Annotated in this window: 47 protein-coding genes and 1 pseudogene (2 of these 48 cut by a window edge); 23 read left to right on the forward strand and 25 right to left on the reverse strand. The window is 39.6% G+C overall.

Annotation, left to right across the window (positions count from 1 at the left end):
- The 14 genes from neuB to E3K36_04180 all read left to right on the forward strand — a co-directional run.
- On the forward strand, positions 1-298 hold the final stretch of the coding sequence (neuB, locus tag E3K36_04115; GenBank protein ID MCF6154435.1) for an N-acetylneuraminate synthase. 707 nt of this gene lie to the left of the window's left edge; the window shows 298 of its 1,005 coding nt (coding positions 708-1,005); its start codon lies off the left edge, out of view; the stop codon is at positions 296-298.
- A complete protein-coding gene (locus tag E3K36_04120; protein MCF6154436.1) occupies positions 295-1,092 on the forward strand; it encodes a class I SAM-dependent methyltransferase in 798 nt (265 codons plus the stop codon). The genes neuB and E3K36_04120 overlap by 4 nt, the downstream gene beginning before the upstream one ends.
- The gene (gene neuC / locus E3K36_04125) at positions 1,085-2,245 is read left to right on the forward strand and encodes a UDP-N-acetylglucosamine 2-epimerase (hydrolyzing) (GenBank protein MCF6154437.1); all 1,161 of its coding nucleotides are present in this window, start codon (positions 1,085-1,087) and stop codon (positions 2,243-2,245) included. Before E3K36_04120 ends, neuC begins: the two co-directional genes overlap by 8 nt.
- Before the next feature lie 10 nt (positions 2,246-2,255).
- Entirely contained in the window at positions 2,256-2,924 is a 669-nt protein-coding gene (locus E3K36_04130; GenBank protein MCF6154438.1) for a PIG-L family deacetylase, read from the forward strand.
- Positions 2,918-3,982 carry a radical SAM protein gene (locus E3K36_04135; protein ID MCF6154439.1) on the forward strand — a complete coding sequence of 355 codons (1,065 nt, stop codon included), beginning with the start codon at positions 2,918-2,920 and terminating at the stop codon, positions 3,980-3,982. The genes E3K36_04130 and E3K36_04135 overlap by 7 nt, the downstream gene beginning before the upstream one ends.
- Complete coding sequence (locus E3K36_04140) at positions 3,954-4,646, forward strand: acylneuraminate cytidylyltransferase family protein (GenBank protein MCF6154440.1); 693 nt, start codon at positions 3,954-3,956, stop codon at positions 4,644-4,646. Before E3K36_04135 ends, E3K36_04140 begins: the two co-directional genes overlap by 29 nt.
- Positions 4,639-5,766 (forward strand): CBS domain-containing protein, encoded by a 1,128-nt coding sequence (locus E3K36_04145; GenBank protein MCF6154441.1) that lies wholly within the window; start codon positions 4,639-4,641, stop codon positions 5,764-5,766. The genes E3K36_04140 and E3K36_04145 overlap by 8 nt, the downstream gene beginning before the upstream one ends.
- On the forward strand, positions 5,699-7,420 hold the full coding sequence (locus tag E3K36_04150) for a hypothetical protein (GenBank protein ID MCF6154442.1): 1,722 nt from the start codon (positions 5,699-5,701) through the stop codon (positions 7,418-7,420). The genes E3K36_04145 and E3K36_04150 overlap by 68 nt, the downstream gene beginning before the upstream one ends.
- A complete protein-coding gene (locus E3K36_04155) occupies positions 7,420-9,630 on the forward strand; it encodes a hypothetical protein (GenBank protein MCF6154443.1) in 2,211 nt (736 codons plus the stop codon). Before E3K36_04150 ends, E3K36_04155 begins: the two co-directional genes overlap by 1 nt.
- On the forward strand, positions 9,631-11,817 hold the full coding sequence (locus tag E3K36_04160) for a hypothetical protein (protein MCF6154444.1): 2,187 nt from the start codon (positions 9,631-9,633) through the stop codon (positions 11,815-11,817).
- Positions 11,807-13,837 carry a glycosyltransferase gene (locus tag E3K36_04165; protein ID MCF6154445.1) on the forward strand — a complete coding sequence of 677 codons (2,031 nt, stop codon included), beginning with the start codon at positions 11,807-11,809 and terminating at the stop codon, positions 13,835-13,837. The genes E3K36_04160 and E3K36_04165 overlap by 11 nt, the downstream gene beginning before the upstream one ends.
- A gap of 456 nt (positions 13,838-14,293) precedes the next feature.
- Positions 14,294-17,116: a glycosyltransferase gene (locus tag E3K36_04170; GenBank protein ID MCF6154446.1), complete on the forward strand. Its 2,823-nt coding sequence runs from the start codon at positions 14,294-14,296 to the stop codon at positions 17,114-17,116.
- A gap of 88 nt (positions 17,117-17,204) precedes the next feature.
- Entirely contained in the window at positions 17,205-19,838 is a 2,634-nt protein-coding gene (locus E3K36_04175) for a glycosyltransferase (GenBank protein MCF6154447.1), read from the forward strand.
- 21 nt (positions 19,839-19,859) lie between these two features.
- Positions 19,860-21,956 carry a hypothetical protein gene (locus E3K36_04180; GenBank protein ID MCF6154448.1) on the forward strand — a complete coding sequence of 699 codons (2,097 nt, stop codon included), beginning with the start codon at positions 19,860-19,862 and terminating at the stop codon, positions 21,954-21,956.
- 44 nt (positions 21,957-22,000) lie between these two features.
- On the opposite strand, the gene E3K36_04185 is transcribed toward E3K36_04180, so the two are convergent.
- Both E3K36_04185 and E3K36_04190 read right to left on the reverse strand, forming a co-directional pair.
- Positions 22,001-23,089, reverse strand: coding sequence for an NAD-dependent epimerase/dehydratase family protein (locus E3K36_04185; protein ID MCF6154449.1), 1,089 nt, complete (start codon positions 23,087-23,089; stop codon positions 22,001-22,003).
- Positions 23,090-23,188: 99 nt separating this feature from the next.
- Positions 23,189-24,250 (reverse strand): NAD-dependent epimerase/dehydratase family protein, encoded by a 1,062-nt coding sequence (locus tag E3K36_04190; protein MCF6154450.1) that lies wholly within the window; start codon positions 24,248-24,250, stop codon positions 23,189-23,191.
- A gap of 693 nt (positions 24,251-24,943) precedes the next feature.
- Between E3K36_04190 and E3K36_04195 the strand changes: the two genes are divergently transcribed.
- The 8 genes from E3K36_04195 to E3K36_04230 all read left to right on the forward strand — a co-directional run bounded on the left by E3K36_04195 (position 24,944) and on the right by E3K36_04230 (position 34,639).
- A complete protein-coding gene (locus E3K36_04195) occupies positions 24,944-26,377 on the forward strand; it encodes a glycosyltransferase (protein ID MCF6154451.1) in 1,434 nt (477 codons plus the stop codon).
- Between the two features lie 62 nt (positions 26,378-26,439).
- Positions 26,440-28,221 (forward strand): tetratricopeptide repeat protein, encoded by a 1,782-nt coding sequence (locus E3K36_04200; protein MCF6154452.1) that lies wholly within the window; start codon positions 26,440-26,442, stop codon positions 28,219-28,221.
- Between the two features lie 152 nt (positions 28,222-28,373).
- On the forward strand, positions 28,374-30,152 hold the full coding sequence (locus E3K36_04205) for a tetratricopeptide repeat protein (protein MCF6154453.1): 1,779 nt from the start codon (positions 28,374-28,376) through the stop codon (positions 30,150-30,152).
- 166 nt (positions 30,153-30,318) lie between these two features.
- Complete coding sequence (locus E3K36_04210; protein MCF6154454.1) at positions 30,319-31,245, forward strand: flagellin; 927 nt, start codon at positions 30,319-30,321, stop codon at positions 31,243-31,245.
- Between the two features lie 103 nt (positions 31,246-31,348).
- Positions 31,349-33,130 (forward strand): hypothetical protein, encoded by a 1,782-nt coding sequence (locus tag E3K36_04215; GenBank protein MCF6154455.1) that lies wholly within the window; start codon positions 31,349-31,351, stop codon positions 33,128-33,130.
- Between the two features lie 144 nt (positions 33,131-33,274).
- On the forward strand, positions 33,275-33,619 hold the full coding sequence (locus E3K36_04220) for a hypothetical protein (protein MCF6154456.1): 345 nt from the start codon (positions 33,275-33,277) through the stop codon (positions 33,617-33,619).
- A 58-nt stretch (positions 33,620-33,677) separates the two neighbouring features.
- Positions 33,678-34,019 carry a flagellar protein FliS gene (locus E3K36_04225; protein MCF6154457.1) on the forward strand — a complete coding sequence of 114 codons (342 nt, stop codon included), beginning with the start codon at positions 33,678-33,680 and terminating at the stop codon, positions 34,017-34,019.
- A gap of 272 nt (positions 34,020-34,291) precedes the next feature.
- The gene (locus E3K36_04230) at positions 34,292-34,639 is read left to right on the forward strand and encodes a hypothetical protein (protein MCF6154458.1); all 348 of its coding nucleotides are present in this window, start codon (positions 34,292-34,294) and stop codon (positions 34,637-34,639) included.
- A gap of 154 nt (positions 34,640-34,793) precedes the next feature.
- On the opposite strand, the gene E3K36_04235 is transcribed toward E3K36_04230, so the two are convergent.
- The 3 genes from E3K36_04235 to E3K36_04245 form a co-directional block, all read right to left on the reverse strand.
- Positions 34,794-36,245 (reverse strand): glycosyltransferase family 41 protein, encoded by a 1,452-nt coding sequence (locus E3K36_04235; GenBank protein MCF6154459.1) that lies wholly within the window; start codon positions 36,243-36,245, stop codon positions 34,794-34,796.
- A 152-nt stretch (positions 36,246-36,397) separates the two neighbouring features.
- Positions 36,398-37,600: a glycosyltransferase gene (locus E3K36_04240; protein ID MCF6154460.1), complete on the reverse strand. Its 1,203-nt coding sequence runs from the start codon at positions 37,598-37,600 to the stop codon at positions 36,398-36,400.
- A gap of 476 nt (positions 37,601-38,076) precedes the next feature.
- Positions 38,077-39,003: a flagellin gene (locus E3K36_04245; protein ID MCF6154461.1), complete on the reverse strand. Its 927-nt coding sequence runs from the start codon at positions 39,001-39,003 to the stop codon at positions 38,077-38,079.
- A gap of 359 nt (positions 39,004-39,362) precedes the next feature.
- Here E3K36_04245 and E3K36_04250 point away from each other — a divergent pair, with 359 nt between their 5' ends.
- Positions 39,363-41,045: a hypothetical protein gene (locus E3K36_04250; protein MCF6154462.1), complete on the forward strand. Its 1,683-nt coding sequence runs from the start codon at positions 39,363-39,365 to the stop codon at positions 41,043-41,045.
- A gap of 77 nt (positions 41,046-41,122) precedes the next feature.
- On the opposite strand, the gene E3K36_04255 is transcribed toward E3K36_04250, so the two are convergent.
- From E3K36_04255 to E3K36_04350, 20 genes and pseudogenes are all read right to left on the reverse strand, one after another.
- Positions 41,123-41,707 carry a hypothetical protein gene (locus E3K36_04255; GenBank protein ID MCF6154463.1) on the reverse strand — a complete coding sequence of 195 codons (585 nt, stop codon included), beginning with the start codon at positions 41,705-41,707 and terminating at the stop codon, positions 41,123-41,125.
- The gene (locus E3K36_04260; protein MCF6154464.1) at positions 41,658-42,944 is read right to left on the reverse strand and encodes a hypothetical protein; all 1,287 of its coding nucleotides are present in this window, start codon (positions 42,942-42,944) and stop codon (positions 41,658-41,660) included. The genes E3K36_04255 and E3K36_04260 overlap by 50 nt, the downstream gene beginning before the upstream one ends.
- Positions 42,941-43,216: a hypothetical protein gene (locus E3K36_04265; protein MCF6154465.1), complete on the reverse strand. Its 276-nt coding sequence runs from the start codon at positions 43,214-43,216 to the stop codon at positions 42,941-42,943. The genes E3K36_04260 and E3K36_04265 overlap by 4 nt, the downstream gene beginning before the upstream one ends.
- Entirely contained in the window at positions 43,168-43,866 is a 699-nt protein-coding gene (locus tag E3K36_04270; protein MCF6154466.1) for a hypothetical protein, read from the reverse strand. The genes E3K36_04265 and E3K36_04270 overlap by 49 nt, the downstream gene beginning before the upstream one ends.
- Complete coding sequence (locus tag E3K36_04275; GenBank protein ID MCF6154467.1) at positions 43,847-45,190, reverse strand: hypothetical protein; 1,344 nt, start codon at positions 45,188-45,190, stop codon at positions 43,847-43,849. The genes E3K36_04270 and E3K36_04275 overlap by 20 nt, the downstream gene beginning before the upstream one ends.
- 280 nt (positions 45,191-45,470) lie before the next feature.
- Positions 45,471-46,694 carry a DUF11 domain-containing protein gene (locus E3K36_04280; GenBank protein ID MCF6154468.1) on the reverse strand — a complete coding sequence of 408 codons (1,224 nt, stop codon included), beginning with the start codon at positions 46,692-46,694 and terminating at the stop codon, positions 45,471-45,473.
- Positions 46,695-46,827: 133 nt separating this feature from the next.
- A complete protein-coding gene (locus E3K36_04285) occupies positions 46,828-47,697 on the reverse strand; it encodes an ATP-binding protein (GenBank protein ID MCF6154469.1) in 870 nt (289 codons plus the stop codon).
- 28 nt (positions 47,698-47,725) lie between these two features.
- The gene (tatC, locus tag E3K36_04290; GenBank protein ID MCF6154470.1) at positions 47,726-49,072 is read right to left on the reverse strand and encodes a twin-arginine translocase subunit TatC; all 1,347 of its coding nucleotides are present in this window, start codon (positions 49,070-49,072) and stop codon (positions 47,726-47,728) included.
- A 218-nt stretch (positions 49,073-49,290) separates the two neighbouring features.
- The gene (locus tag E3K36_04295) at positions 49,291-50,205 is read right to left on the reverse strand and encodes a site-specific integrase (GenBank protein ID MCF6154471.1); all 915 of its coding nucleotides are present in this window, start codon (positions 50,203-50,205) and stop codon (positions 49,291-49,293) included.
- Between the two features lie 375 nt (positions 50,206-50,580).
- A complete protein-coding gene (locus E3K36_04300; protein ID MCF6154472.1) occupies positions 50,581-50,802 on the reverse strand; it encodes a hypothetical protein in 222 nt (73 codons plus the stop codon).
- Positions 50,796-51,206 (reverse strand): hypothetical protein, encoded by a 411-nt coding sequence (locus E3K36_04305; protein MCF6154473.1) that lies wholly within the window; start codon positions 51,204-51,206, stop codon positions 50,796-50,798. Before E3K36_04305 ends, E3K36_04300 begins: the two co-directional genes overlap by 7 nt.
- Before the next feature lie 428 nt (positions 51,207-51,634).
- Positions 51,635-52,468 carry a DNA adenine methylase gene (locus E3K36_04310; protein ID MCF6154474.1) on the reverse strand — a complete coding sequence of 278 codons (834 nt, stop codon included), beginning with the start codon at positions 52,466-52,468 and terminating at the stop codon, positions 51,635-51,637.
- A 10-nt stretch (positions 52,469-52,478) separates the two neighbouring features.
- Positions 52,479-52,712 carry a DNA-binding protein gene (locus E3K36_04315; protein ID MCF6154475.1) on the reverse strand — a complete coding sequence of 78 codons (234 nt, stop codon included), beginning with the start codon at positions 52,710-52,712 and terminating at the stop codon, positions 52,479-52,481.
- Positions 52,713-52,770: 58 nt separating this feature from the next.
- On the reverse strand, positions 52,771-53,241 hold the full coding sequence (locus tag E3K36_04320) for a hypothetical protein (GenBank protein ID MCF6154476.1): 471 nt from the start codon (positions 53,239-53,241) through the stop codon (positions 52,771-52,773).
- On the reverse strand, positions 53,232-53,486 hold the full coding sequence (locus tag E3K36_04325) for a hypothetical protein (protein ID MCF6154477.1): 255 nt from the start codon (positions 53,484-53,486) through the stop codon (positions 53,232-53,234). Before E3K36_04325 ends, E3K36_04320 begins: the two co-directional genes overlap by 10 nt.
- A gap of 13 nt (positions 53,487-53,499) precedes the next feature.
- Complete coding sequence (locus E3K36_04330; protein ID MCF6154478.1) at positions 53,500-53,772, reverse strand: hypothetical protein; 273 nt, start codon at positions 53,770-53,772, stop codon at positions 53,500-53,502.
- A 100-nt stretch (positions 53,773-53,872) separates the two neighbouring features.
- Positions 53,873-54,172: pseudogene (locus E3K36_04335) on the reverse strand (hypothetical protein).
- Positions 54,173-54,236: 64 nt separating this feature from the next.
- On the reverse strand, positions 54,237-56,981 hold the full coding sequence (locus tag E3K36_04340; GenBank protein ID MCF6154479.1) for a hypothetical protein: 2,745 nt from the start codon (positions 56,979-56,981) through the stop codon (positions 54,237-54,239).
- Between the two features lie 46 nt (positions 56,982-57,027).
- Entirely contained in the window at positions 57,028-57,390 is a 363-nt protein-coding gene (locus E3K36_04345; protein ID MCF6154480.1) for a hypothetical protein, read from the reverse strand.
- 90 nt (positions 57,391-57,480) lie between these two features.
- Positions 57,481-57,671, reverse strand: the 3' end of a protein-coding gene (locus E3K36_04350) for a hypothetical protein (protein MCF6154481.1). 487 nt of this gene lie beyond the right edge of the window; the window shows 191 of its 678 coding nt (coding positions 488-678); the start codon falls outside the window, past its right edge; it ends in the stop codon at positions 57,481-57,483.

Raw genomic sequence — 57,671 nt, forward strand, 5'->3', positions numbered from 1 at the left:
TGATCACAAGGCATCTCTGGAACCTCGTGAATTAGCAAATATGGTAAAGGCAATCAGAAATGTTGAAAAGGCGCTTGGTAGCGGCATTAAAAAGGTTTCTCCTTCAGAAGCAAATAATAAGACTATCGGAAGAAAAAGTATTGTAGCATCGAAGGATATTAAAAAAGGAGAAATTTTCACAAGGCACAATATAACTGCTAAAAGGCCCGGTAATGGTTTAAGCCCAATGGAGTGGTATCGCGTTATAGGAAGGATGGCTACCAGAAATTTTTCTCAAGACGAGATTATCACAATATGAATTCCGGCAATAACAGCAGTGCCAATGTACTTGAATATACTGAAACACAGCGAAATCTGGCTGTAAGGATCAATGCTCACAAACACTTTTCCAATTTTAGCCTGGAGGATTGGCTCAATTCACATCTGAACTTAATGCCCCGAGCAGCCCTTCTTGATTTAGGTTGCGGCAATGGTAATCTTTTCCCTGTATTTGGGAAAATGCTTGGAGAGAGTGGTTTGGTGGTCGGAATCGATAAGTCCGACGAACTCCTTTGGGAAGCAAGTAAGCAAAACTGTATTACTCGTACATTATTGTTGAAATGGGACATGAACGCCAGGATGCCCTTTCTTGAAGGGAGTTTTGACTACGTTATATCATCGTTTGCAATATACTACATTGATGATGTAACAGCAATACTTAGGGAAATTAAGAGGGTCTTACGTCGGTCAGGAGAAGTTTTCCTCATTGGACCAGCGGATAATAATGCAAAGGAACTGTACGAATTTAACAAGAGAATATTTGGTTTTGGAAGATGCGAAAAGATAGACAAAAGAACAAAACGGCTTGAGAAGGAATTTTACCCTGTATTGAAGACCCTATTTACAGATGTTGCGTTCAATATAATACCCAGCAAACTGGTTTTCCCGGGTAAAAAAGAATTCCTGGAGTATTATACAGCAACACTACTTTTTGAAGAATCTGTGAAAAAATGTGTTTCCAAACCAAACATAGAAACAATAGATGCCCATGATATATCCCCTATTGTGGTTTCCAAGGAGATGGTAATTCTGAGGGGTATTAAAAATGAATAAAAGGAAAATAGCCGTTTTTACTGGTAACAGGGCTGAATACGGACTATTAAATCCTGTAATCGAAGAACTATCTTCGAGGACATCGCTTGAGATACATCTCATAATTTCTGGCAGCCATTTGTTAGAAGATTTCGGAAGAACAGTTGCAGAAATTGATATATCTTCTATAAGGAACGTTAGAAAAATTCCCCTGTCCATTAACCATACGGATAAAGGAGTCGAACTGCTCTTGTTATTTTCTTCCATCACGCAACATGGCGCACATATGCTCAGCAAATTAAAACCAGATTTGATTATTTTAGCTGGCGACCGTTATGAGACCTTTGCTATAGCTGTTACTGCCTATTATTTGAATATACCCATTATCCACCTTTTTGGTGGTGACCTTTCCCAGGGAGGGCATCTTGACGATTCGGTGCGACACTGCGTAACGAAGCTCGCGCACTTGCATTTTACTACAAATGAGAGTTCCTACAATAGAATACTCAATCTTGGCGAAGAAAAATGGAGGGTTTTCAATGTTGGTTCAACTGTTATAGACAATATTTTGAGCAGCAGATACGCAACTGCTGATGAACTTTCGAAAGAATACAATATTGACATAACAAAACCAATAATTCTTTTTACCCAGCATCCGGTAACTACTGAAATCGAAATGGCATACAATCAGGTAAAAGCAAGTCTTGAAGCATTGAGGGAATGTGGGTATCAGGCTGTCATTACCTATCCAAGCAATGATCCTGGCTCTGATCAGATCATAAAAGCAATTTCAGAATATGCTTCCATTCCTCATTTCAGAATCGTAATAAGTCTTGGGTGGAAACGTTATCTTGGATTTATGAAAATAGCCTCAGTTGTTGTGGGTAATTCAAGTAGTGGTCTCATGGAAACCCCTTTTTTTAAAATACCTTGTGTAAATGTTGGAACGAGGCAGGACGGTAGACTAAGGGCTGAAAATGTTATTGATGTCCCCTACCAGAAAAATGCCATCATAAATGCAATCAACACGGCTCTTAATAATAATGATTTTCGTAGAAAAGCACTCAATTGTTCAAACCCTTACGGAAACGGCGGTGCCTCAAAAATAATTGCAGATGTTTTAGAGTCTATCCCCTTAAATAAGGCATTATTGCAAAAAAAAATGACATTTTAAAGTAAAACCAATGAAAAAGATCTTAATAGTAGCCCCCCATCCTGATGACGAAACATTGGGTTGCGGAGGAACCATTTTAAAATATAAAGCCATTGGGAATCAGGTATATTGGCTCATATTAACAAATATTTTACAACAGGATAAATACGGAAAGAAGGCAATCAATTCCAGACAACAAGAGATTGATGCTGCCGCAAGAGCATATAACTTTGATGAATTCTTTAAATTAGATTTCCCCGCAACAAAACTTGATACGCTACCGAAACGACAAATAATCGAACGGGTAACTGATGTTATAGGTAAAATAAAACCAGAAGTTGTGTATATACCCAATAGAAGCGATGTACATTCAGATCATAGGGTTACTTTTGACGTTATGGTAAGTGCAACAAAAACATTTCGTTACCCATTTATTAAAAAAATTCTCATGTATGAAGTTATTTCAGAAACTGAATTTGCTCCGGCCGTGTTAGATAACGCATTCATTCCGAATAGTTTTTCTGACATAACAAATTACATGGATAAAAAACTTGCCATTATGAAGATATATAAAAATGAACTAAGAAGGTTTCCTTTCCCCAGGAGTAAAGAAAATATAAAGGCACTGGCAACTTTCAGGGGCGCAACTGCCGCGTTAAAATATGCAGAAGCCTTTACGATTCTTAAAGAAATATGGTAACGGACACCATGAAATTAAATGTTTACAAAATAAGACCAAACCAGACGTACCATGAAATTACTGTACGAGAGGACTGGAAAAAGCTAAAAAATCGCAGGTATTATGAATATCGTGGACTTTGGTCGGAATTACCAGAGAAACAGATAGTGTCCAATTTCCCCTTACACCTGGATATTGAAATTACAACTTTGTGTAATCTCCTTTGCCCGATGTGTCCCAGGACGCTGATGGTTGCCCAAAATAATTTTTTAAATCCGGGAATAATGATGCCTGAGGATTTCCAGTACATCATTGATCAAGGCGCAACTCATGGTCTGTACAGTATTAAATTGAATTACCTTGGTGAACCTCTGGTTCATCCCAACATTGTTGAATTTGTGAAGTATGCAAAGGATAAAGGTATTGAAGATGTTATGTTCAATACAAATGGATCACTTCTGACCGAAGAGATAAGCGAAAAGCTGTTAGAGGCTGGTCTGGATAAGCTTTTTTTGTCGTTTGATTCTCCATACAAAAAGCAATATGAACAGATACGATTTGGTGCAAAGTATGAGGACGTCCTGAGAAATATTAAAAATTTCTATAAGCTTAAAATGAAAAGATTCCCACATGTTCAGGTAAGGATATCTATGGTTATGATGTCTGATGATCCTGAATTAAGAAAGGATTTTGTCAAGCTATTTCAGGATACAGCCGATGCGATTGGCTTTGATGAGTATCGTAATCCTGATAACAGGAGTATAAAATCCATAGTTCATGGCTTTGTCTGTGCTCAGCTTTATCAGAGGATGTTTTTAAGATTGAATGGGAACGTAGGCGTCTGCTGTGCAGATAATTGGGGAAAATATATTGTCGGGTGCTGGAAAACAAAATCCTTGCACGACATCTGGCATAATGAGCGATATACTACAATTCGAAAGGCTCACGTGGAGGGGCTCTATCACACGATACCAATGTGCGGTGTCTGTACAATACCATCAGCCCAGGACAATGCCATGAGGCGGAATTTATCGCAAAGGAGGCTGACGAGTGATAGCCATTATTCCTGCAAGGGGTAGTTCTGTTGAGTTACCCGGGAAAAATATTCGTCCACTGTGTGGAAAGCCACTCATTGCATATACGATAGAAGCAGCCCTGCAGAGTAAAATATTTCATAGGGTAATTGTCAGCACCGATTACAGGAAAATTGCTGACATTTCGGCTTCTTACGGTGCAGAAGTCCCTTTTATGCGGCCTGAAGAGTTAGCCACCCATGAGGCAAAAAGTATGGATGTAGTAATTCATGCAATCCAGTGGCTGGAGCAAAACGAAAATTATATTCCTGATATAGTAACGCTTCTCCAGCCGACTTCACCGTTCAGGGATTCACAGACAATTGTTGAAGCTTATGCATTGTTTAAAGAACACAATGCCAGCCGTCTCGTCAGTCTCAAAGAATCGGATGATCATTATTACTGGATGTATTCTCTGTGTGATAGGTATTTGAGGCCTGTTTCAAGTGTGTTTCATACCGGGCACAGGAGACAGGACTTATCAAATATTTATTCTCTTAACGGGGCGATCTACATGGGGAAAAGGGACATCCTGATGAGAGAAAAAAGCTACCTGGGACCTGATACCGTAGGATTTGTAATGTCCCGCCAGAAAAGCATCGATATCAACGATATCCTGGATTTCTCCCTTGCTGAAGTTATTTTAGAAAAGGGGCTATTACATGTCTAATGATGGATATTTAAAAGACTTACTATCACCAGCTGATCAGATTATTGTAGGTGAAAACAGTACTTTTAAAGATGCGATAGCTTTAATTAACAATACACACAGCGGAATTGCCCTGGTAGTTGATAAGGAGAAAAGACTGGTAGGGATCGTAACGGATGGAGATATCAGACGGGCCATTCTGAACGGGATCATGTTGGAAGAACCCGTTAGAAAGATAATGGTCAGAAAACCGGTCACCGTTTCAATGGATTGTACAAAGGGCGAAATAAGCAGGAGTTTTGCAGATAAAAAGATTAGTCATTTACCAGTTGTGGATAAAGAAAACCGTATTTTAGGTATTTTCTATGAAACAAGTTTCAGAAAAGAAGGATTATTAAATATACCTGTTGTTATCATGGCAGGAGGCTTTGGCAAAAGATTGAGGCCTCTTACGGATAAAATTCCGAAACCCATGTTAAAAATCGGCGAGAAACCAATCCTTCAAATACTAATCGAAAAATTCAGGGATATTGGCGTAAACAATTTTTTTATAACGGTAAATTACCTTGCTGACATTATTGAGAATTACTTTGCTGATGGCAGGGCACTGAAGGTAAATATTACTTGCATCAGAGAAGATAAACCATTAGGAACGGCTGGATCACTCCGATTATTGCCACGGGATATTAACTCGGAATTTTTTCTTACAAACGCAGATATTGTGACAAATTTAGATTTTAAGGACATGCATAATTTCCACATAAAAAGAAAAGCAGACATCACCGTGTCGGTTAAGCGGCACGATCTCCAGGTACCTTATGGTGCAGTAACGATTGCAAACGAAAGGCTGATAGGTCTATTTGAAAAACCCGTGCTTAACATATATGTCAATGCGGGTATTTATATTTTAAATCCTGAACTTATCGATGCTATTCCCAAAGATACGTATTTTGATATGACAGATTTAATTGAGAAATCACTCAAGACAAAGAAAAAGGTCTTTAGCTATACAATAGATGGGACATGGGTTGATATTGGCTATCCGCAAGATTACGAACAAGCGATAAAAACGTATGATTATCTTGTTAAAGAGGAACAGAGAGGTCAATCACTGGCAGGCCATGAAATTGGAATATTCTAAAACAAAAATACTTTTTTACATAGAACCGCGGATAGACTTAGGGAACCCTTATCTGAGAGAATGGTGGCTGAACCATTTTACCCTGGACATCATCAATACCCTTAAAAAATCTGATAGTGCTGAACGATTTGAATATTGTATAACTATAAATGAACCTTTAGCACAAAAATACGGAATAATTGATGATGCAATAATAAAGATACTTCCACAAAAAGAATTGTTTCCTTTATTGATTGGAGATGCTGTTGAATTATCCATAGCGTGGTATAAGGAGACCTATACCGATGGACAGATGTCATACTACGTAGCTCTCATGAGGAAATATTTTTCCGATTTTGTTCCGGACATAATCATAACCTTTACCCCCGCACCATTCCTTAGAAAGGCGTTTCCCGACTCACTAATACTACACCATGAGGTAAGTTTTCTCAGTGAACCACCGTATCCTTGGGTGCCGTACCTCGACCCCCTGGGAATGTATTTTGGGCATTCATCATTCATGAATAAATTTCGAAATGAAATTAAAGAAATACCATTTACAACAGCACAACTGGATTACCTCAGTAAATTTAAAGGTACGTGCCAATCTATTATACGAAATAAATCTCCATATGATGGACTCTTAAATCCTCAGAAAGAGAAATTTGATCATCTGGTATTATTACCTTTAGTGGGTGTGAACCATTATGGTTTTCATGGACCATGTAAGTTAAATATAAAAAATGAGTATCAGTTCTTAGTACATATTCTGGAACAAATTCCTCAAAATATTGGTGTGGTAGTAACCTATCCCCCTCAACTCTTAAACCCTTGCAGTAACGAAACAATTGCTTTTCTAGAAAGGCAATATCCTCATTTTATCTATCACGAAGATTTTGGAAAATACTTGGGTGTATCACAATATCTACTAGCCTATGTTGATATGGTAGTTGGGTTAGGTTCCAGCATTTGTTTTCAGACCCTTCTGTGGGATAAGAAATTTTTAGACCTTGGAGACATGGATTTTATCGCAGACGCCTCTGATCTTGATGCAGTAGAAGAAGTACTAAAAAGAGACCGTCAGAACAAGGACAACATCCTTTACTGGATGCTTACTCGATATACAATTCAAAAAAGCTATCTATATAACCCGGAGTGGCTTTCAAAGTTTTTCATAAACTCACTTGATAAGTTTAGAAACGGAGGCATAACCTTTGATTTCTTTGAGCCTATTGATAGCGACGAAAAAATATTTGAAAGCTTCATGAATGGTCTTGACGGAAACATACCCCGGCTCAATCCCCTTGTATCATATAGCAGACTAAAAAAGTTCTATGATGATTTTAAGCCAAAATGTGATGGGTTTCATGTTTTTCAATTTCTGGAAGATATGATAAGCAAGGGTGTGGATGCTGTTGTTGCAGGTAAAAGAAACGAGGGATTTTCCATTTTTTCTGAAATGCTTGAGAGGGTTAATAATATTAAAGGAACCCTTATGAATAATATGGCAATAATTCACATAAACGAGGGAAGATTGGATGAGGCAGAACAAATTTTCAATGCCCTCATAAATGAAGGATTCAACATTGACGCCATAAGGGAGAATCTTCAAAAATTACAGCATCTCAAGAATAAAATAACCCAAACCACTCCATGTGTAGCGGAGAATAAATAATGAAAGTCCTTCTTTTAGGGTTTGGAAATGCAAAAGGCAGGTTTAATCCACCCTCAACCCACTGTGAAAACTATATTACCCGCAACATGGGAGAGTATGAAATCATAACATTTGGTTATAACGACGGGGTTGATATCCTAATTAATCCGGAAGACGATCTAGAAAAGGTGGTAGAAAGGCTTCCAAATGGATGGATGCCTGATATTTGTTTGTTGTGGATGGTCGAATGGAATTTATTGCCACGGGGGATTGAACGTGCCCCGTTTCCAACCGTTGCATGCATATTCGACTGGGACTATGACATACCATATTCCAAGACGTGCATTGAGTCTGTTGATCTGACAATAGTAACGGGTGATTATGATAAAGAAGCGGTTAAGGCGCTTGGAGCAAATAATGCAGAGGCATTCTATTTTGCAGGAATTATGAGAGAATTCATTGATCCCCATCCAAAAAAAATTAGAGATAGAAAATTAGATATCCTTTATACAACCTGGATTGACGACTCTGTCCAGCCAGGCCGTTCTGCATGGATATACAGGCTATGTTCCCTTTCTGATAAGTACAACATCCATGTTGATAAATCTCTTAGTTACACTGAATACATCAGTCTCCTACGAGAATCTAAACTTGTTTTATCGTATAACAGGCACGGGTCAATGACGGTTCGAACAACGGATGCAGGCGGACAGGGAACTATTGTCCTTGAAACTGGCGATGGTGCAGAAAGATATTTTGTTCCTGACGAAGATTATATTTATATAACCGAAAAGGATTTTGCTGAACAAATTGAGCGGTTTCTTAATAATGAGAGTGCATTACAGGAAATGTCAGACAAATTTTATGAAAAGATTACTAAAGACTTTGAGGCGAGAAAACGTTTTATCGAAATGCTGACATTTGCAGAACGGTATTTGAAAAATAAAAAATCAGAAAGAAAGTTTAATTCATATACTGAGCACGAAAAATGTATCCGAAGAGGTGAAAATTACTACTATGCGTATTTAAGTGGTTCTTACGGAACTTTTTTTATGAACCCTGGTAGTAAATTCCTGGTGCTCAGTGCCGGAGAATTCAAAAATGCACTTGCAATCAAGACAACCCCGAGAGTACTGACAAATCTTGCGATTGTTAAAACAACATTCGATTATCTATTTCATAAAAATGAGCTGTTGAAAAATAAGGCGAAAGAGATCATACCTCTTTTAGAACAAGCCATATCCGCATATCCTTCCTATACCATGTCGTACTTTCACCTGGGAATTGTACATTTAAGAGTCGGTAATTACAGAGAAGCTTTAAATGCGTTGAGTGATGCACTCAGTTCGTTCAAGGATAAAGAGAGTTATATCGACCCCTGGTGTTTGCAAAATCGTGATTATGATGCATTCAATTTGCTTATAAGAAGTTCACTGAATGAAAATCTATCTGTAGTAAGCAGCGGGCATGAGAAGTATGCAATGGACAATATAAGAAACCTATATCAATCTTTGATACTCTATTTAATTTCCACGATTGAAGATCATAAAAGGAATATTTACAAAGGGCTTGAAGCATGCCTGGCATCTTACCAATTATATCCTGCATCGGGTTTAATTGCCTGGAAGGTGGCTAATAGATTGGCCATGCTCGGTTTCAAAGAAGAGAGTCTTATGATGTATAAAAAGGCGAGCAATTCTTTACCATTAAACATTGACCTCAGAATTGAATACATCAAATTATTATACCTGTATCGAAAGGATAAAGAATTAGTTGAAGATGTGAAAGATGTCTTTACGATAACGAAGACAGTCATTGCAACAAGAGAAAAGTCAAATGAATTTAAGACTATATTTGCCAGTTTTAAGAGGTTTAGTTCTGATACATGTTACTCTCAATATGATGCCCAGGAATTAATACTTAATTTCTGGGTGGATGCCCTTTTTATCTGTCTGAAAGCAAACCCAAAGGATATAAATCTTATAAAAAGAATTATTGAAATATGGGATGAACTTGGAAGAACAGATAAAATTCTAGAAATATTGGAGGATTATACCACCAATCATTACAGAGAACATAAAACAAATGGTTCGATCCAGCAATATATTACCGATATTTGCAATAACCTAAAAAAAAGGATAGATAGAGACAATAAAGTGTTCTATGAAAAACTCAATGTATTGAATCCATTTGCACATCAAATATTATCACAAAGTAAAGGAGTTTTATAAATGAGGGTGCTTTTGTTAGGACTCGGAAATGCTCCTCCAAGATTTCATTTCGCCTCTATCCATTGTGAAAACTATATAGAGAGAAATACAGAAGGGCATGAAATAATAACCTTTGGGTACAATGAAGGAGTTGATATCCGGATAAACACGGATGACGATTTTGAAAAGGTCGTTGAAAATCTTCCCCATGGCTGGATACCTGATTGTTGTATCTTGTGGGAGGTTGACTGGAGTCTTTTACCAAAGGGGATAGAAAATGCCCCATTCCCCACGATTGCCATACCCTGGGATTGGGATTATGACATCCCCCTTTCCAAAAATTGTGCAGAATCAACCGATCTTTTGATATCCTTTGGAGATTTTGAACAAGAAGCCCTCCAGACAATGAATACCAGTAAAGTCGAAAAGTTTTATTCCGTTGGAATAATGGAAAAGTATTTTACTCCTTATCCCAAGAAAATTCAGGATAGAAAGTATGATATCCTTTACACAACGGGAATAAGTGACACAGAAAAATTAGATCGTTCTAAATGGGTCCTTAAGCTGTGCGAACTTTCTGATAAGTATAATGTAACTATAGATGAACACAGTCCAGATTTTGATGGATATATTGATTCACTGCGCGACTCAAAGCTGGTCTTATCACACCACCGGTATGGGTCAATGTCAGGTCGAATTTTAGATGCAGGGGCACAGGGAACTGTAACACTTGAAACAGGCTCTGAGGTCGAGAAACATTTTGTTCCGAATAAAGAATATATCCCAGTGAGCGAGGAAAATATTTTTGATCAAATAGACAAATATCTGGGGAATCAGGCACTTTTGCAGGAGATGTCAGACAGGGTCTACTCTAAAGTAATCAGGGAATATGAGGCAAGAAAACGTTTTGTATGGTTTTTGGAGTTTTTAGACAAAACACTGAAAAGCAGAAAATCTCTCAAGAAAGTGAATACTTTTACAGAGTATGAGAGGCATATCCGAAGAGGTGAGATATATTTCTATTCGTTTTTCAGGTCTACAAGTTATTTCATTGTAAATAGCGGTAATAAGCTCATAGAGTCATGCATTGAAGAATTTGAAAAAGCTGTAGCCATTGAACCTACCCCCCAGGCTATGACGAACCTGTCAATTGCCCGGATAGCATATGATTTATTGGATAACAGAAGGCAATTTTTAAAAGACAGGATACCAATTGATATTGATTTATTGGAAAAAGTTATAGCTTCTCATCCGCTATATGTAATGGCGCATTATAACTTAGGGCTATTACAGATGAGAACCAACGATTACAAAGGAGCACGAAATACCTTTTCCGTAGCAGTTAAACTGTTTGAAGACAGTAAAAGCCAGTTAGATCCATGGTGTTTGCATAACCGCGATTTCGATTTATTTAACAACCTTCTGAGGAAGCCTCTCAACCACAACCTGTTGTTATTTTGTAAAGGCGAAAAAGATTTAGCAATGAATAGTGTGAGAAACTTATATCACGCAGCAACACTATTTTTTATCTCTCTGATTGAGGAAAACGAGGGAAATATTTACAAGGTGTTAGAATCACTTCTTAAAGCTCATTCCCTCTATCCCGAATCTGGATTAATTGCAATGAATGCTGCAAAGAGGTTATACCTCCTCGGATATAGAGAAGAGAGTCTCAAAATGTATGAAAAGGCACTAAGCCTACTACCACTACATATTGACCTGAGAATTGAATACATTAAAATTTTATATTCGTACCACATGAACACAGAAGGAATGAATGAACTTGAAAATGCATTAAATATTTCTTGCAGAATTACAATGTTGAAAGAAAAAACTGCCGCATTAGAGGCATTAAAAGAGGGATATTCAAGTTCAGGATATACATATAATCTCAGTAATGAAAGATTTCTTAATGATGTGGCAAAAATGCTTTATGCTTTTCTGAACAAAGACCCTCAAAACTTAACCTTAATATCCAGGATTATTGATATCTGGTATGAACTTGGACGTACAGATAAGATGTTTGCAATTGTAGAAAATTACTTTTCAAACTATTGTAAGAAGACGACGATGGGCAACATGGATTGCTCCCTAATCAAAGAAATTTTAAGAAAGCTTCAACAGTCGAACGATACACGAGGTACGATTTTTCATGACAAATTCAACCACCTGAAAGGACTCATTGAAACGTTAGAAAATGTCACTTAATAATACACACGAGACAAATTTAAACCCTTGCACAAACAAGTTAGTTTCAGTTATCGTTCCAACTTTCAACCGGCCAGATACCTTGAAAAGTGCCCTCGAAAGTATTGCTGCGCAGACCTACAGGCATATTGAAGCAATTGTGGTTAATGATGCCGGAGGGGATGTTTCAAATATCATTAAGATCTTTCAGAACCAACTCGCTATAAAATATATTGTCCATGATGTTAACAGGGACCGTGCTGCTGCGAGAAACACGGCTATTAAGCACGCATCCGGCCAATATATTGCTTATCTCGACGATGACGATATCTTTTATCCCTGTCATATTGAAACGGCACTTAAAGTACTAACCAATACGAATTACAAAGTAGTTTATACAGATGCCTACAGGACACATCAGATAAAATGTGGTGATGCATATCAGGTGATCGGCAAAGACATCCCCTACTCCATTGATTACGTTAAAGGTATCTTTTATACGACAAACATTACGCCCATCCTTTGCGTAGTCCATAATAGATCCTGTTTCTATGAAGTCGGGATGTTTGATGAATCCCTGCCAGTTCTTGAGGATTGGGATTTGTGGATACAGATGTCAGAAAAATATGATTTCTACCATATAAAGCAGGCAACGTGCGAATTTAGCTGGAGGGTGGATGGGACATCAACGACAAGCAGCAGACAGGATGAATTTGCACGGGTCCGAAAACTAATATATAAAAAGTACCATAAACGGTTCTCAGAAACAGGTATTCAGATATCTCCTTGTTCCCGAAAACTGGTATCTATTATCATCCTTACCTGGAATGCCTTAGAATATACCAAAAAATGTATCAATTCAATCCGGAATCACACAAATTACCCGCACGAGATCATTTTTGTGGATAATGCATCAACGGATGGAACCATTGAGTATCTCCAGAAATTAATTAAAGAAAATCAGAATTACAAACTTATTAGAAACTCTATAAATAAGGGTTTTGCAGCAGGTAATAATGAGGGTGTTGCCATAACCAGCGGAGAGTACGTCATGCTGCTTAATAATGATGTCCTCGTGTCTGATGGATGGCTGGAAGGCCTGGTAGTGAGTCTGGAAAGGGACGAAAGGATTGGCATGGTAGGGCCCATCACAAACTCTATCAGTGGCAGACAGATGGTAAGAGAAATTCCCTATACTGATGAAAATGGATTTCATGTCTTTGCACAAGAGGTGAGAAATACATATTACGGAAGACTAACTCCACGATACCGTATTGCCGGTTTTGCGGTATTGATGAGAAAAGCGCTTTATGAAGAAGTAGGCGGTTTAGATAAATCCTTTGGCACAGGAAACTACGAGGATGATGACCTATGTTTAAAAGTCTGCGAAAAGGGTTATGCAATTATGGTAGATGAAAGTGTGTTCATCCATCATTACAGAAGCCAGACCTTCATTGAAAATAAAATTGATTACCGGAGCAGCCTGTCTGCCAATGAATCCAGGTTCAGAGAAAAATGGCCCAACGTTGACTATGAGCAGCTGCTTGAATTACACAGTAGTTTGGTTGATGAGAATATTGCCCTCGTCACTCAAGGTCAACAGGCACTGGAATCAGGAAATATAGGTGAAGCCATCGAACTCTATTCGAGGGTACTGAAAACCAATCCTATTGATGACAATGCTCTGTACGGAATGGGGCTTATCTTTCAAATGAATGGGATAACTGAAGAAGCCATTAATGCTTTTAAAAAAACCATAAAAACGAATCCGCACTTCATTGATGCTTATCATAGCCTTGCCCTTCTCTATGCAAAGACCGATCAAATAGACAATGCCATTTCTACACTCAAAAAGGCAACCAAATTGCAGAAAGGTGAGGCCTCCGCTTATAACAATTTAGGTGTATTATATTTCAAAACAAATATGTATAATGATGCCAGAATTTGCTTCGAAAAGGCATTATCAATTGATGCCAATTACCAGGAGGCACAACAAAATCTCAAAAAGATATCCGAAATACTGGGAAAAGATCATCTGTAAATTTAATGTGAATTTATATTCAAAATGATGTTTAAATTTCGAATACCATAAAACCTGGGAACGTTTAATATTTTAACGACTTCATCCATTTTTCCTACAATTGTTCTTCATCTTTTAAAATCCACCATTATATTTAACCCTTTTAGTATCTCATGAAGGCACGGCAACGTTTTAGGCCACTAGGACGCCAAGTCACAAAGAAAAACTTCGTGTATTTGTAGCAAATTTGAATTTACTGTTTGGTACAAATATTGCTCATTGCAAATAACAATGATCATATTTCACTGTTCAATTTTGCTAACTTTAATTTCTCAATGAGAGATTTTGACATTTTTAGCAAATTAAATGAAAAATGGTAGGGGAGCGGGGTAACCCTGCCCCTACTTTGCAATTTATATTTTTCACTTACCATCTTATACTTCCGATTCTTTTAGGTTAGATACTCATTATTGCACTATGCCAGCATCCCCAGCTCAAAAATATTTTAACCAGGCACAGACGTTCAAAGAAAGCGGACTTTTGGAAAAGTCCATTGCATCTTATAAAAAGGCCATAGAAATCGATCCCTGTTTTATTAGTGCATACTATATACTCGCTCTTCTCTATCATCAAACCCAACAATTAGATAACGCCATTATTCATTTTAAAAAAGTAATAGAATTAGACCCCAATGATGCATCAGCATTCAACAATTTAGGTGTTATATTTTTTGTAAACAACCGGCTTAATGAGGCAAAGATGTATTTTGAAAAGGCATTATCACTTGATGCTAATTACAAAGAAGCACGGGATAACCTGGTAAAAGTTCAGAAAAAATTACAAAATACTGCCCCGTATACTCCATATCAACAATCTGTTGGGTATTATTGCCGCAAAATCGGATTCGTATCATTATGGTATGAACGAGGACAAGCATATGTGACAAAGGCCATCCGGGATGTGTTAGCCAGCGATCATACCACCTTTATCTTTGCAAGAAATGGGGGAACACTTGATAAGCCTATGCTACAAACTACAGGCGAATGGGATATCCCCAATCTTATTACTCATCCGACATATCAGATACCGCATGCCGTATTGAAAAATTGGATCATAAACAACAATCTCGACATAGTTTTTTTTAATGAAGAATACGACCTTGAATTAGTTGCAACAGCAAAAGAATGTGGGGTGAAGACAGTTGGATACTACGTCTGGGAACTATTTGATCCGCAATTCACCACTGCGTGTAAGCGTCTTTATGACAAAATTATATGCCCCACAAAAGCATGCTACGGGAAATTAAAAAAACTGGGAATGGATAACGCTGAGTATATCCAATGGGGAGTTGACTTAAACCTATTTAAACCCATTGAGCGACCTGTAAATAAGCGGGTAATATTCTTCCATCCCGCCGGATGGGGAGGATTACACGCCCGTCGTGGAACTCAATTTGTTATTGATGCATTCCAGAGACTGAACGATCCAAATACGGAGTTGCTGATCCATACGCAGAACGGCTCAGGCATTCAGGAAAGCAATAACATCAAAATTATCTCTGGAACAGTGCCACGAGAAGAAATAATCCAAATGTATCAGAACTCAGACGTAGCAATACTTCCATCCAAATGGGAGGGACTGGGCTTAACCTTTCTTGAAGCTATTGGTTGTGGATTACCCATTATTACCGTTGATGCCCCACCCATGACTGAATTCGTACAAAACAACAAGACTGGGTTCTTGTGCCGTGTTGCAGAACTGCAGAGCTATCCCGGTATCTTCGTTGAAGGGGTACATGTGGACATCGATGACATGGCCGGAAAGATGCGAATGATGCTAAATACAGACCTCCGTTCCACTATGCATGAAAATGTCAAGGCACTTGCCCCAAAATTTTCAATCACGAATTTCAAAGAAAATATTCTGGGCCTTATTCACGATATAACCAAACGAATTGATGACATACGCCTTAATCTCGGATGTGGAACTGATATAAGACAAGGATATGTTAACATCGATCAACGTTCGATACCGGGGGTGTATCAGTTAGCAGACGTATCAAAACTTCCATACAAGAACGAATCAGTGATCGAAGTGCTGGCAAATGACGTCATAGAACATTTCCCCCGTGAACAGACAGAAGCGGTACTTAACGAGTGGATACGGGTATTAAGACCGGATGGGACGCTCAAGGTTCAATGTCCTGATGTCCGTACACTCGCACATGGCTTAATTTCTAATGTAATACCAGTAAATGAATTCTCCAGGCGGATATATGGTGGCCAGAATTACAGAGGGAACTTCCATTACGCAGGCTTCGATATTCCGGAAATGAAGCGAATGTTACGACGATTGGGAATGAGGCCGCAGCGGGTCTCCGCTTATAACGGTAATTTTAGTATTACCGCATGCCGAAGATTTCAGCCGGAGGCGCGAAAACTACGCGTCATTTTAGTGGGTGTGCGTCTCAGTAATTATCCATGGGGTACTGAAAATTTCATTTACAAATCCCTTTCAGAATCCGGTCACGATGTATTTGATTTTGACTTGAGGCGTGACTGCAATCGGATTGATGAATTTCACAAAATACCGGCTGACCTTGTAATCGCATACAAGGGATCCGGCTTAAATCCACGGCTTCTGGAAATGTTAAGCTGTCCAGCAATCCTCTGGTATCCGGATGATGTGCTCACGGTACAGCATGCCCAGGAGGATTTGCAAAGTAACGGATATGCATACGATCATGTTTATTACTTTGATCGAGCTGGACTCGAAAAATTACGTCAGATGGGGATTGAACACAGTACTTTTCTGCCTTTAGCTACAGACCCTACAATCTATAAGTATTTGCCGGGAACAGAAAAGAAGCATGATGTTGCCTTTGTTGGAAACATATATCCAAATCGTCGCGCCCTCCTCGACCGATTGAAGCAAAAATTCAACGTTTTGGAAGCTAAGGCATTTATGGGAGACATGGTTCGTATATTCAATGAGGCAAAGATTGTTCTGAACCTGGGAATTGGAAAAACTGGTTATCAATTACGGGTTTTCGAAGCTCTGGGATGCAGATCCTTTCTGCTTACCAATGAAATTAATATGGATGACCGTTTATTCAAAGACAAAGAGCATCTTGTTTATTTTAATGAAAAGAACATTGAGGATCTTATCAGCTATTATTTGAATCATGACGAGGAAAGGGAAGCAATTGCAGAAAATGGTTATCGAGAAGTTTGTGCAAAGCATACCTTCAAACATCGCGTAGCTCAAATGCTAGTTGACGCGGGGTTTGTCACCATGTGATATCTTGCAATCTCATCGACTCATGGGTATAACAACGCTCACAGCAATTAATCTGTGCGTTTAAAAGATTCTGTGATGGAGGATTTTGATGACATCGTATGAAGCAGTAACTATTTACATCCCGTGCTATAATGCAGAAAAATACATTTCCCGTTGCCTCGAAGGTGTACTTTCGCAGACTTATCCAGTTAAAGAGGTTCTTGTAATCGATGATGGATCTACGGATGGGTCACATGAACTAATTTCCCGATATCCGGTAAAAATTATTCGACACGAGACAAATAAAGGACTTGCTGCCGCCCGAAACACAGCGATTAAAAATGCAACTACGGGATATCTGGCCTGTGTAGATTCAGATGTAGTACCTGAGCCAGATTGGCTGGAAAAACTAATGCTAAATTTCAGTGATAAGGTAGCAGGCGTTGGAGGAAAATTGCTGGAGTTATATTCTGTCTTTTTGCCTGATCAATGGCGTGCCAACCATGCCGTTCAGCACTGGGGTGATGCAAAAAGGGAAAATCCTGATTTTATCCACGGAGCAAATAACGTTTATCGGAAAGAAGCGTTAGTCCGTGCAGGGCTATACAACGAAAAGTACAGGACTAACGGAGAGGATTGTGACATGTCCTTTACTCTGCTCAATATGGGTTACACGCTTGTTTATGAACCTCTGGCAATAGCCCGTCATCTCCGCCAGGATACCTTACAATCCGTGCTAAATACTTATTGGCATTATCATACCCCCTTTCATATAGATACAGATCGTTACGGAAGTTATATGAATCTCAAAAAGCTTTTGCATAAGATTCATCTAAATTTTAAGATAGGCGAACGTGAAATAAATAAAGATTTCAGCAGGAAAAGATACCATCTCCTTTATCCCAGTTTCCTCTTTCCCCTGCGAAATACCCTCCAGGATATTCGATTGTGTACAAAACTACACTCTCCGGATGAGGATAAACATCAAATCGAGCGAACATTTGTTGCCGTTTATTTAGGCATTTTTGCATTGTTAAAAGCAACTCATGCACCGCAAAATCTAGTCAATACAATAATTGAAGATGTGGCTGATTTACGCCTGAGCAAACCGGAGATCGATGTATATTTATCCGATACAAACGTGAGAAATATGGCAGTGAATCAGACCTCAGGTTCTCGCAATGTCTTTTTCCCGGCAGAGGACTTTGACAAAGATTTTGCCAGACAGACGCTAGGAATTATACAGAAGTGGTTAAATGAAATGAATGAAACAGTATATCAGATGATTACCGTTTCTGGGGAACGTGTTCGGGACGAACTTAGGCAGAAGGCAAACATAATAAAGAAAACCAAGGTAATGCTTTTGAATCCACCGTGGAGAGAAGGAAACCGTGCAGGAGTGCGAGCGGGGTCCCGATGGCCCTTTACCATGGAGATCGGAAATGAACCATCTCCTGTATATCTCCCTTTCCCTTTTTTCCTGGCTTATGCCACCGCCATGTTGAAAAAGGATCGCTTTGAAGCAGTGCTTGTAGATGCGGTAGCCGAGGGTCTTACAGACGAAGAGTTTTTGGAAAGAGTACGGGGATTCAGTCCTGATATTATTCTAATTGAAACCGCAACAGCTTCGATTAAAGTAGATTTACAATACACCCAACGCATAATCCACGAACTAAAACAAGGCATCAAAGTTATTTTCGCCGGAACCCATGTAAGTGCGTTGGGTGAGGATTTCCTTAGAGAAAACGGTGAAATTGATGCTATCATATTGGGGGAATATGAAAATATTTTTTTAGAAATTGTCAAAAGACTCGATGGCAACAAATCGTTACGAGGAATAGAAAATGTAATCTATCGTACGAGTGACGGAAAGATAAACGTCAACGCACGATCCAATAAATTAATTGAGCTCGACACACTCCCCTGGCCTGAACGAGATACGCTACCTATGTATGCTTATTATGACCAGTTTGCGAACAGTATGCCGTCACCAAACGTTCAGATCCATGCAAGCCGGGGATGCCCGTATGGTTGTATCTATTGTGTATGGCCTCAGGTTCTTTACGGTAGTCAGAAATATCGTACACGAAATCCAATTGACGTGGTGGACGAGATCGAATGGCTGATAAAGAAATATGGGTTTAAGGCCTTCTATTTTGATGACGACACATTCAATATCGGTAAGGAACGGATTCTGAAGCTTTGTAGTGAATTGAAGAAGCGGGGGTTGCACAAAATCCCTTGGACTGCTATGTGCAGGGCTGATACTTCCGATCGTGAAACTTTTCTTGCGATGAAAGAGGCCGGCATGGTTGGACTGAAGTTTGGAGTAGAGTCAGGAGTTCAAAGACTGGTAGATGCGAGTGGGAAAAATCTGGATCTTTCGAAAGTTAAAGATGCAGTAAGGATATGCAAAGAGATAGGATTGAAGACACATCTGACATTCACGCTGGGATTGCCTGGAGAGACGCTGGAAACCATCAAGGGAAGTATAGAGTTTGCCAAAATGTTAGATCCCGATACAGTCCAATGGTCATTGACAACTCCATTCCCGGGTACCAAATATTTTGATCTTGCGAACAAAAATGGTTGGCTTTCCACAAAAGATTGGGCGAAGTACGATGGCGCAATGTATACCGTACTAAGATCTGACAATCTTTCCATTGAAGAACTTCAACTGGCATTGCAAGCGACAAACACACAATGGCGAGAATACGTTATAAGCAGACAATGTAAGGTCTAAACTATTTTGAAATAAATAACCATGATAGGAAAAGAACTATTACAAGAAATGGCAAAAAGTGATTTGGAAGAACTTAAGGGTTTTTTCGATAGTATTCCCACCCAAAAACTTCCGGCTTTTTTACAACTTTTAAAAGGGATAAATTATGAAAGATTATCCCTGATACCTGAAGCTAATGAAATACTGCTGCACCTCTATGAAAAGTGCAACAATGCCGTGCATTATTGGCCAGTAATAAATGATTTTCGGGTTGCACATGGTAGTAAACTACCGAATGGCCGCTCCAAAATTTTAACAAATATGCAGGGAGGAAGAATTGGACTGGGTCTTATTGCCAATGCTGACACGATTTCCTTTATACCGCACCATAATCTTGGAAGACTAAGTAGTAGTATAATAGGTTATCGAATTCACATGGATTCGTTTTTAGATATTCTCAACCAATTACCCGAAGGATGGGAACCTGACTATGTATTATTTTTTCTTTCAGAGGTGTTGTCTTTACCTGACGGATTAGAGAAATCACCCTATCCAGTTATAGGATTACCCGGTGATCCATGGAAATGCAATAAATTATTCTGGGACATGAAATTTTTTGATGCAATGATGCCCGCTATGAAACACATGTGCAAACCCTATGAATTGCTGGGAGAGATAAAAACGTTATATACTTCTTGTTCTGGAATACAGGGTTACGTTCCGTGGTTATTTACCAATGTACCCGAAATACAAGGAGAAAAAGAATACGATGTGGTTTTTACCGGGAGCTTCATAAATCCTTTTCACAAAAAAAGGCGCCAATATATCTGGAAGTTATTAAAATTAGCCGACCGATACAAAATTTATACGGGCTATACGAATTCAGTAATTGAATGTTATGAAATCATGCGTAATGCGAAAATCGTTATTCATTGTCCCAACATGCAAGGAGGAGTTAATCTCAGACCATTCGAAGCAATTGCATGTGGTGCCTTGCTTTTGCATGAAGAGGGTGATCATTCCATTGAGGAATTTTTTGTTTCAGATAAAGAAGTTGTGTTGTTTAACGAAGATAATTTTGAACAAATAATTGAATATTATTTGAATCATGTTAGAGAGAGGGACCAAATTGTCAAACAAGCCGTTAAGAAGAATCGTGAGTATGCCAATATTGTGTTGCTTATGATGAATGTTATTGAAAAAATCAGGCAATCGAAAGTCACAGTGACATCTAGACCAGCAGACAAATTACCTGATGATATGAAACTCAATGCCCTGGGAATTTCGAGCTTTTATGCCAGGGATCTCGATTTAGCGATTTTACGTTTTTCAAAAGCTATCTTAATAAATGAAAACAATACAAAATATTCTAACAATCTGGCCGTTTGTTTGATGGTACAGACTTTTATAAAAAACCAGACAAACCCTCTCATTGAATCTTTACTTTTGACAGCTAATCAACCGAGTTCAAGAACAATCGTTTCTCTCTTTAATTTGATTTCTTTTTACCAATTTATTAAACCCGATCAAGATAAATTTCTTGAGCTTGCAAATACACTGATAAATTATATAACCAACAATGTCAATAAATTACCGGGATTCTCCAATGATGAATTATTTTTCTACGTAGAAACATCGGGGAATTATCTCTTAGACAGTCAAATATTTCGCCTGGAAATGGATGCATTAATGATGTCTTTTCCTGAAAGAAATGATTACTATCAAGAGTGGATTCGTAAGACGATTTTATGGAGAATTCTTGAGTATAAGGGCGATTATTATGCTGAAGGGGGAGAAAGGGAACGGTCTATTAAAGAATATGAGTCAGCGTTAGAATATTGCCCTCATAACGAGTTTATATTAGAAAAGTTGAGCAAACTATATTTTGAGGATGAACAGTGGAACAATGCCGAGTTTTATCTTCGTAAGCTTTTGCAACATTCCCCGCTCCACGAAAACGCCCACCTCTGGCTTTCGAAAATCGAATTGGCAAAGGGGGAAAAAGAAAAGGTAAAAGAGAGAGTTTCTCCTCTGCTTCATCTCGGCAGCCTTAAATTCAGAAAAGAATTCCAGTATATTGTAGATCAAGTTTCAAACAATGATGTGCCCTTTCATGATTATGCAGAATTTCGGAAATAAAGCCATCGATTGAGATTCGTAATGTAAAAAACCGCACAAATTATTTAGATTAGTAAACTTCGTAAGACATTTTCATTATTTTTAATCCACAAATACGTATCCTCTAATATCTTTCTGGCATCTCTCCTTGGTTTCCAGTTAATCGCATCAGATATCTTTTGATTATCTGTTATATAAATAGACAAATCGGCAGGTCTTGTCTTTGGTTCTGATAGTATCTCTATTGTATTCCCTGTAATATCCTCGCATAATTCCGTTGTTTCCAGCAAAGAAAGGTTTACAGCCCTGCCACCACCCAAATTATAAATTTCGCCATTAATACTATCTATTGAGGTAATGAGTAATTCTAATAATTCAAACAGGTCGTCGACATGCAAAAGGTCTCTCACCTGCTTCCCCCTGCCTCCAAAACCAATATATCTGAGAGGTTTTCTAAAATAATGCGCCAACATCCATAGGGTAAAAACCCCCTGATCAACTCTCCCAAATTGCCAGGGCCCGGCAATTACACCGCACCGGATAATAACGCCCTTCATCCCGTACATTTTAATATACTCCTGCAGTATGATCTCGGAACAAAGCTTTGTTGCCCCATACATGGATTTAGAGCCCCTAAGGGTAAAATCAACATCTATTCCATTTTTTGACCAACCAGGAAAGCTTGTCTCCTGCTCTTCACTCCACTCAAATCTTGTCTCTTTTTCGGCAATCTTAATCCTATTGATAACATCATACGGATATATCCTGCTCGTTGAAAGAAATATCACATCAGATTTGACCTTTCTGGCAAATTCAAGGCAATTTACCGTTCCAACAAGGTTTGTATTGATAAGATAGGCAGGACTTTCACCATAACCAGCCATAACTGATGGCTCAGCAGAGCATTCAAACAACAGGTCGATTTTCGTATTAAATTCCAAATCTTCCGGGTTTCTAATATCTCCGTGAACAAATTCAATTCCATACTGTTTAAGACGTCCTGGATTTAGCTCTGAACCACGTCTTTTCAGGTTATCAAAAGCAATGACTCTTATATTAGGATACTTTCTCTTGAAAGAGATGGCTAAATTACTCCCTACAAAACCGGCACCACCGGTAATAAGTATTGTCCTGTATCGTAATTGTTTATTCATTTATGAGGAAATTATGATCTCAAAATTGTTGCGAAATTTATCGCTCATTAGATAAAAAACGCCTATGCATCTGCTCCTGGTCTTGAATCGATTCATACTTTAGACAACTATCTCTTTCTGTACTTCATAAATTTCATGTAAAATGGTTTTTATATCATATTTAAATTCCCAATTTTGGTAATGATCTTTAAATTTAGCAACGCTGCTGATCCACCAGATATGATCACCGGCCCTGTTTTTATCAATATACGAATAATCTAATTTTTGAGCTGAGATTTCCTGACACATATCAACCGCTTCTAACACGGAACAATTGTTAAAACGACTCCCTCCTATATTATAGATCTCCCCTGCCCGGGGATTGTTATAAAAATGATAAAAAGCATTTATCAGGTCATACGAATGAATGTTATCCCTGACCTGTTTACCTTTATAACCATAAATAAAATACTTTTTACCCGAAATGCAACATCTCATCAAATATGACAAAAAGCCATGCAATCTCGTTCCAGAATGAGCGGGTCCAGTCAGGCACCCACACCTGAAAGCAACAGTTTTGAGATTAAAATATCTTCCATACTCCTGAACAAGCACATCGGCTGCAATCTTGGAAACGCCGAATAAACTATGCATCGACTGGTCGATGGACATTGTTTCATCGATACCATTGTACCACTGATGCTGCGAGTCTAATTCATATCGTGTTTCCAATTCTACAAGAGGGAGGATATTTGGTAAATCTCCGTATACCTTATTTGTAGAAGTAAAGATAAAAACAGCTTCCGGGCAATATTGTCTGAAATTCTCTAATAAGATCAATGTACCGTTGGCATTAATGGTAAAATCCATAAATGGATCAGATGCTGCCCAGTCATGAGATGGCTGTGCGGCTGCATGAATAATCAATGAAATATTCTTTCCGTACTTTTTCAGTATTCTGGCAATACCATCGTTATCTCTAATATCAACATCACTGTGGCTATAATTAGGATACTTCTTTTCTAACTGGCTTTTATTCCAATCTGTACAGGCATCTTTACCAAAAAACATCTTTCGAAAATTGTTATCTATTCCGACAACATCAAAATTCCTTTCACAAAAAAATTTTGCCGCTTCAGAACCAATGAGACCGGCTGAACCTGTAATAATAACTACGGACACTTTAAGTCTCCTGTTAAAAATAGAGAAAAATGCCCAAAAATGTACGTTTAAAGATACTGTTTCTTTCGGTCTTTATGATGTGACCTCCTACTTGATAGTACTCCTCAAATTTCAATAACTATTTTGCTATGGCTATTTCTTTTGTTAGTACTATCCAAAACCACACAAACTATATGCCACAATAGAATTCAAAATTACTCTGAATGAGGAAAGGGTAAAAATAAAATAAAAATTGACTTTTTAAAAGAATATCCCTGTATGCCTTGTATTATGGCAAGAGCGATACATTTTCTCTATAGTGGCAAGGCGCGTCTTGCTACCACAAATCTTAGCCTCATTAGTGATATTTTTTAAAAAACACACCAAAAGACTGGGATGAGTAAAAAACAGTTCAATTCACTGTATAAATGTTAATCATGCTTGTATAAAGTTATTACATCAATTAACTTGTTTTTTCCCGGGCACGATATTTTGCAAAAGGGTAAATAGACTATAATTTGTCCATTTGAAGACAGCTTAGCTTAATGAGGTATAGTATTTGCGTGGTTGTATCATGTCTTTTATTAGAAAATAGAACACATTAAATCTTCGGTAACTTTATCTTTTCGGTCTATTGGCCTTAATCCATCCTGAATATTGTGGATGATTTAAATAAGCTGGATCAAACGCAGCAAATCTACCGATTGAGACTCAATGAAAAATTCACAGAAACAAAGAATATCAGCCTGCATGATCGTAAAAAATGAGGAGGAACTTCTCCCTAACTGTTTACACAGCATTAAAAATGCCGTTGATGAAATAATTATTGTTGATACTGGATCAACCGATAATACTATAACCATTGCCAAAAATTTTGGGGCAAAGGTCTATCATCACCCGTGGAATGACAGTTTTAGCGAAGCAAGAAACCGTTGTTTAAATTACGCTTCAGGAGATTGGATTCTCCAGATTGATGCTGATGAAGAGCTGGAGCAGGAGGACATCCCAAACCTACAACATGCTATAAATAATCCAGAATATAATGCAATTATTGTAGCCATCCACAGCATTATAAAAGATAACGTCCACAAATTTTATAACACACGGGTCTTCAGACTTGGTAAAGGATTCTACAAAGATATTATTCATGAGCAAATCATTACGGAAGGTAAAAGATTACCAACAGAGATAAGGCTTTATCATCACGGATATAATCTCGATGAAAAAAAGATGCAGATGAAGTGGCAAAGGACTACCCGCTTGCTAAAAAAACAAGTTGAACAAAACAGGTTTGATAGCTTTGCATGGTTTAACCTAATACGCAATTATCGTACACAAGACCTGTTTCAGGATGGCATCGATGCAGGAGAGAAGGCACTTGCGATAATTAACCCTGATCCCTCTTCAAAACCCACAGAAACAAACGTTAATTTGCACCATTATGCGATGATTACTTATGAAACGGCAAATTGCTATCTCCACAAAAATAATTTCTCAAATGCGGAAAAATTGTGCCATACCGCCCTATCCAGATTAAAAGAATTGGGAATAATACCAGAAAATATTGACATTATATTTACCCTTGCCTGCATCTATTTAAAAGATGGTTGTTACCGCAAAGCAATTGCCTACTTTAATCAGTTCCTATCTTTACGAGAATGGTATCTTGAAAATATAAATAAGAATCCTCTTATGATTGATACTCTGGGATACGACTACGCAGCTTATCAAGGAATGGGTTATTGCTTTGGAAATTTAGGACAATGGGAAACAGCCATAATACATTTACAAAAATCTATATCATATAACCCTAAATATCTTGAAGCTTATAAAAACCTGGCATCGTGCTATTCCAGACTCAACAACCATGTTGAAGCTATTAATACTTTATTGAAAACCGTTTCAAAATGTATTGCAGATGACGATGTGATATTAAAATTAGGAGAGTTATATATACAACAACATGCTTATGAGGAAGCCACACCATATCTCGAAAAATATTTAAAGAAACATCCAGAAGATAGAAGTACCTTACTGAAACTTGCACAATCATACGAGCAGTTAGGTTATTTAGAGGCAGCTCTCGTTGGTTATAGATCGGCACTGGGAAAAGAATACAGTCTTCAAAGGCATGGAGTTATTAATTAGGTTTTCTGTTTTCATTTTCAATAGTTACAATCAATATAATATCTCTATCGAGGCATGAAACAATGTCAATTACAGGTCATTCGAGGGTATCAAATAATGGCAGGCCTACCCTCTCTGCATGTATGATTGTTAAAAACGAAGAATATTTTTTACCTCAGTGTTTAAAGAGCATTAAAGATGCCGTGGATGAAATAATTATTGTCGACACAGGCTCAACAGATAAGACCGTTGATATTGCTCAATCCTTTGGAGCAAGAGTACACCATCATCCCTGGAAGAACAACTTTAGTGAGGCACGAAATCACTCCCTAGACTACGCAACCGGTGATTGGATTCTTCAAATCGATGCAGACGAGGCACTTGAACAGGCCGACATCCCCCTTTTACACAAATTAATAACTGCTGATTCGTACAATGTCATATTTGTAGCCATATATAGTGAACTCCCTGGTGGTCAGGCAAAACACTACTTCCAAAGAATATTCCGCAGAGGGAAAGCCCACTTTGAGGGAATTGTACACAATCAGCTTATCTTCGAAGGAAAGGCGCTTCAATCAAAGATAAGGCTATATCACTATGGATATAATTTATCTGAATTTGAAATGCAAAAGAAATATAAAAGGACAGGCGATCTATTACGACAACAACTCGCAGAGAATCCAAACAATATTTTTGTTATGGCAAATCTGATTCGAAACTACAGAAATGAATATAACTTCGAGAAGGTTATTGAATTAGGAGAAAAAGGACTAAATATATCCATATCACAAACAGACCTCGTTTCTAAAATTCAAAGGCAAAGAATATCCATCGACCTTACACATGCCCTGTTAAATACAAATCAAGTAGACAGGGCTGAAGAAGTATGTAAAAAAGCGCTGGAAGAAAACCCGGATTCCTTCGATGTCCTCCTGGTACTTGGAGAAATATTGTTGAAAAAAAGAGCTTTTAGCAACGCCCTTAATTATTTTAAAAAGTATCTTGTTTTGAAGGAAAAAGAAAATAAGGATCCCTCTTTCAAAGTGCTCTCTGCTGATTTTTACTATTATGAACACGGCGCATATAATAATATTGGTGAATGTTACAAACATCTGGGACTTATCTGTGAGGCTGAAATAGCTTATAAAAAGGCGATAGAACTCAACAATAAGGAACCACTATATTACTCAAACCTTGCCCAACTCTATATCTCTCAAAATCGTTTTGAAGAGGCTGAAAATATAGCTGATACCGCTGTAAAACGGGGTATCGCTAATCATTTGACATATCTATTACTTGGAAAGGCATATAGTTCACGAAGAAGATACAACGATGCTATCAATGCTTTTAGACAGTCCATTCATATTGACAGTAAAAACGTAAGTGCACATATATATTTCATTAACTTATTAATACAAACAAATCAGTTTACACAGGCGGAAAAAACGCTAAAAGAAATAATTCCATCTTACCCTGATAACCTGAGACTTAAATGTCTTTCGGAAAAAATTAAGTATAAACAAGGTAACCGGGAGAGTGCCACTCAATTTATTCAGAATATACTAAAGTCCAATATCATAGATAGCGATATTTATCTCGATCTTGGGGACCTTTGTATGGATATGGAGCTATATACCACAGCCATCGAACTATGGGAAAGATATTTTAACATCTTCCCGGCCGATGCAACCGTCGTTGCCAACATTGCCACCTGTTATGCCCGATTAGGTAAATTAGAATCGGCAAAATTCGGATTCCAGGCAGCACTAAAAATAGACCCAGGATGTAATTATGCCATACAAAATCTTGCGGCTTTAAGCAAGTTAGAAAATAAGGGTTATGTCAATATAGGAAATGATGCATAACTTGATTGCATAGGGATTTTCATTTTATTTATGCGTTTTTTCTGGCTATCTGGTAGCTGTATGGATCTAAATAATTTGTGGAAAACCTCCCCTTTATCCCCTCCTTGCGAAGGAGGGGAATGGGGTGGTTATAAATTTGAGGTAAACAACCAATGACCATTACAGACCTTCATACTACACAAAATAGCGGCATATCCCCTGTCAAAACATCCAGGGACAGACCTATCCTCTCGGCATGTATGATCGTTAAAAACGAACAGAAATTTTTACCACAATGCTTACAGAGCATTAAAGATGCCGTGGATGAAATTATTATTGTTGACACAGGCTCAACAGATAAGACCGTTGAAATTGCCCACTCCTTTGGAGCAAGAGTATACCATCATCCCTGGAAGAATAGCTTTAGTGAGGCACGAAACTACTCCCTGAACCACGCGACAGGTGATTGGATCCTGCAAATCGATGCTGACGAGGCGCTGGAACAGGCCGACATTCCCCTTTTATACAAATTAATAACTGCTGATTCGTACAATGCCATATTTGTCGCCATATATAGCGATCTTCCCGGTGGTCGGTCAAAACACTATTATACAAGAGTATTTCGTAGGGGAAAAGCCCACTTTGAGGGAATTGTACACAATCAGCTCATCTTCGAGGGTAAGGCATTCCAATCGGAAATAAGATTCTATCATTATGGGTACAATTTATCTGAATCTGAAATGCAAAAAAAATATAAAAGGACAGGCGATCTATTACGACAACAGCTTGTCGAGAATCCCAACAATATTTTTGTCATGGCAAATCTCATCAGAAACTACAGAAATGAATATAACTTTAAGAAAGTTATTGAACTAGGAGAAAAGGGACTAAATATATCCATATCACAAGAAGACTTTAATTCTCAAAGCCAAAGGCAAAGAATATACATTGACCTTGCATATGCCTTATTAAATATAAATCAAGTGGACAGGGCTGAAGGGATCTGCAAAGAAGCTGTTAAAGAAAATCCTGATTCACTCGACATTTTATTTCTTTTGGGAGAAATACTGTTAAAAAAGGAGGCCTTCAATGATGCCTTACGTTATTTTAAAAAATATCTTATTATAAAGGATAAAGAAAACAAAAAACCCACCTTTAATCTATCTATTGTTGATGCCTATTATTATGAAGATAAGGCATATGACAATATCGGGGTATGTTATGAGAGTCTGGGACTTATTAACGATGCTGAAGTGGCTTACAAAAAGGCAATAGAACTCAACAGCAGGGAACCGCTCTATTACTCAAATCTTGCCAGTTTATATGTTTCTCAAAATCGCTTAGAAGAGGCTGAGAATATGGCTAACGCCGCCGTAAAATTGGACACAAATAACTATCTGATATACCTCTTGCTGGGAAAGATACAAGCTATGAGGAAAAAACCTCATGAAGCCATTAATACTGTTAAACAATTGCTCCAAAAAAATGACAAAAATATACATGCACATATATTTTTGATAAATCTATTGATAGAAACAAATCGGCTGAAAGAGGCTGAAAAGGCAGTAGAAATGATAAATCCTACCTATCCAGACCATTTAGGACTTAAATGTATTACAGAAAGAATTAAATACAAAAAAGGCAACAAGAAGAGCGCCATTCAGTTTATCCAGAACATTTTAAACTCCAGTCCATCAAATAATAGCGTATACCACGATCTCGGAAATCTCTGCATAGAAATAGAGGAATACGAAAAGGCCATTGAACTGCTTGAAATACACCTGAAAACCTCTTCTACCGATGCAACTGTCATTACGAACATCGCTACTTGTTACGCCAAATTGGGAAAATTAGAATCTGCAATAATTGGACTCCAAGCGGCACTAAAGATAGACCCAGGATGTAACTATGCCTTACAAAATCTTGTAGTTTTAAAAAAGAAATTTCTTTAAATTTCTTAAACTTTTTAAAACTCCTGCCGATAATTTCACCAGGTACCTTGAAATGTTTAAAGACGTAACCGACCGGTCAAAATGATGTTTGTATATTTAGATAGAATAAACTAGTTTCTTCTCGTTATGGAATACGGGAAAAAACAATAAAACAAGGAGGTTAAGGATGAGTACAAGAATTAATACAAATATTAATGCGTTAAACGCTCTGAGGTCGCTGTCAGATATCTCTGGTCGTTTGTCTGTTTCTCAATTACGTTTGGCTACAGGCAAAAGGATCAATACTTCAGGGGATGATGCAGCTGGTTATACTATTGCGAAAAAGTTTAATGCACGTGCAGAAGGCCTTGGTCAGGCATTAAGTAATATTGGATCGGCCAAAAATCTTTTGTCAGTTGCAGAAGGTCATTTGAACAATATCGTTGACATCTTGACACAGATGAAGACAAAGGCGACCCAGGCAGCCGATGACTCACTTGGTACATCAGAACGTACAGCTATTAAGGCTGAACTTGCCGCCTTGGCAACACAAATTAATCTTGAAGTCACGCAGGCCACTTGGAACTCCAAGTCAATATTTAGCGGTACCGGTTCTAGCAATGCTACTGCTGGTAACGTACTATTTAAATTTCAAATAGGTGGTGGAAACAGTACCACAAACGACATATTACAATTTAACTTGTTAAAGACTGGCAACGTCAGCTTGGAGAGCGGTAATACTGGTTTTAAGGCTACTCAATTAAGGCTTGATGCTAGTGGAGGAACGCGTCTCAGTGGTAATACCCTTGCAGGTTCATTATTAGGTTCATCAGCATCAGCACAAACATTGATGGGTAGAATAGACAGCGCTGTTGCCGATGTATCAGAGGCGTTGAGCTATGTTGGTGCCGTGGTGAACAGGCTTAGCTATCAGGAAACAAGCTTGACTGTGGCAAAGACAAATACCGAGGCAGCAAGAAGCCGAATTGAGGATGCAGACATGGCGTATGAGCAGTTGAATGCAACAAAGTTACAGATATTACAACAGACTGCCAGCTCAATGCTCGCCCAAGCAAATTCAGGACCGCAGTCCATATTAAGCCTTTTCAGATAAAAAGGCTTTCTGCTGGGGATGGGTTTTAAAACCCATCCCCAGTTTTATTTTGAACATAGTATGCATATGTTTTAGGAAACGCCCTCCCAGGAGGTTTAAAAATATGGCCACATCATCATCTATAACATCCGCGTTTGGTGCTAGTTCCAATATCAACTTACTGGTTACTCAGTTTATGGCTTTGGAACGGAGACCGCTGACATCGCTGAATACAAAAAAAACCAGCCTTAATAGCAGTTTAAATATTTATAGCGATTTAAAATCCAAACTTTCTGATCTTCTAACAGCCGCAAGAGATTTGTCTAGTACTAGTACAAGTTCTATATACAATTCAAGAACATCCAGTTCCAGCGACGAAACAAAACTAACAGCATCCGCAGGTACTGGCGCAGCTGTGGGAACATTTCAGATTCGTGTTAAACAATTAGCCACCGGCGCTTCAATCCAGAGCACCAGTGAACTAATCAGCAAATCCGCCGCTAAAAGCACCACAAAGGTAGCTCCAGGTTCTGGTGTTATCGATGTATCGAAAAGTTTTTCTGACGCTGGACTTACAAGCACTCCGGATGGTACGGTAACCATCAACGGTCAGACTTTTACTTTATCCGATTACGATACCGTTCAGGCTTTTATGGATGCTGTAAATACTGATGTCACTGCAAATGCAAACATCTATTATAACAAGACGGAAGATAAGTTTTATATTGAACAAAAGAGCGGAAGCACGGATCTGGTTATATCAGAGACAGGAACAAATCCGTTTTTCACGCAGGCAAAAATAACCGCAGGTACGTATACCGGTAACGGCAATACAGGTATTCAGAGTGATGTCTTATTAAGTAAGGCCAATTTCGATACGACACTGACCAGTACTACGAGCGGTAGTTTTAAAATTAATGGCGTAACGATCACATATAATACTGATACGGACACATTAGATAATGTTATCTCCAGAATAAACAGTTCCACAGCCAATGTAAACGCATTCTATGATAATTCCCTCGACAAGATGATTATTAAATCTAAAGCAACCGGAAGCACGGATACAATTACCCTATCAGATGTAAGTGGTAACCTTATGAGTGTACTAAAGTTGTCTGGCGCTACTGCAACAGCAGGTACCGATGCGAATTTTACTATTAATAGTTCTGATGCGGCTGATGAGATAACCAAAAATACAAACACCTTTACGATAAATGGCGTTACCTATACCCTCAAAAATACCAATGTCTCAAGCTATACAGATACCACGTATACAACGGTAACAGTGAAGCAGGATACCAGTGCAATTCAATCCAAGATTACCGGCTTCCTGGATAAATTTAATACAGTAACAGAATATATAAAGGATAAATCGAGCGTAAATACAAGCACAAAGGCACGGGGACCGCTTGCAGGAAATGCGACCTTTACTTCCCTCAGAAGCCAATTATTTCAAAAAATAACAGAACAGATATCAGGACTTACTGCAGGAAATCCTGACTACCTACATGAAATTGGCATTACCGTCAGCAGCAGCTTAAAGGCGAGCCTATCGGATACATCGAAATTTAACAATGCCATTACTTCCAATTCCAGAGCGGTTGAAGATTTATTTAATTCTACAAATGGTGTCGCGAAGAAACTGGAAACACTTTTAAAGCCTTTTGTAGAGAGTTCCTCATCCATTAGAAGCTCAATAATTGATGAAACAAAAAACGTTATTAGTAAACAAATAACTGATATTGATACTAGATTAAGCAGAATGGAAACACGTTTAGCGATAAAAGAGAATCAGTATCGCCAACAATTTTATAAAATGCAGGACTTATTGAATAACCTTGTGCTTCAAGGTAACCAGATAACATCCCTCACACAATCTTTTTATAACCCACAATTCTTTTAAGACAATAATCGGAAAATGCACATTACATATGACAAATCCAAACTGTCACAGCAAACAAAAGAACTTGTAGACATACAAGAACTCCTTTTCAGTCAGCTGGAAGATTACAATTTACTTTTACACTGCACCTGCGAGCTCAAAGAAATGTTAACGCAGGGTTGTGATGAGGATGCTCTGTGGGAAAAAATAAAAGGGAGGGAGTTACTCATAGAGAAATTAACCGTATCAAAAATACATTTTGATTCTTTTAAAGAATATCATGATATTGCCGGTAATGAATCAAAATTTCAAATAAAAGGATTGTTACAAATAATTCGACAGCTACTGGTTGCCACAGTTTCTCTTGATACAGAAAATGTAGCTTTAATGAAACATCGCATTAAAGACATTACTTTCAATCTTGAAAAGATCAAGGAAGGTAAATGTTTTGTGAGTAATTTAAAAAAACATAATAACAACACGCCATCATTTGTTGATGTTTGTGGATAATAAAACTTTTAATAATAAAATTCACTGGAAATACTTTTTTAAGGAGGGTTAGATACTTATGATTGCTACAAAAAAGATGAGTAATGCCTATCTAGAACAGGAAATTATGACATTAAATCCGGTTCAACTACTGATTAAAGCTTATGATGCGGGAATCGCTGCATGCAACCGCAAAGACGAAACCAAATCATGTGCGGTACTTGCAGAATTAATTGATTCTCTTAACTTTGATTATGCAGAAATCGCCAATTCTTTGTTCAGATTGTACGAGTATTGTATGCGGGAAATTAAACGGGGTAATTATGAGTCTACCTTAAAGATCCTGAAGGAATTACGAGAAACATGGATTCAAGTACAAAACAGCGTTCAAACCGAAACTTTACAATCATGTAGCCTATAAGGACAATGCCTTGTTTACAGCAATTGTCAAAATATTTCAGATTAGATTTATAATAACATTTTAATTTTTTGAAAATATCTATACATTTTAGCATGGTAGGGGTGACGCATTTGTCAAAAGGATGAACTTGCCTATACTGATTTAAACAAATACTTCTCCCCTACATTGCAGGAATTTTTCAAAAAACCAAATTAATACAATTTAAATACAAGCGTATAAACGGGAAATTATTTAAAACAATCCTGATAGTCTATAATTGTAGGAGTGGATGTATGGAAACTCATGATATCCATCCTGTCAGCGTATATAAATATCATATCACACTATCCAGTAACAAATATGTGGCTATTAAAAATAGGGTTCCATCTGCGTCATCAAAGATAAATGATCCTCCCCAAAAAATATCTTCGCCTATCACACACATTAATATTGGGACAAAAGTTGCTTTTTCAATAGAAAAAGATTTACACATCATTGTTACCCGTGTTAAAGATTCAAATACAAACAAGGTAATAAGACAAATACCACCCGAAGAAACTATCGATAGGTTAAAATTATTAAATAACTATTATAAACAGCCAATTGATAATGTTGTAAAATTTCAGCCTAAGTACATTTAAAAGATCTGTAAGGTGTCTGATTGCTCAATACAACCTAGCACAAAACACCCAAAACCAAATAGAGCAATCCATGTCTCCCCTTCACAAATAGTGGGGAATTCGTCATAGTCAAATAGGAACATGTCATGTCCTCAACTTTAATATATCTGTAATATTATAAACCACGTTTCTTTGTGTCTGTCAGCCTCTTCAACTCTGCCATCCATTCCTTAGCAATAACAGTCCAATCGTGGAGTAACTCACTGCGATAACGAGCACCCAGACTTAACCTTTGCCACATATCATCATCGTTCATAAGAGTAACTACAACCTCGATAAAGCGACGTCCAAATTCAGCAGTATGAGGGTTACCGGGAATAAGGTATCCACTTACTCCGTCATGTACCGTTTCTGACAAAGCCGCTAGAGTGCTCGTAACAACTGGTGTTCCTGATGCCTGTGCTTCAATGGCGGCAATGCATGAAGTTTCTGGCCAGATACAGGGATAAACCATTAGACGAGCGAGGGCCATCTCAGCAGCTAAGCCTGCTTTGGGTAAGCTTCCATGCATGTAAACCCCGGGCTGTTGTGTTTTCCGGCAGATGCATTCGTCCATGCTATCGCCTGGCAGTTGATATGAATAGATATGCAACTCAGCACCTGGGACTCTCTGCCGGATGTACGGAAACAGTTCCAGCAGAACATCCAAACCCCGATCCGGGCGGCTAACATAAATAAGGCGACGGCGACTCCTTTTTTCGGCCGGTCGAAACATGGTTAAATCCACACCATTGCGTGTTATAAAGAAACGTTCGATAGGAACACCAAAATGACGTGACCATTCATCCCTCTGCCAATGACTAATTGCAAAGATGCAATCCATCGGTATGTGGGCTGGATCTTCGCCTTCCAGGAAAGGCACATTAACTGCATCGTGTATCCAGAGAATGCGCACCTGTGACTGCATTGCTACCTTGAACGGACGTAAAGAACGCGACGAAATCATCACTGGCAACGAGTACTGTTTACGGTAGATATGAAAGTCGACGAGATTGCCGTAACGTACACCATCATATTCACCGGGTTGATCACAATTACAAAAAACATGAACCCGCTTTCCATTTGCGGCCAAAGAACGAGCTATATAGATAAGGGCACTCTCACTTCCCCCCAGACCCTTTTCTTCTATTGTCCTCCCATGAAACGGGTGACCGCCAGTGTAAAATACAATGTCCGCCTTGTCCATCATCGCAAATTGACCCATAGCAGATGATGCTATTCGTATCCCCTCGTAAGCAGGAACGAATTCTACATCGCGAGCAATTGCATCACGAAATGCACAATATGCTTCAGAATAGCGTCGTGCTTGCAGGTACAATCTACCCATGTAATAGTGTGGATTAGCGAAAGCTGGATCAGCATCCATACTCCGATGTAACAACGACAATGCGTTTTCCCGTTGCCCTAGTTGATCAAGGACTACAGCAATGTTAAATAGTACTTGGGGATCTTCGGGATGAACATTTAGAATCTTTTCAAAAAGTGCAAGGGCATGATGCAACATACCTTGTTTGACAAATTCAATTCCCTGTTGCAGGTATCTTTCAACGGTCACCTTTTGTTCCATAACTATTTAAGTTTTTATAAAACAATTTTAACATTTTCTGCAAATAAATTAGTATCGCTCCTTGTGTAACGCGAACTTCAGCTCATAGGATAGCACCATAAATGCACTCTATATGATCTGAATCGATCGAATTGTGAATCATAAATTTATTGCTATTCATTCGGATGGCACATTGCAAGACCTTGACGGGCATTTTCCAGTAATGGATTCAGAGACAGGGCGCGTTTGAACATCTCGCTGGCACCTGCCAGATCCCCACGCATGAAACGGCAGTTCCCGAGCAAAAGAAAAGGCATTGCAACTGAAGGATCAAGATTTATAGAGCAGACAAAGTCATGTTCCGCATTTAAGAAATCACCTGCCGCACACCTGCAGCTACCTAATTCCAAATAGATCTGAGCAAGGTTTAATTCTACATTTGAAAACATACCTGCCTTCCCTTTGGCTATACATAATGCTTTCTCGAGATGAAAGATTGCCTTTTTAAATTGCTCTTTTCCAACAGCAAGTGTCGCACGTATATAATCGGGTAGTGGGTTTACAGGATCAAATGCGGCAACCATCTGAGCATGACGTTCAGAACTTATACCGTCTCCGGATTCTAAATATATTTTGGCAAGATTCAGGTGTGCCTGGCCCAAAAGTTCGCGCTTGATACGGCCATCATCCCAGGCAAGTGCCAAATGAAATGAACGAATCGCCGCATCCCGTTGCCCAAGCTCCCGGTAAGTCATCCCCAAATTAAAGTACAAAAACGGATCATCCTGAACCCTATCCAATTCTGTTAATAAATAACGGAGGTTTCGTTCTGCCCTGCGATATTTTTTTTCTTCACTTGCAGCATATGCCCAATGATGAATCACAATGTCTGTACATAACACCTTGCCACCTTGCCTCTCGATGGCAGGAAGGATCTGCTCATGTATTTTACCCTCAAACCGTATAGCAGGATGACGACGAAAGAGACGACAGTATTCGCTATAAAGGGCAGTGGCAACGTTGCCAGCTTGCTGGGGAATACACTGACGAACGGTGACAGCCGTAATATCTTTACGTATAATTACCTGCCGAATCTTAGCAGCATTTACTGCATCAATGGTTTCATCTGCATCAATATAAAGGATCCAATCGCCTTTGGCATGGCACAGCGATTCATTGCGGGCTGCTGAAAAATCATCTATCCAGGCATAGTGATACACCAGTGCGCCATGGTTACGGGCAATCTCCACGGTACCATCATTCGAGCCGGTATCCACAACGATAATTTCATCCACAAATGAACGGATACTTTCAAGACAACGGGATAGAAGCGTTGCTTCATTTTTGACAATAAGGCAGGCAGAAAGTTGGGTCATGCAATTATCCGTTTTGTAACAGTTCAGCCCCGGCCAGGAAAATTCATAGTAATAAGTTCGTACAACCAGAAATTTTCATATTATAGTGAACGGCTTAAATTAGGTTGGGTTTTAAAAGACAAAAACCCAACGACTTGCTTGTCACTCCGAACGAATATGAGGAATTTTGACATCGTAAGATTTCTTTTTGCAATGATAACTGGCAAGGATGCCTGTCCCACGAGAACAGCTTGGGTAGGGTGCGTCCTGCGCACCAAAACAATCCAACGTATGGATGGTGCGCAGGACGCACCCTACTATGGCTTTTCATCTGTAGAGCAACGTGCCTCGTCGCTCTACAGTCGTTGCTTTGAAATTTCTTAGCATTAAATCAAGCCTTCGGCTTCCCCCCTCAATCCCCCCGTAAACGGGGGGATTGAGGGGGATTTTTTTCCTTATTAATTATTGTCGCTGGTTATAGTAGACAGCTACACTATTTATTTAAACAGACTCAGTATTGCCTGAGGTCCTGTATTTGCCTGTGCAAGCATTGCACTAGCCGTCTGTTGCAATATCTGCAACTTCGTTGCCTCTAACTGCTCATATGCCATATCTGCATCCTCAATTCGGCTCCTTGCCGCTTCAGTATTCGTCTTCGCCACAGTCAGGCTTGTTTCCTGATAGGTAAGTCGGTTCACTACAGACCCAATATAGCTCAGTGCCTCTGATACATCAGCAACAGCGTAATCTATCCTTCCCATCAATGCCTGTGCAGATGCTGATGAACCTAATAATGAACCTGCAAGAGTATTACCACTGAGACGCGTTCCTCCACTAGCATCAAGCCTTAACTGAGTAGCCTTAAACCCCGTATTACCACTTTCCAAGCTGACATTACCGGTCTTCAGCAAGTTAAACTGCAGTAAATCGTTGGTAGTACTGTTTCCCGCACCAATCTGAAATCTGAACAGTACATTACCAGCAGTGGCATTACTTGAACCGGTACCGCTGAATATTGCTTTGGAGTTCCATGTAGCCTGTGTGACTTCAAGACTAACTTGTGTTGCCAATGCAGCAAGTTCTGCTTTAATAGCCGTACGCTCCGACGTACCAAGCGAGTCATCAGCTGCCTGGGTCGCCTTTGTCTTCATCTGCGTCAAGATGTCAACTATATTGTTCAAATGGCCTTCTGCAACTGATAACAGGTTTTTGGCTGATCCAATGTTGTTTAACGCCTGGCCGAGACCTTGTGCACGGACATTAAACTTTTTTGCAATAGAGTAACCAGCTGCATCATCAGCCGCGGTATTAATCCTTCTACCTGTAGCCAAACGTAATTGGGCAACGGACATTCGATTCGTAATATCATTCAACGACTTCAGGGCGTTCAAAGCGCCAATATTGGTATTTATTCTTGTACTCATACTTAAACCTCCTTGCCAACAATTTATTTAACAGGGATTATCACGGGAACTAAAAAATACTAAATACGTGACGTTTTATGAACTGCCACAATAAGTATAACTATTTGAATTCAAAGGAATAATGGCAAGCAAACGATTTTGCCCACAACGAGACAATAGTATTTATTGTTATCAATATATGAAATAAGCAAAAATGATAAAAATACATCTATATCCTAAAAAACACCTGTAAATTCAACGTTATTTATATTGACAAGCCAATTATAACAATATACATTATTGCTATAGTTTACCTAATTAATACTATTAAGAGGGCGCGCACTATATCAAAAGACTTCTTTCTCCATCCATCCGATCCGATGCAAAAACGATACGAAGCACTGAGGACTTCCTTCGTAGACGAATTGGGCGCGAAAGAAGTTGCTCAGAGGTTCGGTTGCTCTGTTCATACCATCAATGCATTACGAAGAGATTTTCTATCCGGTTCTTTACCACCGTTTTTTCTCCCCCTTATGAAAGGGCCAAAACAACCACGACCTGCTACCCTCAAATGCAAGGGACGAATCATTGAGTTGAGAAAACAAAACTACTCTATCGATGAGATCGAAGAAGTCCTCTTGCGTGAAGGTGTTACCATTACTTCCAAAACCATACATCAGGTACTTCAGGCAGAAGGCTTTGCAAAACTCTTTCGCAGAACACATGCAGAAAGACGGGCTGCTTTGCAAAGGGCTAAGGAGCCATCAGAGATAGCCAATGTAAAGGACTTTGCTGCCCATAGTCTTGTAAGGACCTCCTATGGAGGCATCTTTCTCTTTATCCCGTTAATCTTAGAGATGAAACTCGATTCTATCTTTCGCGAAACGGGTTTTTATGGTTCTGGGCAGATACCCAGGATCAACTATCTCATGAGCTTTGTTGCCTTAAAACTTATCGGAAAAGAGAGACTCTCTCATGTGGCAGACCTTAACTTTGATTACGGCCTGGGTACCTTTGCAGGACTCAATATCCTGCCTAAAGTTGCAGCTATAACCCAGTACTCATATCGCAATCCCCATCAGTTTGTGGTCACACTCCTCAAAAAATGGAATACCGTGCTCAAGGGCAAGGGCTATATCGAGGGCAGGCACATTAATCTGGACTTCCACGCGATTCCTCACTGGGGAGAAGAAAGCCAGTTGGAAAATCACTGGGTACCTACTCGTGGGAAAGCCATGAAAAGCGTGCTGTGTTTCTTTGCCCAAGACCTTGACACGACTTATCTTTGTTACTCGAATGGCCAACTCTCAAGGGAAGAAGCGCCTGATGAAATTCTTAACTTTGTCTCATTTTATCATAAAAGCCACGGCACATTCCCTGGATGTCTGGTATTTGATTCAAAGTTGACAACCTATAAAAACCTCGATGTACTCGACAAAGACTTTCGCATCAAGTTTATAACTCTCAAGAGGCGTGGCAAGAACGTACTTCAAGACATCGGCACTGACAAGGAATGGAAACACATCAAACTTACCATTCCCTCTCGTAAATACCAGCTCTTAAAAATCCATGAAACGCCTATTGTCATGAAAGACTATGGAGGCAACCTTCGGCAAATTATCGTTACTGGCACAGGCCGGGAACTCCCCATGCTCATCATCACGAATGATTTTGAAACAAGCGCAAAAGAGATCATTGAAACCTATGCCCTTCGCTGGCTCATTGAAAACAATATCCAGGAAAACATTGATTTCTTTAGCCTCAATGCCCTTTCTTCTCCAGTAATCGTAAAGGTTGATTTTGATATTGCAATGACCTTGATTGCCAATACCCTTTATAAGGCACTATCTGGCAAGTTTAAATTATTTGAAAGAGCAAAACCAAAGACTACCTATAGAAGCTTCATTGAGGGTGATGCAAAAATTACTATTGCTCCTGATACCGTTCAAGTAAAATTCGGTAAAAAATCTTTTAACCCAATGATTATGGACTTTGTTAACTCATTACCGAAGATTAAAGTCCCTTGGATGAACAACAGGACTATTGAATATGCATTTGAATAAATTTAGTATTTTTTAGTTCCCGTGATAATCCCTGTTTAAAATTCTTTTTGCCCAATTAACAGGCGGTACCCATCCAATCAAATCAATTTCTTTGATATTCGCTTCAGCGGTGTAGGGTCGCCCAATTTACCGTTTACCATTACACACCATTGTTTTCCATATATGATGTCCACTTTTTTACAAAGACTTGATAATATCGATTCTTCATGTGCACCTTTCGAAACTTTTCTTGAAAATTCCCTACGCTCTATCTCGAAAGAATTTTTTAATTCTGGGAATATAAAGCTTATTGCTGATGATTGACTTATATTTTCTAGTTTTTTAAAGTACTGTTCTGCTGATTCTATGATTTCTTTAATAAGATTAGAGGGAGTATTGATCTTTTTCCAATTATTAAGACATTTCCCCGGATAATTGATTGCTTGTGTTATCATTTCATCTTTGAATTCGTTTTTTAATTCAGCACTGATGTTCTGTAAATAAGGCTCTAGCATAATAATAAATCTGGATATATCTTCGCCCGAAAAGAGATTTCGAATAGATTCTAGAAGGAGCAAATGCAACTGTATTACTTGTGCTTTTTTTAAAGTGTTTTCATCAAAAGAGGATATTTTAATTTTTTGAAAAAGGAGAAAGCCAAACAACCTTTTTTTTATTATCAAAAGAAATCATCAAATCGGTTATGAAACTACCTATATCAGATTCTTTTATCTTAGATAAAAGGTACTCAAATTTGTTATTTTTGATTTGCCAAGATAAACCTTCGAAATTTGCCGCTAACAGTTTGATTAAAATGTTATAAAATGACTCTTTATCTGCATTGAATAAATCAACTAAATAATGTTCAATATCTTCCCATATCCCAGTATTGCCATGTGATACAGGTTGTATTTTAACAATTAAATTATTTGCATCATTTACATAGTCAGGTTTATTCTTTATTTCACTGCTTGACATAAATATTGAATGCGTAACATAGTACTTTGCAAGATCTGGTATTCTATTAGAAACATTTTTATTCAACCACTGAAGAGAATATTTTAGAAAATTTTCATCTTTTAAGTTACTAAGTAGACATTTATGCAAAACACTGAAAGCTTCTGTTTTTTCTTCTTGAGAACCTTCCATCATGAGTGTTAGCTTTGTATTTAATTGTTCAATAGAAACTAACTTTCTGAAAAATGGTATTAGCCAAGACCTGTGGTAACAAATTCTCATTTCTTTATGTGAGTTATTTACAAGCTTGTTATCCCATTTTTCTAATGTTTCTTTTTGAACACGATCTGTTTCTGAAGCGGCTCTAAGTGAGCCAAGAATTATTGCTGAAAGATGAAGCCTGTTTTCGTCTAATTCGTCGGAAATATACTTCTCGAATACTTTTAATCCAGAAACAGAAAAATTAAAAGCGTAGTTCTCAACTGCTTGATAAACCCCGTTACTTGCAAAACCTCTTCCTACTTTTTTTACAAAAGAATAAAACCAATAAGATGCAAAATCTGGAGACAGTTCTATTTCAGACAGAAAGACTGGAAGAGAATGTATTACACTAAATATATTGATACTTTTATTATCAATTAGAAGTCGTAGCAATTCCTTTGCGCTAGGTTGAGGCAATAACTTATAAGCCTCCACCCACAAAAATCCTGTTAGCAGGTATGCCTTTGGTTTAAATTTAAGGTAGTGTTGAATATCTGATAGTTTTTTATAAAATTCTGAATTTAAATACTTTCCATCTGGAAACACTATATGCAACATCTCAATTGCTTTGCTTCTATCCTCAAATAAAAAGTTTATTTCCTTCTCAACTTCAGAATAAGTTTGGTCGATATTTATCATGAGTTCTTTGTCGCGTGGTCCTTGTGCAATTATTTCAGCAATTTCAAAGAGATATTTAGTCACGTTCTAATCCTCTTAAAATGCACAATATTGTTCGGCTCATCCTCAATCCGCACACTGCTTCCCCATGCAATCTCTTCGGCAAATCTCCTGAATATAGCACGGGAAGGAAAAGCGGTAACGTAGCTAATTTTGTGGCCCAATTTATCTGGTCCTTTCGTAAACTTCTGTAATTGCTCAAGGCGTATGGGATTTATAGGACCACTGCTTGTTACTGCTTCAACAATTACAAGATATTTTTCATGTTCAGAAAAAGAATAACGTCTGGCAATGATTCAGCAGTATCAATGGGAAGATTCAAACGTCTCATTAATACACGATTTTGATAACCTTTTCTTGGTGCTGTATCTCCAAGATATACTACTTGTGGTTTAATTAAAAAAGCATGGCCAAATACTTCAATAATAGCCTTTTCAAGAATATTATGCGTGCCAGGACTAAGAGAAAAGATATTCTCGCTGTTTATTTGTACATTAACATCACTAAGTTGAGATATTATGCGTTTAGGCCTCTCTCTTAATTTTGTTGATTTAATTCGTAACTCGGAAATAAGCTTTTGTTGTTTTTTAGTATTCTTCTCTGAAAATAAAGATTCAAAATCCGGATGAAGTCTATGGTATGTATTTGGGTCATTAGTACTGAGTTGATGTCTAACCACTAAGCCATAATTCATGAGAGGCGCAAGAGAGGTCTTTCTGTATGCTTCTCGTGTATTTTCCGCAACTTGTTTTCCCAATTCCTCTCTAGCAAAATTCAGAATGTCATGGATTCTGGCTCCTTCGCTCAAGCTTTTATGATCCGGTAACAATTCCTTTCTTTCAGTTTTATCAGTCAACGCCATTATACATACAACTGTTTGCTCAGAAACGAATCGTTGGGGAAAATTTAATTTTTCAAGAATAGTTTTAATTTCCTGAATTGTCATATTCCCTTTCGTTGAGGTGTCTCTTTATAAAGCTGCGTTCATTCGTATTTAAGTCATAAGCTTTAGCCACTAAAACATTCAATTCTTTAAGCAGTTTTTCTCTCTTTGCTTCTTCTGTTGTTTGAATTTCTTTTGCAATATCTGCAATTTTATAATTATATTTACCCGTTGGCATAGGAAGAAGATTTAACTCTGTCGCCGAAACCTGAGTATTGCCATTCATGGCACGAAAAAAGAACTCAACAACCTCTGAGTTTAGAATACCGAGAATAAAGTAAATGTCTGTTTCAGAATTTTTTATTACGAGTTGAATAACATTCAAATGGTTTTCAACAAAATATCCATTGCGCTCTATTTTGCAAAATTCCTCAGGTATACAGGCTACAATGCGTGAAGGCTGCTCGTCCGCAGTGACATGTTGAACAAGAATACATGGGCCTTTAACAACAAGGCATTCTGTTTTTGAATTGAGTTTCAAAAAACAAGGTCTTGCCATTCCCATTCTGTTAAAAGAGAAGCTGAACTTTCCGACATCTGTTGCCCATACCAATGGTAAAGTACCAGACTTTTCTGTTGTTGCCAGTAATGGCTTAACTCTGTTCCAGACAATTTGTCCTGTTTTTGCACGGCAGTTAATTTCATGACCTGACAACAGTGGATGTTCCTTAATTATTCGGTCGATGATGACATATGTCTCTGAAGTGTTGGCAACAAACCATACGGTTGTGCCATTAAGCCGCTGGATTACTCTGTCTCTATCGACACTAATTTCTGCATGACGATTTTCCATATCTTTCAGTGATTTGATGAAAGAGATCATAACTTTTTCTCTACTCTGCTTATCTCGTTTCAGTGATAGAATCATTGTGCCATGCAATACATTATCAAATACTTTTTTCCGATCGGAGATGTAAACCACTTCCTTAATTGATGTGTTTCTTTCTATGAATTCCCTAAGATTTTTAAAGTAAAGTCCTGAAAGCATGGAACGGGGAATTATGAAACCTAATCTCCCATTTGCCTTCAACATCTCAATTCCTGCATGAATGAAAGGGCCATAGGCATTGGGATGTCCGTAAATAGATTCTGCAAAAGCATTTTTTATGCCTTGATCGAGTTTCCTTATTTTGTAATAAGGCGGGTTGCCTACAACAAAATCGAATTGGCATTCCAAAGATATATTCAATCCGTCATAAAACTGTGGAGTGTCTTTTCCTTTTAAAGCCATTAACCGCAAAGTATCGGCACAATAAACAGGCAATGGTTTTAATCTGGAAATGCCGTTTATCGAAACAAAATCAAGGATCGGTGGGGCAAGCAGCATTGCGAGATTTAGCCGGGCAAAAAACACGCTTTTGGGTCAACATCTATCCCCTTATAGCCGAAATGACCATCGAGAGCAAGGCATTTCGATAGTTTGAGTCTTCTCATTACAACACTGCTTTGTTATTCCACGGAATCAGTCCTTTTATCCTCTGGGTTCTTGTGAAATCAGGAATGGCATTTTCATCTCCCCTTGTGCAGATTGGACAACATGTGTGTTTCGTTTTTTCTCAATGAACGCAAATTATTTATCCGTATCCTCCCTGCAAACCGGTAGCAGTTTAGTATTGCCGGGTTGCCTCGGTTTCTTTTATGGGGCGCTGGAATTGATCGCTCCCAAGTTCAGCAGAAAAGCGCACATCGCCGGATGCAATGGATTTGACAACAATTTGCCATTTGGCTGTGTCCTTCGGGGATAGCGTGGCCAGTGGATCAGTCGTAATGGTATTTCCGTTCGCCTGGCCATTCGTAGCGCCGCCGCACGATACGAATTGCTGGCTGGGTTCGAGTGTGCAAACGATTTTTACGTTGGTGAGCGTGGTCGAACCCTGATTAATCACGCGAAGTTCGTAGGTGTCTTGCTGGCCGACTTCAATGGGGTCCTCAAGGTCAATAACTTCAAAAAGAACCGCCGGTATGCCGGAGACGCGGGTGTTGCACCATGTTTCCACCGGCTGGGCGACAACGCCACGCGCGGAGGATTCAAACGTCAGGGAACCGGATTGCTGCACATTGAAGTTTGCGCAGAGTTGTTTGCTCGACCCGGGGGGAAGGTTTGAGATGCGCCAGACCACGCGGCGCGCGGCTGCGTTGGTTTCGCCGGTTGATCTGACAAATATCGCACCAGTGGGAACCGGCAGCTTAACGGTGACTAACTCGTCCGGTGCATCACCGATATTCTTTACCGTCAGACAAACTTTTACCGGACGGCTAACAGAAACAGCGTCCGGTGCGTTGCACTCGATTGTCAGGACTGGAGCGCGCGGGTCCGGGCCAAGGTCTTCGACCCAGAAATTGCAACAGAGCTTAGGCGTTACACAACGGTAAAGACGGCCTTTTGAATAAAAAGAGAATTCATATGCGTCGATTGGCTCATTGCCCATCCATAGTACGTCACGGTGCAGAATTAATTTGCCGTTCTTGCGGGCAGACATAGCAGGCAAACGGGCACCGATGGGTATCTGCAACGGCGTAATCGGCGCGGTTGCTGCAGCACGGTAAAAATCCTCAATGTCACCCTGCCAGCCGTCACATAGGTTTACAATAACGGCAACATCGGCCTTGAGCTCTTCCGAGGAAAACCGGTCACGCAGGTCCTCCGGGGTGTGGATTGGGTCGGCAAAACGTGTGGTGGGATGTCCCAATCGGCGCGCAATGTGTTGAGCATAAAGTGACGAGGATAACACTATAATCAACACTATCAATGAGAAAATGTATATGAACAGCTTCTTGAGCAGAAAAATCTGCTGTTGACTTGGGTGCATTCCCAATTTTTTGCAAATCATAATTTAGAGTGATTTTATCTGAATGGTTTGGGTATTGTTATGTGTCCCTTTTTCGTTATCGTTGCCATAATCTTATCTCTGTAGTTAGTATTACCTGAATTATAGTTTTACTTATCGAAAAGTCAACCATCAGTTACATTTCCGGCAGGAGGATGCTGATCTGGGCACCGGGGAAATGCGTGAGATTGAGTTCTTTCTCTTTCCCCCATGCCCATTGAGGAATTATGGAGAGTCTTGCAGTTCCTGAGCGGATGGAGAGTTTGCCGTCCCACTGGTTGATAAAACGCCTTACAGCGGCAAGGCCGTGACCTCTTCCTTTTTCTGCGTGTCGTGATGCGCCATGAAGCAAGGCCTTTCCAATGGCACCAAGGTCATCTTTTAATGAAAACCTCTCAGACAGGGACATCCGAAAGCCTACCCCAAGGTCCATAACGGCAATTTTTACCACATTCTTATTGATATTCTGGAAATGATACTTCTGGATACCCACAAACCCTTTATTTTCACTATGCTCAATGATATTCTGACACACCTCAGAAAGAGCAACGATGAAGCCATTTATTGCCCTTTCATCATAGTGGAGATGTCTGGCAAGGATTGCATGAGCTCGGTCTTTCACCTTCCCAACGATGAAATGAATGTCGTCTGACTTTTTTATGGGTGTGATTTCAAGGAGGACATCAGTGTAAGAACTTCTCAGGTATTTTTCTGATATCTGCGGTTTAGACGGCTTAAGCGTGAAATAATCACCAGCAAATCTGAAGAAATCCATCCGTTCAAGGTATTTGATGACTTCTTCTGATTTTGGAAGACGCAAGATTTTTTGAATACTATCTCTTTTGAGAAGTTCTCCCAACTCGAGAAGGCCAACCATACCGTAGGGATCTATAAAGGTTACTTCCTGAAGGTCGATTTCCTGCGATTCATCAATACTATGCAGAGCCTGTTCGAAGGTATCTTCTGTTATGAGTGACAAGGGTAGAGAGGTATTTATCTGCCTCATTATCGTAAATCTTTAAAGCTGACAGACACTACTTCATTTCTTTCGATTCGATCAATACACCTTCGGACCAATTGATGATAGCCCCGATGTCAACGGGTTCTCCACCTATAGTCATCTTGTGTTGTCGTCCTTCCAACAACTTTTTCTCTTCGCCCTCTAATAATAATGTAGCATCACCCTTTACAGCCGTCACGATGGTAACAAAATCCCTTGCCTGGATATTCAAAGTACCTTTATTTGTTCTAATCCGTCCATTCGGGGTGTCAATTTCTAATGGCACTTCTGATTCCTTTACAGAGATGAGGACCTGACCGGATTTCAGCTGTATCTTCAACGGATCGATAAAATGCACTTCGGTATTTGAGTCCATACCCAGATCGATACCTTTCTTTGTGGATAAGGCAGTCCTTCCTTCGCTGCCGGTTTTTAGGGTAATACCACTCCGGAAAATGGTATGGTTTGATACTTTATTCCATTCCTTACTTTCCGGATACAGAAATTGAATTTCGCCATGCGTTTGTACCAGATTGATTTCTCCGCCCTTATGCGTCAAATAAAAAAATACTACAACTACGAGTAACAATCCACACCCAACAATCGAACCTAAATAGATAAATCCCTTCCGTGTGGGTCTGGCAATAAGTATTCCCAATTCATAGAGAACGATCATGGGAACAGCGGTCATACTTTGGGTAAAAGGGTCTGGCGGCGTGACAATGGCGGCAATAATAAATATTACCAGAATGGCATACTTTCGCCACTTTATAAACTTATCCGGCGTAATAAATCCGATCTTGGAAAGGAGCAGCATAACGAGCGGTAACTGGAATACCAATCCCAACGCCACGGTCAGCAGGAAAACAAATGAGACGTAATCCTTCATGGTGATGATGGGTTGAATACCCGGACCAAGGATACCGATCAGGAATTGCAGACCAAAAGGGATGAGCAAAAAATACCCGAAGAGCCCCCCAACCACAAATGCCACATACGAGACAGGGAGAAATAAAAGCACATACCTCTGCTCTTTTTTATAGAGTCCTACGCTCACAAATTTCCATATCTGGTAAATAACAAAAGGATAGGCCAGGAAAACTGATGTTATAAAACACAGTTTCATGTAGGCATAGAAACCCTCCTGGTAACTCAGTACCTGCAACTCAGTTGACAAACCGACCTTTTCCATGGCAAACTTATGGGGTCTTTTCGCCATATCCAGTATCTGTACCTTGAAAAACCAGCACAAGATGAAACAAAGAACAATGGCGATAATGGAATAGACAACCCGCCGCCGCAACTCTTCCAGATGTGCACCTAATGACATCCGGATATTTTCAATTTCACTTGTTACTTCGTCTGTCTCTGTCTTTTCCACACCAGGTCCTCATTGGATTTTATCGATTTCACACTTATTATCTTTGATAACCACGACAAAAAATAAAGATTTTATAATACAACCCTCTCCTTGAAATTACAAGAAACAATTCATCCATTTTGCCCATATACGCCTTGCAACCCTTAAATATACTGGCAATACAAGGGTATTGAGTAACACAGTAAAAACCAATTGCCGTACTCCTGACCGTACCTTTTTCATTGTGCTATAGCCAAGACATGGTCTGTCAATGCCTGGATAGCCTGTTGCTTGTTGCTTAGGCCTGTATGTGAATACTTCTGCAACATCGACAAGCTTGAATGTCCCGTCATTCCTTGCACTACTACTGCACCAATACCAAGTTCGCCTTGAAGTAGACTGGCAAAGGTGTGTCTTAGGTTATGGAAGGTGAAGCCTTGAATGCCTAAGCTTTTAAACAGCTTACTGAAATGGTCACTATGTTCAGCGGTAACAGCATGGGTTAACGTCCTGCACTCAAATACCTTGTCATTATCCGAATTGTTTTCCTTCCATTGCAACAACTCCCCTGACAGATATTCCGACATGGGTATTGACACAAGTTTGCCGGTCTTATGACTGGAAGTTATCAACCCTTTGCCAAAGTCTATATCCTGCCATGACAAGCTTAATACCCCGCCCAGGCGTAACCCGGTAAGGAGTCCCACCAGCACCATGAGACGATCTTTACCTTGCAGTTTGTCAAGCAATAAGGCTATTTCCCCGGAAGTTAACACCCGGTCTTTAGTCTGTGTCACCTTCAACCGTTTAATACCCTGGCATGGGTTCTGATCAACAATGCCAGCGCTTATGGCAGTATTGAAAACATGTCCTAAAATAGCAATATCCACATTGATACTACTGTCTTTAACGCCGCCCCTTTCTTTGCGGTTAATCCTGTATTTCTCGATAATAAACGGTGTAATCTTATCCAGTGGGTAATCCCCTAAGAATTTCACCAAAGCATTTACTGCCCTTTGCTTCATTGCCAGTGTGTTGCCCTTTGCCTCTTTGTATAACTCCAGGTATGTTTTGGAATATACCTTTAGACTGGGAATCTGTTTCTTTCTTGGTAATTGCAATTTGCCCCTCTCCCTATCACCGATAAGCAGCATCAGCCTTTTCATGGCATCTTTCCGACTTCTAATGTCCCGAAAGCTAACTGACACCCACCGTTTTCTGTCATCAAACAGTTCTATTAACCACCGCCCGCACTTCGGAGTATCTCCGTTTTTCTTTGCGGGTAAATCTGTTGGGCAATAATCTCCACGCTTGCCGTCACAGGAAATTTCTTTACCCCCGGCATCCTGGATTTTACACTTATCCGGATAATACTTTTTCCACCTTACCGCCATTTCCGCCGTCCTTTCAGAAATAACAAAGGCAACAAACACCCTGTAGGACGGTACAGGATGCCGTTGCCTTTGATTGCCTGAGTCTCCCCAAGCAAATATTATTTTGCGTTCCGTCCAACGCCTCTTAAAGAATCTTTATTGTGTTGCGCCTTCGGATGCCATTATGCTAGCTACTTTCTCTGCTACTTCAGAAACATTCATGTCTTTTATTGCGTCTTCCATTGCGGTTCGGGTTATAATGATACTACCACCACACCTATTCTTACATTTACGCACAAGAATCGCATCAGCCAATACCGAATAATCCAAATCTCCATAGCACACACTACACTTTACCGCATTACTTGCCTCTAGCATACAGCACCATCCCTTCTTGGCGCCGTAGCGAATCTTGGGACCTGATCACTATTCACAAACTCCTTGTCGTCGATAATGTCGCCGATCTCATTAACCTTCCGTAGTGCGTCAGTAAGAAGCCATTCACAACCATCCGAGTATTGGTCAATCCTTAACAAGAGAAGGATAAGCTCCCTAAGACATCCAATCCTTGCCCTTACCTCGTCTACTCCATCTCTCACCACACAACACCCCTTTCTAAACAAAGAAGGCAACAAATTAACATGTGACAGCATGCTAACTGTTGCCTCCCGTGTGCCCGATTTCTCAGGCATATACCTGTAGGCGTCTGTCACCGCTACTTTCAACGGCACGTACGGTATCGTACCTTCGGAATCGTTGTCAAGTACTTTTTTTGTTTTCACTGTTTCTTTTTGCTCGTCTGTGGTATAATATTTTCGCGTATGAATGAGAAACAAAGAGAAGATGTTGTTAAATTTCTGTACGACTTAGCAAAGCTTACTTACACAGGTCTTATTATTGGTGGTATAATTTCACCAAAAGGACTTCTCTGGTTTCATATACTCTTTGGTGTCTGTGCATCGATAATCTTTTTTGTTGTAGCTTACAAACTTAGAAAGGAATAACGCTATGGATTCACTTAGCTTACTCTTCATACTGGCAATCGTAATAACGCTTATCGGCTTTGGCATTTATTATTTCCAGGAACGAAAGAAAAAGCATACTCATTGATGCTACCATTGCGCTGATGTCCGCATCATCCAGCATACTGCCCTAATTGCCTCGAAGCCTATTGACCAGATAATGAAATCCGTATATGGGAACAACCTCATTAGTTTGCCTCCGAAAAGTTTAGCGTTCTTATGGGTTCGAAATTCGTCCAAAGACATTCGACTGTCTTTGGCTTCGATTCACCTGTTGATTTGTAGCTACTCTTGAAGCTTGAATACTCATACCGATGCCAGCCCTTATACAATTCATCGTATAAGCCATTCTGGTAGTGTGAGACCATCACTTTGGCTTTTACCCCGCTCAAGAGGTTTGCAAGGGTACGGTGGTCTTCCTGGCTAAAGGAATCCTTGCCGTAGTAGTGTTCTGCATTCAAATAGGGAGGATCGCAATAAAACAAGGTGGTCTCTGAATCATACCGCTTGATACATTCTGCATAGTCTAAGGACTCGATACAAACATTTCTAAGACGTTCCGCAACCATGCCGAAGGTTTCAATTGTATTCCTAAAGCTTATTACTGGATTCCTTCCAGTGGTAGAAGGCATAGCAAACCCACCCCTTAACTGATCGCCACCAAAGCACGTTCGATTAAGATAAAACCACCACGATGCTTTTTCGGTCTCATCTTCAGGCAAATGCCCTTCCTTCCAGCCTGTTCTTATCTCCCGCCAAAGGCTCCTGGAATATGGCATATGGTCAAGTATGTCGATAAGACGCTCCCTTGTCTCTGCATTCCGAATAACCTTAAAGAAGCCTACCAAGTGGTTATCAATATCGTTTATAGCCTCAACCCTACTTGGTGGCTTGTTAAAGAGTAGATGCCCTGCACCACAAAAGGGTTCAATATAGCAAACATGCTCCGGTATTATCTTGGATAGCCAACCAGCCAGGTATCTCTTGCCACCCATTCTATTAACACAACTCTTGACTTGCATTCATACCCCCTTAAATACTTTCAACGCTATAAGGTGTTTGCGCTCCAACGGTATGCTCCTGGACATAATCCCGCAACATCTCCGTCGAAAAACGAGTGAGTCTCCCAATCTTGATATGTGGGATCGTCTTCCTCATGACCATTGCATAGAGGCTTGATTTTTTGATTCCTAAGAACTCTGCTGCCTTATCCATATCCAACAATCTGCCGCCTAACTCGTCCACCAATTTTAACTTGTCACTCACGTCTTTACCTCCTACGGTCTAATGATATATAATGCTATAGTATCCTTTTTTAATTTGCTTAGCTTAAGTAAGCCTTGATGCGCTCCCAATAATCCCGCTGCTTTTGTAAAAATTGATACAGAAGGCCTTCTACTGTCAAAGCCGTAATCTCCCTATCACATGCAAAAAGAACATGCACACCATACTTTGCACTCAGTGCTTGCAGTGACCCGACAACCGATGCTACCGATATATCATTCCTCCAAGCTCCCCTGTAGATGTCTGCAAGTGACGACTCAATAATAATAGCTGCATACTCGTAGGCTCGCATCCTTTGCACCTCTGCCATGAACCGCTTCCGTTCACCACTCAATGATCCCAGGAGGTCAGGAAGGGATTTGCGCTCAATCGTTATCCTGTCCGCAAAGTGTTCCAGGCTGTAATCGCCTGTCTGAAGGCTAGCTTCCTTTGTCCTTGCATGGTGAAATGTCAGAGGTTTTTTCTCTCTGGTATCCACTAAGATCGTCATATCTGACTTCTTTATCCCCATTGCTCTTTACTCCATTTCTCTTGACGATACCTCATAGTCTCGCTATCTGAATAGAAAGACCACTCCGACATATCCCCGATTCCGACCAACCTCATTTCGTCTGTACTGCCGTCAGACCAATCAAAGAACTCTATAAGGTATCGATCGTCTGACTCCTGGGAAATGATTTGCCCTTGTCGACACAGCTTGTCATCCTCGAATATGTGAAAATACTTTCCTACCAATAATGATTTACTATTCTCCATACTCCCCGCCTTCCTATCTCCTAAACACACGAACTTTGTCACCACGACTATTGTAAACATCCACGATTGCTCGACCATAATTAGCAATCACAAAACCCTTTGCCTGATCACCGTCTAAAACAAATACCCGAACCTTATCAGCCTTACCACCATCTAAAGAAAAAGTGGCCTCGTGCCAAATGTATTCCGGCTTCCATCTGCGTTCAAGCAATGCCTTGCCCTTCCGAATTAAATCGTCCATAGCTACCACCCGCATCCCTGCGCCCAACTCGTTCGCATCTCCCATCTTTCTCCCCCTTCCTTTAAGATAATCGTTTCTCCGATATTCCCGCCAACCATATGCTAACTCTTTTGTTTAAGCTAGTTTATGACTATTGCACCCCCTCTTAGTTAGGAAAATCCCTTCTGTATTTATGAATCAAATCACATCTGCCAAGCTCTTTTAGGGTATCACATACCGATTGCCCACCATTTTTCCAGTAGTGGTATCTCCTATCGCTGTTGAAGGGGATAACCAAAACCCCCGAATCAGCGACATACGGTTTAACCCGGTCTGGTTCACAGTTTTCACCCATGATTGCCATACGCTCAGATAACTCATAACCTACTGTTTGTGGTTCCTCTGGCATCGGCTCAAGCTTCCCTTGCTGGACAAACATTTGTGCCGCCTTTTCGGGTAACTTCACAATGCTTCCTGCATGAAATATTTTGACAACCCCCTGCACTTTGACCTTGAGGTCTTGAATAACCTTATACACTGGCAACCTCCTCTATGAATTCTAACTCCGGGATTGATTCTGTCTCAGTGTTTAATTTTTCAACACTTTTTATGGGTTCAGAATTTTTTTCTTCAGAAGTATGTATTTTCAATGGCATGTATGGCATGGCTTCTGTAACTACTGCACCTGTAGGCACTTCTGACATGCCATAGGATTTTTGCCCTATGGCATCCCTATGGCAGGGTATGGCATATGGTATTAGCTCCGAAGGTGTTATTGTCTGCGATACTGCCATAGGCTGCGATAGGGGATTTTCCCTATGGCAGCCTGGATTCCCTTGATTTTGCTGGCCTCCTGCTATAGAGCCATAGAAACCACTGGTTTGCGCCATATATTTATTTTTTGTATTTTTTACATGGTTGATGTCAAAAAGATATGGCGTCTTATTGTTTGATCGTGGTAACTTTTGGGTATATAGCTTAAGCAATCCCAATGTTTTGCCTGTCCATATCTGCTTCGCTTTTATACTCATACCCTCATCGCGGCACAGCCTCGCCGCAATCTCGTCAGACGTAAAAATGTGCTTGCCTGACTCTGATATCATCTCCAACAAGGTATCAATCAACTCTAACTCGTAGTCAGAAAGATTGGTTTGAGTCTCTTGCATCGAATCGAGAAACGCCTGCTTAATATCCTGCATTTCTTTCTGAGGCACTTCTTCAAGCTTCAGTATTGTTTCAATAGGTCTCCATAACTCACGGACTCTATGACTGACACCTTCGCCGGTGGTTTGATATATTTCCCTGACGTCTTTCCATCTGGTAAGAAGTAACTTGTATAACTCGCCTCTGAGGGTTTTCCATATAGGTAAATGTGCATCGGGTTCAGGGTATTCCCTTGAAGCCCTTACCATTGTTAGCATGATACATCTGTCTTTTATGTCGGTGTCAATCTCTTTTATAGATGCGAATGCCTTTGGCGAATATGTCTCGAACTCTAGGACACGCCTTACGCCGTTTACGATTTGGACTACACGCCGTTTACCACCATCAACGGTATAGGAGTCTGCAATCAAACCGTTTATTTCCAGGTTCTTTGGGTCACTAAGTGATTCAGCTTGATCGATTAACAATGTCCCGCGGACGCCGTCAACGGTATCGCCTAAACTTGCCACAGTAATCCCTTTAGTTTTGATTGCATTAAAAGAAAGCCTCTCTACTAAAACCAAAGTCCTCGACTTCCCGCAGCCCTTCTTTCCATAGACGAACAAAAACGGCATAGCATGAAAACACCTATGAAAGTAAGTAGCTATAATCCACGCCGACAATAACCCATAATGCGATTCCTCTTGAAACTCAGTATAACTCTTGAGGACTTGCTTTACTTTAAGGTATATCCCCCTCGGTGTTTCTTGCTTTTTTATGAATGCAAGAACGTCTGATTTGCACCAGTTGTCGTTTACGGGTTCAAGCATTCTCCCTCTAACGTCAAATATTACCTTGCATCCGTCTTGACGATAGAATATAGCATCCTCACACAAATCGTATCCACTCCCTGTAAACAAAATAAACATATTCCTGTCCTTCGGAGTATTACCCTCAATGACAGTTTCCCGAAACCCCAAACTCATGAAATCGTCATTAACTTCATAGCTTGGATGCACCACAACAATATTCTCAGAAGCCGTTTCATTGACTCCCACTTTTGCCGAAAGGCTTTTCATATCCCCTTTTAAAGCCCCTTTAGCTATCCCTGTTCTTTTAGAAAGGTCTTGGATATACCTTAACCGCTCAGACTCAAATCCAACTCTCGCAATCTGTTTTAGAATTTCCTTTATTTCGTCAAAAGGTGTTTGTGTGTTTACATTCTCAAGCATCCCTTGTATTGTCTTTGGAGACAAATCAATCCCCGCTTCTTTTGCCCGGTGAACAATCGTTGCAAAGCTAAATGCGCCTTTATTCGTCCGAATGCAGTTATTGTATTTCACGTCACAGTCTGATTCATCGTATTTTGACGAAGCCCTACTCAACTCATGAAAGTATTCACGTCCAGCCTCACCAAAGGTATTAGCTATGGCGAATCCTACGTCCAGCCAACTGCTGTAATCGTCAATGCCAGGCAAAGGTTTACCGCTAGCGATGATTGCTTGCATGATTCGATGGTCATCGTCACTTGCATCAGAAATGCAGGAAGGCTGTGCTTGCTCTGGTATAGTCTCCGGAACAATAAATGCCTCTGAGTTCTCATTCATATATATTTGCGGGTCATGCGAAACAAACCTCAGCCGGGAAACATCCTTGCATCCTGAGTCCACAACCAGTCCGTAGACTTCCTTGTAATATCGCTCCAATGCCTGAAAGCTTTCTGCATGACGACCTTTGTCGATCTTCACACCCACTGCAAGCCCTTTGCCTCTGCATGAAGTGAACAGGAAGGCAGTATGTTTATCCCCGACCAGCCTTTGCCGTATCCTGTCTCCCTGTTCAGACAATGCAGGATTATCTTTACCATCAATGTCCAAGAGGATAAAACCGCTATGCGCAACCAACCCATCGACAGACCTCTTTGTGAAGAATCCTGAAGCTGTAAAGCAGGGGAGTTCACTCTTGCACCTTTTTCGCTCCGACTCGTCTTGCGTGTTTCGCAGCTTCTCAATCGCAGGAATCCACTTTCCTCCGTTCCCTGTTCTAACCCCCTCTAAAATCCTTGCAAGCGTAACTAGTTGCCCAGCAACATCTTGCACGTTTCTATAATAACTTACCTTTGTGTTTTGCATTAAAGCACCTTTTCTTTTCTGGTCTAATGTTCCAAAACCTAGCGATTTATATCCTTTTCTGAGAGGCTAATTGCCCACCTGACAAGAGCGCCCGAACAGAGTTCCTGAATGACTTCGACCCGATGCTTTGGGAAAGCACCCACCTGACGTATCGGGGATCACTCTGCAATATGTCTCTGACGAGACGACCTTTGTATTTCCCGAACCAGAATGTTGGTTCCTCATGCCGAAGGAATTTGATGGGCGCCTTGCACGCTGAACAGATAGTCTTATAATGGGATGCGCCGTCTTTCAGTGGTATGACTTTGATATGAAGTTTTGACGTCTCGTGAATAACCCCGCATCTCTTACAAGTAATTGTTGCGGGTGTTTTTTTTGTGTTGCGTTCTAATACGCTCTTTGTTATCATGTAGTCTCCTAGTGTTAGACAAAATGGCCGTGTACCCCTGCCAGGATATACGGCCTGTTTTATTTGCATAAGTTATGACAAAACAATGAGTTAAGTCATACTCACAGCCCCCTGCAACGCATCCTTTTCAAGTAAATCCAATGCTTCTACCGTGCGCATCTCATCGAGGGTGAGGTTGTGCTCTTTTAGCGAAAGCACTGTTTTAACCTCTCCTAAGAGAATGGCAGTCGCCCTGGCTTTTAATTCAGGTGAAAAGCTCCACAATTGGTTTGCATATCGCC

Origin of the sequence: Candidatus Brocadia sp. (assembly GCA_021646415.1) — a bacterium.
GTDB lineage: Bacteria > Planctomycetota > Brocadiia > Brocadiales > Brocadiaceae > Brocadia.

Excerpts from the sequence above, each read along its gene's own strand:
- E3K36_04120 (MCF6154436.1), top strand. The coding sequence starts at position 295 with ATGAATTCCGGCAATAACAGCAGTGCCAATGTACTTGAATATACTGAA.
- neuC (MCF6154437.1), top strand. The coding sequence starts at position 1,085 with ATGAATAAAAGGAAAATAGCCGTTTTTACTGGTAACAGGGCTGAATAC.
- E3K36_04130 (MCF6154438.1), top strand. The coding sequence starts at position 2,256 with ATGAAAAAGATCTTAATAGTAGCCCCCCATCCTGATGACGAAACATTG.
- E3K36_04135 (MCF6154439.1), top strand. The coding sequence starts at position 2,918 with ATGGTAACGGACACCATGAAATTAAATGTTTACAAAATAAGACCAAAC.
- E3K36_04145 (MCF6154441.1), top strand. The coding sequence starts at position 4,639 with ATGTCTAATGATGGATATTTAAAAGACTTACTATCACCAGCTGATCAG.
- E3K36_04150 (MCF6154442.1), top strand. The coding sequence starts at position 5,699 with ATGATTATCTTGTTAAAGAGGAACAGAGAGGTCAATCACTGGCAGGCC.
- E3K36_04155 (MCF6154443.1), top strand. The coding sequence starts at position 7,420 with ATGAAAGTCCTTCTTTTAGGGTTTGGAAATGCAAAAGGCAGGTTTAAT.
- E3K36_04160 (MCF6154444.1), top strand. The coding sequence starts at position 9,631 with ATGAGGGTGCTTTTGTTAGGACTCGGAAATGCTCCTCCAAGATTTCAT.
- E3K36_04165 (MCF6154445.1), top strand. The coding sequence starts at position 11,807 with ATGTCACTTAATAATACACACGAGACAAATTTAAACCCTTGCACAAAC.
- E3K36_04170 (MCF6154446.1), top strand. The coding sequence starts at position 14,294 with ATGCCAGCATCCCCAGCTCAAAAATATTTTAACCAGGCACAGACGTTC.
- E3K36_04175 (MCF6154447.1), top strand. The coding sequence starts at position 17,205 with ATGACATCGTATGAAGCAGTAACTATTTACATCCCGTGCTATAATGCA.
- E3K36_04180 (MCF6154448.1), top strand. The coding sequence starts at position 19,860 with ATGATAGGAAAAGAACTATTACAAGAAATGGCAAAAAGTGATTTGGAA.
- E3K36_04185 (MCF6154449.1), bottom strand. The coding sequence starts at position 23,089 with ATGAATAAACAATTACGATACAGGACAATACTTATTACCGGTGGTGCC.
- E3K36_04195 (MCF6154451.1), top strand. The coding sequence starts at position 24,944 with ATGAAAAATTCACAGAAACAAAGAATATCAGCCTGCATGATCGTAAAA.
- E3K36_04200 (MCF6154452.1), top strand. The coding sequence starts at position 26,440 with ATGTCAATTACAGGTCATTCGAGGGTATCAAATAATGGCAGGCCTACC.
- E3K36_04205 (MCF6154453.1), top strand. The coding sequence starts at position 28,374 with ATGACCATTACAGACCTTCATACTACACAAAATAGCGGCATATCCCCT.
- E3K36_04210 (MCF6154454.1), top strand. The coding sequence starts at position 30,319 with ATGAGTACAAGAATTAATACAAATATTAATGCGTTAAACGCTCTGAGG.
- E3K36_04215 (MCF6154455.1), top strand. The coding sequence starts at position 31,349 with ATGGCCACATCATCATCTATAACATCCGCGTTTGGTGCTAGTTCCAAT.
- E3K36_04220 (MCF6154456.1), top strand. The coding sequence starts at position 33,275 with ATGTTAACGCAGGGTTGTGATGAGGATGCTCTGTGGGAAAAAATAAAA.
- E3K36_04225 (MCF6154457.1), top strand. The coding sequence starts at position 33,678 with ATGATTGCTACAAAAAAGATGAGTAATGCCTATCTAGAACAGGAAATT.
- E3K36_04230 (MCF6154458.1), top strand. The coding sequence starts at position 34,292 with ATGGAAACTCATGATATCCATCCTGTCAGCGTATATAAATATCATATC.
- E3K36_04235 (MCF6154459.1), bottom strand. The coding sequence starts at position 36,245 with ATGGAACAAAAGGTGACCGTTGAAAGATACCTGCAACAGGGAATTGAA.
- E3K36_04240 (MCF6154460.1), bottom strand. The coding sequence starts at position 37,600 with ATGACCCAACTTTCTGCCTGCCTTATTGTCAAAAATGAAGCAACGCTT.
- E3K36_04245 (MCF6154461.1), bottom strand. The coding sequence starts at position 39,003 with ATGAGTACAAGAATAAATACCAATATTGGCGCTTTGAACGCCCTGAAG.
- E3K36_04250 (MCF6154462.1), top strand. The coding sequence starts at position 39,363 with ATGCAAAAACGATACGAAGCACTGAGGACTTCCTTCGTAGACGAATTG.
- E3K36_04270 (MCF6154466.1), bottom strand. The coding sequence starts at position 43,866 with ATGACAATTCAGGAAATTAAAACTATTCTTGAAAAATTAAATTTTCCC.
- E3K36_04275 (MCF6154467.1), bottom strand. The coding sequence starts at position 45,190 with ATGCTGCTTGCCCCACCGATCCTTGATTTTGTTTCGATAAACGGCATT.
- E3K36_04280 (MCF6154468.1), bottom strand. The coding sequence starts at position 46,694 with ATGATTTGCAAAAAATTGGGAATGCACCCAAGTCAACAGCAGATTTTT.
- E3K36_04285 (MCF6154469.1), bottom strand. The coding sequence starts at position 47,697 with ATGAGGCAGATAAATACCTCTCTACCCTTGTCACTCATAACAGAAGAT.
- E3K36_04295 (MCF6154471.1), bottom strand. The coding sequence starts at position 50,205 with ATGCTGCTTATCGGTGATAGGGAGAGGGGCAAATTGCAATTACCAAGA.
- E3K36_04300 (MCF6154472.1), bottom strand. The coding sequence starts at position 50,802 with ATGCTAGAGGCAAGTAATGCGGTAAAGTGTAGTGTGTGCTATGGAGAT.
- E3K36_04310 (MCF6154474.1), bottom strand. The coding sequence starts at position 52,468 with ATGCAAGTCAAGAGTTGTGTTAATAGAATGGGTGGCAAGAGATACCTG.
- E3K36_04320 (MCF6154476.1), bottom strand. The coding sequence starts at position 53,241 with ATGGGGATAAAGAAGTCAGATATGACGATCTTAGTGGATACCAGAGAG.
- E3K36_04325 (MCF6154477.1), bottom strand. The coding sequence starts at position 53,486 with ATGGAGAATAGTAAATCATTATTGGTAGGAAAGTATTTTCACATATTC.
- E3K36_04330 (MCF6154478.1), bottom strand. The coding sequence starts at position 53,772 with ATGGGAGATGCGAACGAGTTGGGCGCAGGGATGCGGGTGGTAGCTATG.
- E3K36_04340 (MCF6154479.1), bottom strand. The coding sequence starts at position 56,981 with ATGCAAAACACAAAGGTAAGTTATTATAGAAACGTGCAAGATGTTGCT.
- E3K36_04345 (MCF6154480.1), bottom strand. The coding sequence starts at position 57,390 with ATGATAACAAAGAGCGTATTAGAACGCAACACAAAAAAAACACCCGCA.